This window comes from Paucibacter sp. XJ19-41, assembly GCF_028462495.1.
Lineage (GTDB): Bacteria > Pseudomonadota > Gammaproteobacteria > Burkholderiales > Burkholderiaceae_C > Roseateles_E.
In genome coordinates this window covers 1-52,967 of the sequence record NZ_JAQOWX010000025.1, presented here as the reverse complement: position 1 = coordinate 52,967, position 52,967 = coordinate 1, and the positions used below count along the sequence as shown (strand labels likewise).

The 52,967-nt window shown below is 67.0% G+C and carries 58 protein-coding genes and 1 tRNA gene; 47 read left to right on the top strand and 12 right to left on the bottom strand.

Annotated features, from left to right (window positions below):
• The coding region (gene imuA / locus PO768_RS09140) for a translesion DNA synthesis-associated protein ImuA (RefSeq protein ID WP_272645799.1) at positions 1 to 581 on the bottom strand (581 nt) is incomplete at its 3' end.
• A 199-nt stretch (positions 582 to 780) separates the two neighbouring features.
• Between imuA and PO768_RS09135 the strand changes: the two genes are divergently transcribed.
• The 4 genes from PO768_RS09135 to PO768_RS09120 all read left to right on the top strand — a co-directional run bounded on the left by PO768_RS09135 (position 781) and on the right by PO768_RS09120 (position 3,334).
• On the top strand, positions 781 to 1,371 hold the full coding sequence (locus tag PO768_RS09135; protein ID WP_262970017.1) for a GNAT family N-acetyltransferase: 591 nt from the start codon (positions 781 to 783) through the stop codon (positions 1,369 to 1,371).
• Between the two features lie 120 nt (positions 1,372 to 1,491).
• The gene (locus PO768_RS09130; RefSeq protein ID WP_269838660.1) at positions 1,492 to 1,863 is read left to right on the top strand and encodes a helix-turn-helix domain-containing protein; all 372 of its coding nucleotides are present in this window, start codon (positions 1,492 to 1,494) and stop codon (positions 1,861 to 1,863) included.
• On the top strand, positions 1,860 to 2,381 hold the full coding sequence (locus PO768_RS09125; RefSeq protein ID WP_272645798.1) for a HipA N-terminal domain-containing protein: 522 nt from the start codon (positions 1,860 to 1,862) through the stop codon (positions 2,379 to 2,381). Before PO768_RS09130 ends, PO768_RS09125 begins: the two co-directional genes overlap by 4 nt.
• Positions 2,382 to 2,434: 53 nt before the next feature.
• Positions 2,435 to 3,334 (top strand): HipA domain-containing protein, encoded by a 900-nt coding sequence (locus tag PO768_RS09120; protein ID WP_272645797.1) that lies wholly within the window; start codon positions 2,435 to 2,437, stop codon positions 3,332 to 3,334.
• A 45-nt stretch (positions 3,335 to 3,379) separates the two neighbouring features.
• On the opposite strand, the gene PO768_RS09115 is transcribed toward PO768_RS09120, so the two are convergent.
• On the bottom strand, positions 3,380 to 3,766 hold the full coding sequence (locus PO768_RS09115; protein WP_269838662.1) for a RidA family protein: 387 nt from the start codon (positions 3,764 to 3,766) through the stop codon (positions 3,380 to 3,382).
• A gap of 138 nt (positions 3,767 to 3,904) precedes the next feature.
• Here PO768_RS09115 and PO768_RS09110 point away from each other — a divergent pair, with 138 nt between their 5' ends.
• The 9 genes from PO768_RS09110 (at position 3,905) to PO768_RS09070 (ending at position 14,325) form a co-directional block, all read left to right on the top strand.
• The gene (locus PO768_RS09110; protein WP_272645796.1) at positions 3,905 to 5,467 is read left to right on the top strand and encodes an ABC transporter substrate-binding protein; all 1,563 of its coding nucleotides are present in this window, start codon (positions 3,905 to 3,907) and stop codon (positions 5,465 to 5,467) included.
• Positions 5,468 to 5,488: 21 nt separating this feature from the next.
• Complete coding sequence (locus PO768_RS09105; RefSeq protein WP_272645795.1) at positions 5,489 to 6,430, top strand: ABC transporter permease; 942 nt, start codon at positions 5,489 to 5,491, stop codon at positions 6,428 to 6,430.
• Positions 6,427 to 7,269 (top strand): ABC transporter permease, encoded by an 843-nt coding sequence (locus tag PO768_RS09100; RefSeq protein WP_272645794.1) that lies wholly within the window; start codon positions 6,427 to 6,429, stop codon positions 7,267 to 7,269. Before PO768_RS09105 ends, PO768_RS09100 begins: the two co-directional genes overlap by 4 nt.
• Entirely contained in the window at positions 7,266 to 8,288 is a 1,023-nt protein-coding gene (locus PO768_RS09095; RefSeq protein WP_272645793.1) for an ABC transporter ATP-binding protein, read from the top strand. The genes PO768_RS09100 and PO768_RS09095 overlap by 4 nt, the downstream gene beginning before the upstream one ends.
• Positions 8,288 to 9,259, top strand: a complete 972-nt coding sequence (locus tag PO768_RS09090) for an ABC transporter ATP-binding protein (RefSeq protein ID WP_272645792.1) — start codon at positions 8,288 to 8,290, stop codon at positions 9,257 to 9,259. The genes PO768_RS09095 and PO768_RS09090 overlap by 1 nt, the downstream gene beginning before the upstream one ends.
• Positions 9,256 to 10,530 carry an alanine racemase gene (locus PO768_RS09085; protein WP_272645791.1) on the top strand — a complete coding sequence of 425 codons (1,275 nt, stop codon included), beginning with the start codon at positions 9,256 to 9,258 and terminating at the stop codon, positions 10,528 to 10,530. Before PO768_RS09090 ends, PO768_RS09085 begins: the two co-directional genes overlap by 4 nt.
• A 10-nt stretch (positions 10,531 to 10,540) precedes the next feature.
• Complete coding sequence (locus PO768_RS09080) at positions 10,541 to 11,449, top strand: MurR/RpiR family transcriptional regulator (protein ID WP_272645790.1); 909 nt, start codon at positions 10,541 to 10,543, stop codon at positions 11,447 to 11,449.
• Positions 11,442 to 12,890: an N-acyl-D-amino-acid deacylase family protein gene (locus PO768_RS09075; RefSeq protein ID WP_272645789.1), complete on the top strand. Its 1,449-nt coding sequence runs from the start codon at positions 11,442 to 11,444 to the stop codon at positions 12,888 to 12,890. The genes PO768_RS09080 and PO768_RS09075 overlap by 8 nt, the downstream gene beginning before the upstream one ends.
• Positions 12,891 to 13,083: 193 nt before the next feature.
• Complete coding sequence (locus tag PO768_RS09070) at positions 13,084 to 14,325, top strand: esterase-like activity of phytase family protein (RefSeq protein ID WP_272645788.1); 1,242 nt, start codon at positions 13,084 to 13,086, stop codon at positions 14,323 to 14,325.
• A gap of 6 nt (positions 14,326 to 14,331) precedes the next feature.
• Here the strand turns inward: PO768_RS09070 and PO768_RS09065 are convergent, their stop codons facing one another.
• On the bottom strand, positions 14,332 to 15,069 hold the full coding sequence (locus PO768_RS09065) for a Crp/Fnr family transcriptional regulator (protein ID WP_272645787.1): 738 nt from the start codon (positions 15,067 to 15,069) through the stop codon (positions 14,332 to 14,334).
• Between the two features lie 220 nt (positions 15,070 to 15,289).
• Between PO768_RS09065 and PO768_RS09060 the strand changes: the two genes are divergently transcribed.
• The 8 genes from PO768_RS09060 (at position 15,290) to PO768_RS09025 (ending at position 23,925) form a co-directional block, all read left to right on the top strand.
• Positions 15,290 to 17,236, top strand: a complete 1,947-nt coding sequence (locus PO768_RS09060; RefSeq protein ID WP_272645786.1) for an AMP-dependent synthetase/ligase — start codon at positions 15,290 to 15,292, stop codon at positions 17,234 to 17,236.
• A complete protein-coding gene (locus PO768_RS09055; protein ID WP_272645785.1) occupies positions 17,236 to 18,021 on the top strand; it encodes an ABC transporter ATP-binding protein in 786 nt (261 codons plus the stop codon). Before PO768_RS09060 ends, PO768_RS09055 begins: the two co-directional genes overlap by 1 nt.
• Positions 18,022 to 18,031: 10 nt before the next feature.
• A complete protein-coding gene (locus PO768_RS09050; protein ID WP_272645784.1) occupies positions 18,032 to 18,961 on the top strand; it encodes a branched-chain amino acid ABC transporter permease in 930 nt (309 codons plus the stop codon).
• A gap of 20 nt (positions 18,962 to 18,981) precedes the next feature.
• Positions 18,982 to 20,058: a branched-chain amino acid ABC transporter permease gene (locus PO768_RS09045; protein ID WP_272645783.1), complete on the top strand. Its 1,077-nt coding sequence runs from the start codon at positions 18,982 to 18,984 to the stop codon at positions 20,056 to 20,058.
• A gap of 44 nt (positions 20,059 to 20,102) precedes the next feature.
• Positions 20,103 to 21,446, top strand: coding sequence for an ABC transporter substrate-binding protein (locus PO768_RS09040; RefSeq protein WP_442953203.1), 1,344 nt, complete (start codon positions 20,103 to 20,105; stop codon positions 21,444 to 21,446).
• A gap of 101 nt (positions 21,447 to 21,547) precedes the next feature.
• Positions 21,548 to 22,354: an ABC transporter ATP-binding protein gene (locus PO768_RS09035; RefSeq protein WP_272645782.1), complete on the top strand. Its 807-nt coding sequence runs from the start codon at positions 21,548 to 21,550 to the stop codon at positions 22,352 to 22,354.
• 16 nt (positions 22,355 to 22,370) lie between these two features.
• Positions 22,371 to 22,682 (top strand): hypothetical protein, encoded by a 312-nt coding sequence (locus tag PO768_RS09030; protein ID WP_272645781.1) that lies wholly within the window; start codon positions 22,371 to 22,373, stop codon positions 22,680 to 22,682.
• Positions 22,675 to 23,925, top strand: a complete 1,251-nt coding sequence (locus PO768_RS09025) for a phenylacetate--CoA ligase family protein (protein WP_272645780.1) — start codon at positions 22,675 to 22,677, stop codon at positions 23,923 to 23,925. The genes PO768_RS09030 and PO768_RS09025 overlap by 8 nt, the downstream gene beginning before the upstream one ends.
• Positions 23,926 to 23,956: 31 nt before the next feature.
• Here the strand turns inward: PO768_RS09025 and PO768_RS09020 are convergent, their stop codons facing one another.
• The gene (locus PO768_RS09020) at positions 23,957 to 24,502 is read right to left on the bottom strand and encodes a rhodanese-like domain-containing protein (RefSeq protein WP_272645779.1); all 546 of its coding nucleotides are present in this window, start codon (positions 24,500 to 24,502) and stop codon (positions 23,957 to 23,959) included.
• 168 nt (positions 24,503 to 24,670) lie between these two features.
• Between PO768_RS09020 and PO768_RS09015 the strand changes: the two genes are divergently transcribed.
• Positions 24,671 to 25,639 (top strand): tripartite tricarboxylate transporter substrate-binding protein, encoded by a 969-nt coding sequence (locus tag PO768_RS09015; RefSeq protein ID WP_272645778.1) that lies wholly within the window; start codon positions 24,671 to 24,673, stop codon positions 25,637 to 25,639.
• A 55-nt stretch (positions 25,640 to 25,694) separates the two neighbouring features.
• On the opposite strand, the gene PO768_RS09010 is transcribed toward PO768_RS09015, so the two are convergent.
• The 3 genes from PO768_RS09010 to PO768_RS09000 are packed head-to-tail and all read right to left on the bottom strand — an operon-like array spanning position 25,695 to position 27,441.
• A complete protein-coding gene (locus tag PO768_RS09010; protein WP_272645777.1) occupies positions 25,695 to 26,087 on the bottom strand; it encodes a VOC family protein in 393 nt (130 codons plus the stop codon).
• Positions 26,088 to 26,113: 26 nt separating this feature from the next.
• Positions 26,114 to 26,554 (bottom strand): D-aminoacyl-tRNA deacylase, encoded by a 441-nt coding sequence (gene dtd / locus PO768_RS09005; RefSeq protein WP_272645801.1) that lies wholly within the window; start codon positions 26,552 to 26,554, stop codon positions 26,114 to 26,116.
• A gap of 2 nt (positions 26,555 to 26,556) precedes the next feature.
• Complete coding sequence (locus tag PO768_RS09000; RefSeq protein ID WP_137941090.1) at positions 26,557 to 27,441, bottom strand: cation diffusion facilitator family transporter; 885 nt, start codon at positions 27,439 to 27,441, stop codon at positions 26,557 to 26,559.
• Between the two features lie 77 nt (positions 27,442 to 27,518).
• Here PO768_RS09000 and argB point away from each other — a divergent pair, with 77 nt between their 5' ends.
• The 13 genes from argB to tatC all read left to right on the top strand — a co-directional run bounded on the left by argB (position 27,519) and on the right by tatC (position 35,128).
• Positions 27,519 to 28,451, top strand: a complete 933-nt coding sequence (gene argB, locus PO768_RS08995) for an acetylglutamate kinase (RefSeq protein ID WP_137941089.1) — start codon at positions 27,519 to 27,521, stop codon at positions 28,449 to 28,451.
• Between the two features lies 1 nt (position 28,452).
• A complete protein-coding gene (locus PO768_RS08990) occupies positions 28,453 to 29,139 on the top strand; it encodes an HAD-IA family hydrolase (protein ID WP_269838676.1) in 687 nt (228 codons plus the stop codon).
• A gap of 129 nt (positions 29,140 to 29,268) precedes the next feature.
• Positions 29,269 to 29,937, top strand: a complete 669-nt coding sequence (locus tag PO768_RS08985; protein WP_137941087.1) for a response regulator transcription factor — start codon at positions 29,269 to 29,271, stop codon at positions 29,935 to 29,937.
• Positions 29,938 to 30,015: 78 nt separating this feature from the next.
• Entirely contained in the window at positions 30,016 to 30,654 is a 639-nt protein-coding gene (slmA, locus tag PO768_RS08980) for a nucleoid occlusion factor SlmA (RefSeq protein ID WP_137941086.1), read from the top strand.
• 43 nt (positions 30,655 to 30,697) lie between these two features.
• Positions 30,698 to 31,621, top strand: coding sequence for an ATP-binding protein (locus tag PO768_RS08975; RefSeq protein WP_272645776.1), 924 nt, complete (start codon positions 30,698 to 30,700; stop codon positions 31,619 to 31,621).
• Positions 31,614 to 32,054, top strand: a complete 441-nt coding sequence (locus tag PO768_RS08970) for an NUDIX domain-containing protein (protein WP_272645775.1) — start codon at positions 31,614 to 31,616, stop codon at positions 32,052 to 32,054. The genes PO768_RS08975 and PO768_RS08970 overlap by 8 nt, the downstream gene beginning before the upstream one ends.
• A 13-nt stretch (positions 32,055 to 32,067) precedes the next feature.
• Positions 32,068 to 32,457 carry a phosphoribosyl-AMP cyclohydrolase gene (gene hisI / locus PO768_RS08965; protein WP_137941083.1) on the top strand — a complete coding sequence of 130 codons (390 nt, stop codon included), beginning with the start codon at positions 32,068 to 32,070 and terminating at the stop codon, positions 32,455 to 32,457.
• Positions 32,454 to 32,792, top strand: coding sequence for a phosphoribosyl-ATP diphosphatase (locus PO768_RS08960; RefSeq protein WP_137941082.1), 339 nt, complete (start codon positions 32,454 to 32,456; stop codon positions 32,790 to 32,792). Before hisI ends, PO768_RS08960 begins: the two co-directional genes overlap by 4 nt.
• A 3-nt stretch (positions 32,793 to 32,795) precedes the next feature.
• The gene (locus PO768_RS08955) at positions 32,796 to 33,185 is read left to right on the top strand and encodes a DUF4870 family protein (RefSeq protein WP_262969992.1); all 390 of its coding nucleotides are present in this window, start codon (positions 32,796 to 32,798) and stop codon (positions 33,183 to 33,185) included.
• The gene (locus tag PO768_RS08950; RefSeq protein WP_272645774.1) at positions 33,182 to 33,529 is read left to right on the top strand and encodes a histidine triad nucleotide-binding protein; all 348 of its coding nucleotides are present in this window, start codon (positions 33,182 to 33,184) and stop codon (positions 33,527 to 33,529) included. Before PO768_RS08955 ends, PO768_RS08950 begins: the two co-directional genes overlap by 4 nt.
• Before the next feature lie 84 nt (positions 33,530 to 33,613).
• Positions 33,614 to 33,847: a Sec-independent protein translocase subunit TatA gene (tatA, locus tag PO768_RS08945; protein WP_137941079.1), complete on the top strand. Its 234-nt coding sequence runs from the start codon at positions 33,614 to 33,616 to the stop codon at positions 33,845 to 33,847.
• A 10-nt stretch (positions 33,848 to 33,857) separates the two neighbouring features.
• Positions 33,858 to 34,346 carry a Sec-independent protein translocase protein TatB gene (tatB, locus tag PO768_RS08940; RefSeq protein WP_266006591.1) on the top strand — a complete coding sequence of 163 codons (489 nt, stop codon included), beginning with the start codon at positions 33,858 to 33,860 and terminating at the stop codon, positions 34,344 to 34,346.
• On the top strand, positions 34,343 to 35,128 hold the full coding sequence (gene tatC / locus PO768_RS08935) for a twin-arginine translocase subunit TatC (RefSeq protein WP_272645773.1): 786 nt from the start codon (positions 34,343 to 34,345) through the stop codon (positions 35,126 to 35,128). Before tatB ends, tatC begins: the two co-directional genes overlap by 4 nt.
• An 8-nt stretch (positions 35,129 to 35,136) precedes the next feature.
• Here the strand turns inward: tatC and PO768_RS08930 are convergent, their stop codons facing one another.
• Positions 35,137 to 36,318: a S1C family serine protease gene (locus tag PO768_RS08930; protein ID WP_272645772.1), complete on the bottom strand. Its 1,182-nt coding sequence runs from the start codon at positions 36,316 to 36,318 to the stop codon at positions 35,137 to 35,139.
• A 16-nt stretch (positions 36,319 to 36,334) separates the two neighbouring features.
• Between PO768_RS08930 and PO768_RS08925 the strand changes: the two genes are divergently transcribed.
• Complete coding sequence (locus PO768_RS08925; protein ID WP_137941075.1) at positions 36,335 to 37,084, top strand: Nif3-like dinuclear metal center hexameric protein; 750 nt, start codon at positions 36,335 to 36,337, stop codon at positions 37,082 to 37,084.
• A gap of 15 nt (positions 37,085 to 37,099) precedes the next feature.
• Here PO768_RS08925 and PO768_RS08920 read toward each other — a convergent pair whose 3' ends face one another.
• Positions 37,100 to 38,884 carry a DUF885 domain-containing protein gene (locus PO768_RS08920; protein WP_272645771.1) on the bottom strand — a complete coding sequence of 595 codons (1,785 nt, stop codon included), beginning with the start codon at positions 38,882 to 38,884 and terminating at the stop codon, positions 37,100 to 37,102.
• A gap of 87 nt (positions 38,885 to 38,971) precedes the next feature.
• Here PO768_RS08920 and pdxA point away from each other — a divergent pair, with 87 nt between their 5' ends.
• Positions 38,972 to 39,991: a 4-hydroxythreonine-4-phosphate dehydrogenase PdxA gene (pdxA, locus tag PO768_RS08915; RefSeq protein WP_272645770.1), complete on the top strand. Its 1,020-nt coding sequence runs from the start codon at positions 38,972 to 38,974 to the stop codon at positions 39,989 to 39,991.
• On the opposite strand, the gene PO768_RS08910 is transcribed toward pdxA, so the two are convergent.
• Both PO768_RS08910 and mscL read right to left on the bottom strand, forming a co-directional pair.
• A complete protein-coding gene (locus tag PO768_RS08910) occupies positions 39,988 to 42,375 on the bottom strand; it encodes a DUF1631 family protein (RefSeq protein ID WP_272645769.1) in 2,388 nt (795 codons plus the stop codon). The two genes, pdxA and PO768_RS08910, sit on opposite strands and share 4 nt — an antisense overlap.
• Positions 42,376 to 42,530: 155 nt before the next feature.
• Complete coding sequence (mscL, locus tag PO768_RS08905; protein WP_269838682.1) at positions 42,531 to 42,974, bottom strand: large conductance mechanosensitive channel protein MscL; 444 nt, start codon at positions 42,972 to 42,974, stop codon at positions 42,531 to 42,533.
• Between the two features lie 180 nt (positions 42,975 to 43,154).
• Here mscL and petA point away from each other — a divergent pair, with 180 nt between their 5' ends.
• The 6 genes from petA (at position 43,155) to PO768_RS08875 (ending at position 47,446) form a co-directional block, all read left to right on the top strand.
• The gene (gene petA, locus PO768_RS08900) at positions 43,155 to 43,751 is read left to right on the top strand and encodes a ubiquinol-cytochrome c reductase iron-sulfur subunit (RefSeq protein WP_272645768.1); all 597 of its coding nucleotides are present in this window, start codon (positions 43,155 to 43,157) and stop codon (positions 43,749 to 43,751) included.
• 21 nt (positions 43,752 to 43,772) lie between these two features.
• Entirely contained in the window at positions 43,773 to 45,173 is a 1,401-nt protein-coding gene (locus tag PO768_RS08895) for a cytochrome b (RefSeq protein ID WP_137941070.1), read from the top strand.
• Between the two features lie 17 nt (positions 45,174 to 45,190).
• A complete protein-coding gene (locus PO768_RS08890; protein ID WP_272645767.1) occupies positions 45,191 to 45,973 on the top strand; it encodes a cytochrome c1 in 783 nt (260 codons plus the stop codon).
• Positions 45,974 to 46,111: 138 nt separating this feature from the next.
• Positions 46,112 to 46,729 carry a glutathione S-transferase N-terminal domain-containing protein gene (locus PO768_RS08885; RefSeq protein ID WP_272645766.1) on the top strand — a complete coding sequence of 206 codons (618 nt, stop codon included), beginning with the start codon at positions 46,112 to 46,114 and terminating at the stop codon, positions 46,727 to 46,729.
• Positions 46,730 to 46,740: 11 nt separating this feature from the next.
• A complete protein-coding gene (locus tag PO768_RS08880; RefSeq protein WP_272645765.1) occupies positions 46,741 to 47,307 on the top strand; it encodes a ClpXP protease specificity-enhancing factor in 567 nt (188 codons plus the stop codon).
• A 63-nt stretch (positions 47,308 to 47,370) separates the two neighbouring features.
• Positions 47,371 to 47,446 (top strand) — tRNA-Thr (locus PO768_RS08875).
• An 18-nt stretch (positions 47,447 to 47,464) separates the two neighbouring features.
• On the opposite strand, the gene PO768_RS08870 is transcribed toward PO768_RS08875, so the two are convergent.
• Positions 47,465 to 47,830 (bottom strand): hypothetical protein, encoded by a 366-nt coding sequence (locus PO768_RS08870; protein WP_272645764.1) that lies wholly within the window; start codon positions 47,828 to 47,830, stop codon positions 47,465 to 47,467.
• 254 nt (positions 47,831 to 48,084) lie between these two features.
• Between PO768_RS08870 and secA the strand changes: the two genes are divergently transcribed.
• The 4 genes from secA to PO768_RS08850 form a co-directional block, all read left to right on the top strand.
• On the top strand, positions 48,085 to 50,826 hold the full coding sequence (gene secA, locus PO768_RS08865) for a preprotein translocase subunit SecA (protein WP_272645763.1): 2,742 nt from the start codon (positions 48,085 to 48,087) through the stop codon (positions 50,824 to 50,826).
• 111 nt (positions 50,827 to 50,937) lie between these two features.
• Positions 50,938 to 52,167, top strand: coding sequence for a bifunctional glutamate N-acetyltransferase/amino-acid acetyltransferase ArgJ (gene argJ / locus PO768_RS08860; RefSeq protein ID WP_272645762.1), 1,230 nt, complete (start codon positions 50,938 to 50,940; stop codon positions 52,165 to 52,167).
• A gap of 113 nt (positions 52,168 to 52,280) precedes the next feature.
• Entirely contained in the window at positions 52,281 to 52,772 is a 492-nt protein-coding gene (locus PO768_RS08855) for a sigma-70 family RNA polymerase sigma factor (protein WP_272645800.1), read from the top strand.
• Positions 52,772 to 52,967, top strand: a 196-nt coding sequence (locus PO768_RS08850; RefSeq protein WP_272645761.1) for a DUF4880 domain-containing protein, incomplete at its 3' end; no start/stop codon positions are given. The genes PO768_RS08855 and PO768_RS08850, both read left to right, overlap by 1 nt.

The window sequence follows — 52,967 nt, the reverse complement described above, 5'->3', positions numbered from 1 at the left end:
TTGATCAGACGCAGCTCCAGGCCCCAGGCTTCCTGGGGCTGCAGCACGAGGCGCAGTGGCGCGGCCGAGGATTGCGCCGCCGCCGGCTCGGGCCGGAACACAAAGCAGGGCGCCTGCGCCCCCAGCGCGCAGGCCTGCAGCCGGCGCAGCTGCTCGGGCCGCGTCGAGGCCGGCAGCCAGGCCAGCACGGCGCCGGCGGCATTGGCCTTGAGCACCTGCTCCAGCGTCCACAGGATCTGGATCGGCGTGGCGGGGGCCAGCCAGACGAGCTGCCGGCTGTTCAGGCCCCAGGCCGCCAGGCCGGGCAGATGCGGTGTGAAGGGCGGGTTGATCAGCAACAGACTGCGCCCGCCGGCCTGGGCTGCCGCCAGTGCCGGTCCCAGCAGCCGGAACTCGCAGACCCCCGGGCGCGGCTGCAGGATCTCGCTGAGGCTGCGGCCCGGCCAACCGCCTCCGGGCAGGGCGGCGTCCAGCGCGGCAAAGCCGCTGGGCAGGCCCGGACTGCTGCCATGGGCCAGCTCGGAGCCGCGCCAGAGCGACTGGCGCAGCGGGCCTTCGAGCAGGGAGAGGGGGGCGTGCATGGGAACTGCAATGATCCAATAACTGTATGTTTATACAGTATATGGCCGGCAGATGCAGCGGCTGCGGTGTGCAGTTTTTGGCCTCGCTGTGCTGCTACCGCTCGAGCAAGGGGGTAACAACCCGCGCCGGTCTCGCCATATCGGTTAAAACCCTGGGGTGCGCCGACTTGTATCGGCGCGTATCGGGAGGTTGCCGCTCATGAGTTCGCGAGAAGAGATGTCGATGCCGCTGGAAACGGCTCGCCTGCTGCTGCGAGCCCCTCGCGAACAGGACCTGGACGAGATCTACGGCCTGCATGCCGATCCGGTCACCAACCGCTTCAGCCCCGGCGGCCCGCTGCACTCCGCCGAGGCCGCTGCCAGCTTGCTGCAAGGCTGGCTGGCTCACTGGCAGAGCCAGGGCTTTGGCTACTGGGTGATTGCCGAGCGCGAGCACCCGGAGCAGTTGCTGGGCTGCGGCGGCATCATGAACAGGCCGATCGGCGGCCAGCCGGGCCTTTATCTGTATTTCCGTTTCCGGCCCCATGCCTGGGGTCGCGGCTATGCCTCGGAAATGGCCCAGGCAGCGCTGGCCCAGGCCTTCGACATCCTGCATGCCCCCGCCGTGCAGGCGGTGGTGCAGCCGGCCAACACCCCCTCGCGCAAGACGCTGGAGCGCATCGGCATGCTGCTGAAGGGCTCGTTGGCCGATGTGCCGGGCCAGGCGCCCAGCCTGGTCTACGAGATCACGGCGGCGCGCTGGGCCACGCTGCCGAAGACGCCGCCGGAGCCGACGCCGTTCGGGGCTTAGCGCCTGCCAAAGCAGGTGTTTTGCAGGTGCCAGCCAGAAAAATCTCAAACCGCCTGCCAAATCATCCGAAAACGCATGTAAAGCGCAAGCAGCGCTTATAGTCCTGTCAAAGCAGGAGAAATGATGCGCAAAGTGGTGGCCGAGCCCTTTCCCGACCCGCTGATCCGCGATGCAGCCGCATTCGGGCAGGCGGTGCGCGCCGCGCGCACCGCTGCGGGCATCAGCCTGGAAGCCGCCGCCCAGGCCCTGGGAATCAGCAAGGCGACGCTCGGATCCCTGGAAGGGGGCTCGGGCACCGTCGCGCTCGGCACCGCCTTGCGCGTGGCGCGAGAGCTCGGCGTGGCCGTGTTCGCCACGCCCCTCGCGGCGCAATTCGAGGCCGCCACGGCCTTGCAGACCCTGCGGAAAACCGAACCGGGCCCCTGGGGCGGCCCCAGCGCAGCCCCATCGGACCCCGCGAAACCGGCGCGTGAACGCGGGCACACCGCATGATCCAGCTCGCCATCTGGGCAGGTCATGATCGCGTCGGCACGCTGTCCCACGACGGGCCGAGCAATCTGTTCGACTTCAGCTACGCCGAGGCTTGGCAGCAAGGGCCTCGCAGTTTCCCGCTGAGTCCGCAGATGCCGCTGTTCACCGCCGCCCATGCTGCGGGCACCCCTGCCTTCGGCGAACTGCCGGCGCAGACGCGCTCGGCCATCGCCCGCGCCTTCTTCCAGAACCTGCTGCCTGAAGGCCAGGCGCTCGAAGTCGCCGCCCAGGCCAACGGCCTCGCGCGCGGCAACCTGGCCGGGCTGCTCGCGGCCCTCGGCGCCGAGACCGCGGGCGCCCTGCGCGTGACGCTGCTCGACGACACGCCATCGCCCGCAGCACCAGCTCTTCGCCCACTGCCGCTCGCCGAACTGAGCGAGCGCATCCGCAGTCGCCCCGAGCAACCGTTCTCCATCTGGGACGGCAAGGTGCGCCTCTCCATCGCCGNGCTCTTCGCCCACTGCCGCTCGCCGAACTGAGCGAGCGCATCCGCAGTCGCCCCGAGCAACCGTTCTCCATCTGGGACGGCAAGGTGCGCCTCTCCATCGCCGGCCTGCAGGACAAGATCGCCGTCTATGAGGACGGCGGCAAGCTCTTTCTCGCCAACGGCGACGGCATCGCCTCCACCGTCATCCTCAAGCCCGCGCCCGCCAACGCCCGCTTGGCTGAGCTGCCGGCCATCGAGCACAGCTGCATGCGCCTGGCCGCCGCAGCCGGCATAGCGACGGCCAGGACCCGGCTGTTGCATGCCCCCGAGCCGGTCCTGCTCGTCGAACGGTTCGATCGGCGGCGCAGCGGCGACGGTGGCATCGAGCGCCTGCACATCATCGACGCCTGCCAGGCCTTGGGGCTGGCTCCCGAGCTCAAGTACGAACGCGCCTACGGCGACCAGGACGCCGTGAAGCACCTGCGCGACGGCGCTAACTTGCCCGGCCTCTTCGGTCTCGCCGACCTCAGCCCCGCGCCCTTGGCCATGCGCACGCAGTTGCTGGACCGCCTGCTCTTCAATGTCCTGATCGGCAACTCCGACGCCCATGGCAAAAACTGGTCGTTCTTCGTGGGCCCACAGGCCGGTCTGCTCACCCTCGCGCCTGCCTACGATCTCGTCGACGTCGAAGCTGTTGCCCACGAGCATATGAGCACCAGCTTTGCCATGGGCATCGGCAACGCCTTCAGCCCCGAGGAACTCACGCCGTTCGAGTGGGCCAGCATGGCCGCGCAGTGCCGGCTCGCACCCCGGCACCTCGCCGCACGCCTCCAGGCCCTGAGCGGGATCTTGCCTCGGCTGCTCCGTGATGCCCATGACGGTCTGGCGCAGCAAGGCGTGCCGCCCGCGCTGCTGGCCCGCATGGAAGAGCGGCTGCAAAGGCGCTGCGCCAAGGGTTCGGCCCAGGCCGCTGACATCGCACAAGTGCCCCCAAATCTGCTTTGACCGCCTGGCGGCGTCTCAAAGCTCAGGTGACGGGGTCTTGCCGGATCAGCTGGGCTTGTAGGCCACCACGTCGATCTCGACCTTGGCGTCGACCATCAGGCGGGCCTCGGTGGTCGAGCGGGCCGGTTTGCCGTTCGGGAAGTAGCTCATATAGACGCGGTTGAAGGCGCCGAAGTCGCGCGCATCGTCCAGCCACACGGTGCTCTTGCAGACATCGTCCAGCGTGCAGCCGGCCAGCGCCAGCACGGCCTTCAGATTGGCCATCACCTGGTGGGTCTGGGCCTCGATGCCGCCGCTGATGATCTCGCCGGCGGCATTGGCCGGCACCTGGCCCGACACATAGATGAAATCGCCGGCCCGCACGGCAGGCGAGAAGGGGCGGGCTTGTTGGTCGGAGGCGACGGGCGGGGCGCCCAGGTATTCCAATGGCATGCTTGGCTTTCAGGGTGTGTGAATGAAAGTGTATTTCAACATCCGTCGCTGAACAGCGGGTTTTCTCTAGGTTTAATCGGCTTAAACCTGGATATCGTTCTCTGCATTGAAATTAATTTTCATGACGGAGAGCCATCTATGCGAGCAGCCATCCCTTTCTTGTTTGCGCGACGCCGCGTCCTCGCTGGCCTGGCGGGTGCCGTCCTGCTGGGCGGCTTGCAGCCTGCGTTGGCTCAGGGCGCGGCCACCGGCCATGCGACGCTGGCCATGGTGGCCGAGCCGCAGACGCTGGACCCGATGGCCTCCACCGCCGATCTGGTCGGCACCATCATGCAGCATGTGTTCGAACCGCTCTACACCTTCGATGCCAAGTGGCAGCTGGTGCCTATGCTGGCCGAGGCCATGCCCAAGGTCTCGGCCGACGGCAAGACCTACCGCATCGCGCTGCGCAAAGGTGTCAAGCTGCATTCGGGCCGCGATCTGAATGCCGAGGATGTGCTCGCCAGCCTGCAGCGCTGGATGGACAACGCGCCGCGCGGCAAGGCCGTGGCCAGGGAGTTGGCCGGCATGAAGGCGCTGGGCCCGCTGGAGATCGAGCTGAGCTTGAAGAATCCCTATGCGCCGCTGGTGGCCCAGCTGGCCCTGCCCACCGGCATGGCCGCCATCATGGCCAAGGAGGCGATCGCGCTGCCGCTGAAGGAGTTTGTCGGCACCGGGCCTTACCGCTTCAAGGAACGCCGCCCCGATCAATATGTGCTCTTGAGCCGCTTCGATCAGTACAGCGCCCGCAAGGAGCCGGCCAACGGCTATGGCGGCAAGCGCGAGGCGCTGATCGCCGAGCTGCGCTTCGTGCCGGTGCCCAATGCCAACACCCGGGTCGAGGGCGCGCTGGCCGGCCAGTACCACTATGCCGACCTGCTGCCGGTCGAGGCGATGGCGCGGCTGGACAAGGCTCAGGGCAAGACCGTGGCCCTGATGACGCCTTCGTTCGGCTTCCCCTACATCGTCTTCAATACCAAGGAAGGCCCGCTGGCCAGCCAGGCGCTGCGCCAGGCGGTGCAGACCGCGATGGGCAGCGGCGAGATGCTGGCCGCCGGTTTCGGCGACACGCGCTTCTTCAGCGCCGAGGCGAACCACTTCCCCAAGGGCTCGCCATTTTATTCCACCGCCGGCGCCGATCAGTACAACCAGCGCAATGCCGCGAAAGCCAAAGCCATGGCCGAGAAGGCCGGCTACAAGGGCGAGACCATCCGTGTGCTGACCAGCCGCCAGTACGATTTCCACTACAACATGGCCCTCTTGATGGCCGAGCAGTTCAAGCGCGCCGGGCTGAAGGTGGAGCTCAATGTGGTCGACTGGGCCACCCTGGTGCAGCGCCGCGGCGAAGCCAGGCTGTGGGATCTCTACATCACGCACTCGGGCCAGTTCCCCGAGCCGATGCTGTCGCCGCCGCAGCTGGGCGAGGGCGCACCGGGCTGGTGGAACAGCCCGGCCAAGATCGCCGCGCTGGAGACCTTCAACCGCGAGGCCGACCCCGCCAAGCGCGGCGCGCTGTGGGGCAAGGTCCAGCAGGTGGTCTACGACGAAGTGCCCTATGTCAATGTCGGCAAGTTCGCCAGCTTGTCGGCGCGCAGCCCTCTGCTTTCGAACTACCAGCCGGCCGCCTGGCCCTTCTTCTGGAACGTCACGGTCAAGAACTGACCCCTGGCTCCCTTGACTCCCATGCTGAAGTACCTGCTTTCGCGCCTGGGCGGCATGGCGCTGGTGATGGCCATCGTCGCGGTGCTGGTGTTCCTGCTGACGCGCGCCGCGCCCGGCGATCCGGTGGCCGTGTTGCTGGGCGACCAGGCCACGCCGGCCGACATCGCCCGCGTGCGCGTGCAGTACGGGCTGGACCAGCCGCTGCTGCTGCAGTTCGGCTACTGGCTGCGCGAACTGGCCCAGGGCAATCTGGGTGACTCGATCTTTCTGCAGCGCCCGGTCACGCAGGCGCTGTGGGAGCGCGCCGAGCCGACCTTTTTGCTGGCCCTGCTGGCGGTGGGCATCGCGGCGCTGATCGGCGTGCCCTGCGGTGTGCTGTCGGCGGTGTTCCGTGGCCGCTTCATCGACCAGTTCTTCACCGGCCTGGCGATGCTGGGCGCCAGCATCCCGAGCTTCTGGATGGGGCTGGTGCTGATACAGATCTTCGCGGTGGGCATGGGCTGGTTCCCGGTCTCGGGCTATGGCGAGCCCGGCGCGCCCTTGCTGGCGCGCCTGCACACGCTGGTGCTGCCGGCCCTGGTGCTGGGTCTTTTGAACTCGGCGCTGATCATCCGCTTCACGCGTGCCTCGATGCTGGACGTGCTGGGCGAGGACTATGTGCGCACCGCCCGCTCCAAGGGCCTGCCCGAGGGAGTGGTGGTGTTCAAGCATGCGCTGCGCAATGCCCTGGTGCCCATCGTCACGGTGCTGGGCCTGACCGTCGCGCTGATGATTGGCGGCGCGGTGATCACCGAGACGGTGTTCGGCCTGCCCGGCGTGGGCAATCTGGTCGTCAACGCGGTGCTGCGGCGCGACTACCCGGTGATCCAGGGCGCGCTGCTGGTGATCGCGGCCATCTATGTGCTGATCAATTTCTTCATCGACCTGCTCTATATGCTGGTCGATCCGCGAGTCAAAGTATGAAGATGCCCCTTGCGCTCAAACAGCTGGTGCGCCGCCGCATCGTGCTGGTCGCGATGATTGTTCTCACGCTGATCTCGGTGCTGGCGCTGGGGGCCGAGGCCTTCGGCCGCTTCGACCCGAACGACACCGCCATCATGGAGCGTCTGCGCGGCCCCGGCGCCGCGCACTGGCTGGGCACGGACGAGCTGGGCCGCGATGTCTATGCCCGCATCGTCCATGGCGGCCGCTACTCGCTGATGATTGCCGCCAGCACCGCGCTCGGAGCCGTTTTAATGGGCACCTTGCTGGGCCTGGTGGCCGGTTTCTTCAAGCGCCTGGACGGGCCGCTGATGCGCCTGGTCGACGCGATGATGTCCTTCCCCGACATCCTGCTGGCGATCGCGCTGGTGGCCATCCTCGGACCGTCGATGTTCAACGTCGTGCTGGCCCTGGTGCTGGTCTACACGCCGCGCGTCGCGCGGGTGGTGCGGGCCTCGACCTTGGTGCTGCGCGAGCTGCTCTTCGTCGAGGCGGCTCGCGCGGTGGGCGTCAGCACGGGGCGCATCTTGTGGCGCCACATCCTGCCGAACCTGCTGTCGCCGGTGCTGGTGCAGCTGAGCTTCATCTTCGCCTACGCGATCCTGGCCGAGGCCGGTCTGTCCTTTCTGGGCGTCGGCGTGCCGCCCGACATCCCCACCTGGGGCACGATGGTGGCGGGCAGCCAGAGTTATGCACACCAGGCCTTCTGGGTCGTGCTGTTCCCTGGCCTGGCCATCATCTTCACCGCGCTGTCCTTGCAATTGGTCGGCGATGCCGTGCGCGATCTGCTGGACCCGAAACTGAAGAAGTCGATGCGATGAGTAGTAGCAGTCACGAGCCTCTGCTGAGTGTCCAGAGCCTGGGCACCGCCTTCCCGACCCAGGATGGCTTGGTACGCGCGGTCGCCGATGTCAGCTTCAGCGTGCTGCCAGGCCGCACGACCGCCCTGGTCGGCGAGTCGGGCTCGGGCAAATCGGTCACCAGCCTGACCCTGATGGGTCTGCTGCCCAAGGACTGCGGGGCGCAGATCAGCGGCCGCGCCGAGTTCCTCTGCCGCGACGGCCGCCAGGTCGATCTGCTGAGCCTGCCGCCCAAGCAGGCCCGGGCGCTGCGCGGCAACGAGATCGCGATGATCTTCCAGGAGCCGATGACCAGCCTGAACCCGGTGCTGACCATTGGCGAGCAGATCGCCGAGAGCCTGCGCCTGCACAAGGGCCTGGACCGCGCGGCCGCGCTGGCCGCGGCCAAGCGCATGCTGGAGCTGGTCGAGATTCCGGCCGCCGGCCAGCGCCTGCATGAATACCCGCACCAGCTCTCCGGCGGCATGCGCCAGCGCGTGATGATTGCGCTGGCGATGGCCTGCGAGCCGCGCCTCTTGATCGCCGACGAGCCGACCACCGCTTTGGACGTCACGATACAGGCGCAGATCCTGGCGCTGATGGGTCGGCTGCAGCGCGAGACCGGCATGAGCATGCTCTTCATCACGCACAACCTGGGCGTCGTCGCCCACCATGCCGACCAGGTCGTCGTGATGTATGCCGGCCGCGTGGTCGAGAGCGCGCCGGTGCGGCCGCTGTTCGCCGCACCGCAACACCCCTACACACAAGGCCTGTTGAACTGCCTTCCGGCCAAGGCGCGCAAGCCTGGCGAGCCGCGACCCAAGCGCCTGTTCGCGATCCGCGGCCAGGTCGCCAGCCCGCTGGCGCCGCCACCGGGCTGCGCCTTCGAGCCACGCTGCGACCGCGCCGAGGCGCGCTGCCGTGAGGCGATGCCGGCCCTGCTGGCGCAGGCCTCCGCCGAACGCCAGGCGCGCTGCATCCATGTCGAGGAGTGGGTCTGATGTATCAAGAACAACAACAGCCGCTGATCGAGGTGCGCCAGCTGAAGCGCTACTTCGGCGATGCCAAGCAGCCGGTGCGCGCGGTCGACGATGTCAGCTTCACGATCCAGCCCGGCGAGACCCTGGGTCTGGTCGGCGAATCGGGCTCGGGCAAGAGCACCCTGGGCCGCAGCCTGTTGCGGCTGATCGATCCCAGCGCCGGCCAGGTGCTGTATCGCGGCGAGGACATCACCCGGGCCGGCAGCGGCCGCATGCGCGAGCTGCGCCGCAAGCTGCAGATCATCTTCCAGGACCCCTATGCCAGCCTGAACCCGAAGATGCGCATCGCCGACATCCTCGGCGAAGCGCTGGACACCCATGGCCTGGCCAAGGGCCGCGAGGCCAGGGCGGCGCGCATCGCCGAGCTGCTGGATCTGGTGGGGCTGCGGCCCGAGCATGGCGCGCGCTTCCCGCACGAGTTCAGCGGCGGCCAGCGCCAGCGCATCGGTGTGGCGCGGGCGCTGGCGGTCGAGCCGGAGTTCATCGTCGCTGACGAGCCGCTGTCGGCGCTGGACGTCTCGATCCAGTCCCAGGTCGTCAACCTGCTATGCGATCTGCGCGAGCGCTTCAAGCTGACGATGCTCTTCATCTCGCACGACCTCGATGTGGTCGAGTACCTGTGCGACCGCGTCGTTGTGCTGTATCTGGGCCGCGTGATGGAGGTGGCCGAGACCGAGGCGCTCTACGCGCAGCCGCTGCACCCCTACACTCGTGCGCTGTTGGCCGCCTCGCCCCAGCCCGACCCCGAGGCGCCGCACCGCCCGGTGCCGCTGCAGGGCGACATCCCCAGCCCGATGAACCCGCCCTCGGGCTGCGTGTTCCGCACCCGCTGCCCCCAGGCCCAGGCGCGCTGCGCCGAGGCGATTCCCCCCTTGACCGAAGTGCGTCCCGGCCGTTTCTCGGCCTGCTGGCGCCAGGAGCTTTTCGTATGACCACGCCTGTTGTTCTGAGTCCCGCGCTGAAAGGTTTTCCGCTGACCGAGCCGCCGCTGCCGCTGGCCGAGCTGGCTGCCAAGCAGTGGAATGTGCTGGCCGGCGATCTGCCCTTGCCGCTGGCGGTGATCAAGCGCGAGGCGCTGGAGCACAACGTCCGCTGGATGCAGGACTACGCGCGCGGCCAAGGCGTGGCGCTGGCGCCGCATGGCAAGACGACGATGAGCCCGCAGCTGTTCCAGCGCCAGCTCGATGCCGGCGCCTGGGGCATCAGCTTCGCAACGATCAAGCAGCTGGCGGTCGGCGTCGCCAGCGGCGTTCGCCGCGCGGTGATCGCCAACCAGGTCTGCAGCGAGGCCGACCTGGCCGGTCTGGCGGCGCTGCTCGCGCGGCACGCCGATCTGCGCGTGGTCTTCCTGGTCGACTCGCTGGCCCAGTGCGCGCTGATCGAGCGCTGGCAGCAGAGGCAAGACCTGGCACCTGTATTCGAGGTGCTGCTGGAGATCGGCCTTGCCGGTGGCCGCAGCGGCACGCGCGGCGAGGACGAGGCGCTGGCCCTGGCCGCGCATCTGCACGCCAGCCCGGTATTCCGGCTGGCGGGCATCGAATGCTATGAGGGCCTGGGCGCCACCGGCGACAGCGCGGTCGACAGCGCCTATGCCGACGCGCTGATGGCGCGGGTGCAGGCGGTGGCCCGGACCTGCGCCGAGCGCGGCTGCTTCGACGCGGCCGACGAGATCATCGTCTCGGCCGGCGGCTCCGGCATCTTCGATCTGGTGGCCGGCGCGCTGCGGCCGCGCCTGGGCAAGCCGGTGCTGGGCCTGCTTCGCTCGGGCTGCTACATCACCCATGACCACGGCCACTACAAGCGCCTGGTCAATGTGCTGGACCAGCGCTGCCGGCATGTCGACGGCCTGCAGAGCGCGCTGGAGGTCTGGGCCCTGGTGCAGTCCTGCCCGGAGCCGGGCCTGGCCATCCTGGCCGTGGGCCGGCGCGACATCTCCTTCGACATCGATCTGCCGACCCCCGTCTGGCATGCGCCGCTGGACTCGCGGGCGCCGCTGGCCGCACCGGCCGCCTGGCGCATCACCGGGCTCAATGATCAGCACGCCTATCTGCGCTGGGACCCGGCCGCCGCGCTGGGCCCGCAGGTCGGCGACCGGCTGGGCCTGGGCATCTCGCATCCCTGCACCACCTTCGACAAATGGACCTGGTTGCCCATCGTCGAGAACGACTACCGCATCAGCGACGCGGTGCTGACCCACTTCTGAAGGCCAGGCGATGAGCAAGAGCAAGGGGCTGATGGCGGCTATCGCCGAAGCGCAGCAGAAAGCGCCGGCCGCGCGCCGCGCGATCTTCGCGCTGATGCTGGCGGACCCGGAGCGGGTGCTGGATGAGAGCTTCGAGGTGCTGGCGGCGCGCAGCGGCGCCTCGGTGCCCACCATCATGCGGGCCTGCCGCGATCTGGGCTTTGCCGGGTTGCGCGAATTCAAGCTGGCGTTGGCGCAGGAGATGGCCCATCAGGAGGCGCTTGGCGGCTCGCCGCTGCACCGCCGCGTGCAGCTGCAGGACACGACCGAGCAGGTGGCCCACAAGATCACGCGCGGGGCGGCCGGCACCATCGCCGGCCTGAGCAGCCAGCTCGATGCCCAGGCCCTGGATGCCGCCGCCCACGCGATCGCCCACGCGACCCGCATCGATGCGCTGGCGGCCGGCGCGACCTCCAACTTCATGGCCGCCGATCTGCATGCGCGGCTGTTCCGCCTGGGTCTGGTGTCCAACGCCTGGTCCGACTTCCATTCGCAGCTGCTGGCCGCGGCCACGCAGGGCCCGGGCGGTGTGGTTGTCGCGATCTCCCATGTCGGCGGCATGCCGCTGCTGCTGGAGGCGGTGGCCGTGGCGCGGGCCCAGGGCGCGACCGTGATCGCGCTGACCCAGCCGGGCACCAAGCTGGCCGCCAATGCCGATATCGTGCTGGGTCTGAAGGTGCCGGAGGATGCGGTGATGCATGTGGGCACCGAGGCCTATCTGGCCCATCTGACCGCCATCGAGGTGCTGACCGTGCTGATCGCCAAGGTGATCGGCGAGCCGGCGGTCTATCGCCTGCAAAGCGTGCGTGAGGTGCTGCAGCGCCATGGCATCGACACGCACGACCATCCGCTGCTGAACTGGCAGGTGCCCCATGAGTGAGTCCTGGCTGCTGCAAGGCGGGCTGATCGTCGACGGCTCGGGCGCGACGCCGGCCTGGCGCGGCGATGTACTGCTGCAGGGCGAGCGCATCGTGGCGATGGGCGAGGGGCTGACGAGCGCCAGCGCGCGCCGCCTCGACTGCGCCGGCAAGGTAGTCGCGCCGGGCTTCATCGATGTGCACACCCATGACGACGCGCTGGTGCTGGAACAGCCCGATTGCCTGCCCAAGATCTCGCAAGGCATCACCACCGTGGTGGCCGGCAACTGCGGCATCTCGCTGGTGCCGCTGCTGACCGAGGCACCGCAGCCGCCCTTGAATCTGCTGGGCCGCACGGGCTTTCGCTTCGCCAGCTTTGCGGCCTATCAGGAGGCCGTCAATGCGGCGCAGCCGGCGGTCAATGTGGTCTCGCTGATCGGCCACACGGCGCTGCGCTTTGCGACCATGGGCGATGTGACGCAGCCGGCTTCCGATGCCGAGCTGGCCCGCATGGAGGCGCTGCTGGACGCGGCGCTGGCCGAGGGCGCGCAAGGCCTGTCCTCGGGCCTGTTCTACCAGCCGGCGGCCGCCGCGCCGGCCGCCGAGGTGCTGGCCCTGGCCCGCATCGTGGCCCGCCACGGCGGCGTCTATGCCAGCCATCTGCGCGACGAGATGGCGGCGATCCTGGAGGCCATGCACGAGGCTGCCGACACCGCCTTCGAGGCCGGGGTGCCGCTGATCTTGTCGCACCACAAATGCGCCGGCCCGGCCAACTGGGGCCGCACGCAAGAGACCTTGCCGCTGATCGATCGTTTCGCCGCACGCCAGGGCGTGGGCCTGGACGTCTACCCCTATCTGGCCGGCTCCACCGTGCTGCGCGAGGACCTGGTCGACGGCGTGATCGAGGTGCTGCTGACCTGGAGCGAGCCCTATCCCGAGCTGGGCGGGCGCAGCCTGGCCGATATCGCGGCCGAGTGGGGCGTCGACCAGAAGGAGGCCTGCCGGCGCCTGCAGCCGGGTGGCGCCTGCTACTTCCAGATGCATGAGGACGATGTCGAGCGGGTGCTCGCGCACCGGCTGACGATGATAGGTTCCGACGGCCTGCCGCACGACCGCCATCCGCATCCGCGGCTGTGGGGCGCCTTCCCGCGGGTGCTGGCGCGCTACTGGCGCGAACGCGGCCTGTTCACCTTGGAGCAGGCGGTGCACAAGATGACCGGCCTGTCGGCGCGCCAGTTCCGACTGCAAGAGCGTGGCGAGCTGCGCCCCGGCTGGGCCGCCGATGTCGTCGTGTTCGACCCTGAGCGGGTGCAGGACCTGGCCAGCTTCGAGGCGCCGCTGCTGCGCTCGCAAGGCATAGACGCGGTTTTCGTCAACGGGCGGCAGGCCTATGACGGCGGCACCGCGGTGCTGGTGCGGGCCGGGCGGGCCTTGCGCCGAAGCTCGGGGCCTGGGCAGGATTGACTCGGCCGGCTGGTCCGAACAGACCATGGCAGGGGCTCGCCCGGCCGTCAAAAAGTCACGCTGAAGCTGGAACATAGCAGGCCTGAGCGCAGACTCCGACCGCTGTGCGCCCGGCACAGCCGGCGTCGCGGCCGCCGGTCTCGCCCCTCCACGACAGCCCTGAGCGATCAGGGCTTCTGCCCGAAGGACTCGCATGCAATCGCTCAAGCCCCTGACCCTCGCCGTGACCCTGGGCCTGTTGACCTTGTCGGCCCAGGCCGACGCACCCATCAGCCTGAGCTATCTGGGCCAGCAGATCGTGCCCAGCGGAACCCAGTACGCCGGCACCACGGTGGGCGGACTGTCCGGCATCGATTTCGACGCCGCCAAGCAGCGCTATTTCGCCATCAGCGATGACCGCTCGGGCCTGAACCCCGCGCGCTTTTACACGCTCAATCTGGATATCACTCGGTTCAGCCGCTCGGCCACGCCCGGCATGGCGGGCGTTGACTTCAGCAGCGTCGCCACCTTGCAGCGCCCCGAGGGCGGCGCGTTCGGACTCAACACCGTGGATCCGGAGGGGCTTCGCTACAACGCCGGCACCGGCACCCTGTACTGGAGCAACGAAGGCCAACGTTCGGCGGCGGGTTTCCAGAACCCCAGCGTGCGCGAGATGAATCTCGACGGCAGCCATGTGCGCAGCTTCAGCGTGCCCGGCGACTTCAATCCGGTGGGCAGCAACTCGGGCCTGGCCGCGGGCGACAGGGGCGTCCACAACAATCTGGCCTTCGAGAGCCTGACGCTGTCCACCGACGGCAAGACGCTCTACACCGCCACCGAGAACGGGCTGGCCCAGGACAGCCCGCCGTCAGCGCTTGCCAACGGCTCGACGGCGCGCATCCTGGCCTTCGATGTCGCTTCCGGCGCGGCCGCTGCGCAGTACGCCTACCAGGTGGCGCCGGTGGTCATTGCGCCGAATCCGGTCAATGGCTTCGCCACCAACGGCCTGACCGACCTGCTGGCCATCGGCGACCGCCAGTTCATTGCCATCGAACGCTCCTTCGCCGCCGGTGCGGTGACGCCGGGCACTCCGGTCACCGGCAACACCATCCGCCTGTTCCATGTGGATGCGCGTGCGGCGACCGACATCTCCGGCATCGGCGATCTGAGCGGCGCCAGCTACACCCCCGCCCAGAAGACCTTGCTTGCGGACCTGTCCACGCTGCAAAACGATGACGGCAGTTTTCTGGCCACCGACAATATCGAAGGTCTGACCCTGGGGCCGGTCGTCAACGGCAAACAAACCCTGATCCTGGTTTCGGACAACAACTTCTCGGGCACTCAGTTCACCCAGTTCATCGCGCTGGAAGTCAGCACCGTGCCTGAGCCCGGCAGCTGGGCCCTGATGTTGGCCGGCTTGTTTGCCCTGGGTCGTCGGACGCGGCGTCGCCGCTGACCTCGCTCAGGTAGCGCGCATCGGAAAGCTGCGCAACCCCTGCAGATCCAGCACCCGCAGCCCGCCGTACTCGACGCTGATCAGGCGTTGCTCATGCAGGCGCTTCAAGGCCTCGTTGACGCGCTGGCGTGACAGGCCGACCAGATAGCCCAGCTCCTGCTGGGTGATGCGCAGCATGCTGCCGACGCCGGGATAGAGCTGCGGGTGGAACAGCGCGGCGAGATTGCGGGCCACGCGCACATCGGGGTTACCGATGCGGTCGGTTTCGCGCGCCGCGATGAACTGGCCCAGGCGCTCGTTGAGCTGGTTCAGCACAAAGCGGTTGAAGCCGATGCTGTGCTCCAGCAGTTCGTGAAAGGTGTCGATCGGCAAGCCGGCCACCACGCTCTTGCGCAGCACCTGGATGTTGTAGCGGTAGACCTCGCGCTTGAGCAGCGTGCCTTCGCCGAACCAGCCGCCCGGCGGCACGCCGGTGAAGGTGATGGCCTGGCCGGTCGAGTCGTCATTGCTCATCTTCAACAGGCCATCGACGACACCGAACCAGAAATTGGCCTGCCGACCGATGCGGCAGACCCGTTCGCCGACCTCGGCATCGGCCACCTGCAGCTCGGCCACCGCCTGCTCGCGCTGGGCTGGCTCCAGCACGGCCAGCCAGGGAATGGCGTCGAGCTCGCTGCGGGTGGCGGCGCGGGCGCGCTGGCGCAAGGGCGCGCCGCTGGGGCTGGAGAAGGCGGAGACGGTCATGGCGCAGTCTGGATCGTGCAGCTTGACAGCAGGCTTACAAGCAGCTGTTTGAGACCCCCGGGAAAGCACGCCCCCGGGGTGTCCCTAGGAATGTCGTCGCAACGACAGCCTGGCGTCAAAGTCAGGCCTAGTATTGCACCCACTGAAGGCATGCAAGCCCCGCAGAAGGGCGTCATGCACCAGCACCGCCCGGCGGTGCGGACTGCACAGGAGACAGATGGTGGCGACGACTTTCCCCAGGCTCTTGATCGACCACGCGGCGCGGCGGCCCGATGCCGCTGCCTTGCGCGAGAAGGAATACGGCATCTGGCAGACGCTGACATGGGCGCAGCTGGCCCTGCTGGTGCGCGAGCTGGCCCATGGTCTGGCCCAGGCCGGGCTCAAGCGCGGCCAGCATCTGGTGGTGGTCGGCGAAAACCGGCCGCGGCTGTCGGCAGCAATGCTGGCGGCGCAGTCGCTGGGAGCGATTCCGGTGCCGCTGTATCAGGACGCGGTCAGCGCCGAATTCGTCTTCCCGATCAACAACGCCGAGATCGCGTTCGCGGTGGTCGAGGACCAGGAGCAGGTGGACAAGCTCCTGGAGATCCGCGAGCAGTGCCCGCAGCTGCAGCACATCTGGTTCGATGACCCGCGCGGCCTGCGCAACTATGTGGAGCCGGGCCTGGCCTCGCTGGATGATTTGTGCGCACGCGGCCGCCAGCATGCCAATGCCCACCCGGCTTTCTACGACGCCCAGGTCCAGCTCAGCGAGCCCAGCGATGTGGCAGCCATGTTCTTCACCTCGGGTACCACCGGCAACCCCAAAGGCGTGGTCCATACCCATTTGAGCCTGATCGACCGCGCCCAGGCCGGCGCGCGCTTTGACAAGCTGAGCAGCAGCGAAGAGGTGCTGGCCTATCTGCCGCCGGCCTGGATCGGCCAGAACATCTTCAGCTATGCGCAGTGGCTGGCCTGCGGCTATGTGGTCAACTGCCCCGAGTCGACCAGCACCGTCTCCATCGATCTGAAGGAGATCGGCCCGACCTATTACTTCGCGCCGCCGCGGGTCTTCGAAGGCCTGCTGACCAGCGTGATGATCCGTATGGAAGATGCCGGCGCGATCAAGCGCTGGCTGTTTGCGCGCTGCATGAGCCTGGCACGCCGCGTCGGGCCGGCGCTGATGGACGGCAAGCCGGTGAGCGGCAGCGACAAGCTGCTGTATGCGCTGGGCAATCTGCTGATCTACGGCCCGCTGCGCAACACACTGGGGCTCTCGCGGGTGCGCGTGGCCTACACGGCCGGCGAGGCCATAGGCCCCGATCTGTTCAGCTTCTACCGCAGCATAGGCATCAATCTGAAGCAGCTCTATGGCTCGACCGAGACGGCCGTGTTTGTCTGCCTGCAGCCCGACAACCAGGCTCGCTCGGACACGGTCGGCGTGCCGATCGATGGTGTCGAGATCAAGCTGGCACCCTCGGGCGAGATCCTGGTCAAGTCGCCGGGGCTGCTCAAGGGCTATTACAAGAACGATGCCGCGACGGCCGAGGTGCTGACGGCCGAGGGTTGGTATCACACCGGCGATGCCGGTTTCATCGATGCCAGTGGCCATCTTAAGATCATCGACCGCGCCAAGGATGTCGGCCGCATCGCCGGCGGTCCCAATGACGGCGCGATGTTCGCGCCCAAGTATGTCGAGAACAAGCTGAAGTTCTTCGCCCATATCAAGGAGGCGGTGGCCTTCGGCGACAAGCGCGAGCGCTGCTGCGCCTTCATCAATATCGATTTCGATGCGGTCGGCAACTGGGCCGAGCGCCGCAACCTGCCCTATGCCGGCTATACCGACCTGGCGCAGAAGCCCGAGGTCTATGAGCTGATCCGTGACTGCGTCGAACAGGTCAATGCCGACCTGGCCCAGGACGAGTTGCTGGCCGGCAGCCAGATCAGCCGCTTCCTGATACTGCACAAGGAACTCGATGCCGATGACGGCGAGCTGACCCGCACCCGCAAGGTGCGGCGCGGCGCGGTGGCCGACAAGTACGCGGTGCTGATCGAGGCCCTGTATGGCGGCAAGAACTCGCAGTTCATCGAGACCGCGGTGAAGTTCGAGGACGGGCGCAGCGGCAGTGTGTCGGCCGATCTGAAGATTGTTGATGTGAAGACCTTTCCCGCAGTCAGGAGGGCCGCCTGATGGCCGAGAAGAAGATCGGGGAAGTGATCCTCGACGTGCAGAACATCTCGCTGGCCTTCGGCGGCGTCAAGGCGCTGACCGATATCTCGTTCAATGTGCGCGAGCATGAGATCCGCGCCATCATCGGACCGAACGGTGCCGGCAAGAGCTCGATGCTGAACTGCATCAACGGCGTCTACCAGCCGCAGCAGGGCTCGATCACCTTCAAGGGCCAGACCTTCAAGCATATGAACTCGCGCCAGGTGGCGGAGATGGGCGTGGCGCGCACCTTCCAGAACCTGGCCCTGTTCAAGGGCATGAGCGTGCTGGACAACATCATGACCGGCCGCAATCTGCGCATGAAGACGAACATCTTCCAGCAGGCGATCCGTTGGGGCGCTGCCGAGCGCGAGGAGATCGCGCAGCGCGAGAAGGTTGAGCGCATCATCGATTTCCTCGAGATACCGGCCTACCGCAAGACTCCGGTCGGGCGTCTGCCCTACGGCCTGCAAAAGCGGGTCGACCTGGGCCGCGCGCTGGCGATGGAGCCGCAGGTGCTCTTGCTGGACGAGCCGATGGCCGGCATGAATGTCGAGGAGAAGCAGGACATGTGCCGCTTCATCCTCGATGTCAATGACGAGTTCGGCACCACCATCGTGCTGATCGAGCATGACATGGGCGTGGTGATGGACATCTCGGACCGCGTCGTCGTGCTGGACTACGGCAAGAAGATCGGCGATGGCGCGCCCGACGAGGTGCGCGCCAACGAAGACGTGATCAGCGCCTATCTCGGCACCAGCCACTGAGGACAAGAACATGGGACCGTTTCTCGAAACCCTGATTGGTGGCCTGATGGCTGGCATGCTGTACTCGCTGATCGCGCTGGGCTTTGTGCTAATCTTCAAGGCCAGCGGCGTCTTCAACTTTGCGCAGGGTGCGATGGTGTTGTTCGCGGCACTGGCGATGGCGCGCTTCTCCGAGTGGATTCCGCAATGGACCGGCATCGAGAGCAAGCTGGTCGTCAATGTGCTGGCCTTCGGCGTCGCGATGCTGATCATGATCGCGCTGGCCTGGTGCATCGAGCGCCTGGTGCTGGGCAAGCTGGTCAATCAGGAGGGCATCACGCTCTTGATGGCCACCTTGGGCATCACCTATTTCATCGATGGCTTTGGCCAGACCATTTTCGGCTCGGACATCTACAAGATCGATGTCGGCATGCCCAAGGATCCGTTGTTCCTGTTCGAGAGCGTTTTCGAGGGCGGCATCCTGGTGGGCCAGGAGGACCTGATCGCCACCGTCGTGGCTGCGGCCCTGGTCGGCGCGCTGGCGCTGTTCTTCCAGTACACCTCGACAGGTCGGGCGCTGCGCGCGGTGGCCGACGACCATCAGGCCGCCCAATCGATCGGCATCCCGCTCAAGCGCATCTGGGTCATCGTCTGGAGCGTGGCCGGTTTCGTCGCGCTGGTGGCCGGCATCATCTGGGGCTCCAAGCTGGGCGTGCAGTTCTCGCTGTCGCTGGTGGCGCTGAAGGCGCTCCCGGTGGTGATCCTGGGCGGCCTGACCTCGGTGCCGGGCGCCATCATCGGCGGCCTGCTGATCGGCGTCGGCGAGAAGCTGTCCGAGGCCTATATCGGGCCGATGCTGGGCGGCGGCATCGAGATCTGGTTTGCCTATGTGCTCGCTCTTGTCTTCCTGCTCTTCAGGCCTCAGGGCTTGTTCGGCGAGAAGATCATTGATCGCGTTTGAGCCCACAGGAGAAATAGAACATGCTCTATCGTGAGAACGGCCAGTTCAAGACCTCGTACCGGGCCGACCAGCAGATCTTCCCGATCGCGCAGGACCGCTTTGTCATCGGCCTGATCATTGCCGCAGCCCTGCTGCTGGTGCCGGCCCTGGCCGACGAGTACATGCTGCGGGCCATCTTCATCCCCTTCCTGATCCTGTCGCTGGCCGCCATCGGGCTCAATATCCTGGTCGGCTACTGCGGCCAGATCTCGCTGGGCACCGGCGCCTTCATGGCGGTGGGCGCTTATGCGGCCTACAACTTCTTTGTCCGCATTCCCGGCATGCCGCTGATCCCGGCCCTGCTGCTGGGGGGGCTGTGCGCGACCGTGGTCGGTGTCTTCTTCGGCATTCCCTCGCTGCGCATCAAGGGCCTGTATCTGGCGGTCGCTACCCTGGCGGCGCAGTTCTTCACCGATTGGGCCTTTCTGCGCATCAAGTGGTTCACCAATGACTCGGCCTCCGGCTCTGTCAGCGTCTCGGGCCTGCAGGTGCTGGGCATGCCGATCAACACGCCGCTGCAGAAATATCTGTTCTGCCTGCTCTTCGTGATCGTGTTTGCCTGGTTGGCCAAGAACCTGGTGCGCGGCCATATCGGTCGCTCCTGGATGGCGATGCGGGACATGGATGTGGCGGCCAGCGTGATCGGCATCCGGCCGGTGCAGGCCAAGCTCAGCGCCTTCGCGGTCAGCAGCTTCATTGTCGGCGTGGCCGGCGGGCTGTGGGGCTTTGTGCACCTGGGCTCCTGGGAGCCGGCGGCCTTCTCGATCGACCGCAGCTTCCAGCTGCTCTTCATGGTCATCATCGGCGGGCTGGGCTCCATCATGGGCAGCTTCTTCGGCGCCGCCTTCATCGTGGTCCTGCCGATCTTCCTGAACCAGGCGCTGCCGGCGCTGGGCAGCCTGTTCGGCATCAATGTCGACACGGCCCTGGTTAGCCACACCGAAGCGATGGTGTTCGGCGCGCTGATCGTGTTCTTCCTGATCGTCGAGCCCCATGGCCTGGCCAAGCTCTGGTCCACCGCCAAGGAGAAGCTCAGACTCTGGCCTTTCCCGCACTGAATACCAACCCGGCACCCAAGAGTGCTTTTTTCTAGGAGACAAGCATGACGATGTTGAATATCAGGCGCTTCGCGCTAGCGGCCACCCTGGTCGGTGCCGGCCTGGCCTCGCTGGTCACGGCCCCGGCCTTCGCCCAGGCCAAGGAGCAGTTCTTTCCGGTGCTGGTCTACCGCACCGGCGCTTACGGCCCCAACGGCACGCCCTGGGCCAATGGCTATGTCGACTACCTGAAGCTGGTCAATGCCCAGGGCGGTATGAACGGCGTCAAGATCTCCTTCGAGGAGTGCGAGTTCGGCTACGCCACCGACCGCGGCGTCGAATGCTATGAGCGCCTGAAGGGCAAGAACGGTGGCGCCACCGTGTTCCAGCCGCTGTCCACCGGCGTGACCTTTGCGCTGACCGAGAAGGCCCCGGCCGACAAGATCCCGCTGATCACGGCCGGCTACGGCCGCAGCGAAAGCCAGGACGGCGGCGTGTTCAAGTGGAACTTCCCGCTGATCGGCACCTACTGGATGGCCGCCGATGTGCTGATCCAGCATCTGGGCAAGAAGGAGGGCGGGCTGGACAAGCTCAAGGGCAAGAAGATCACCCTGGTCTATCACGACAGCCCCTATGGCAAGGAGCCGATCCCGCTGCTGCAGGAGCGCGCCAAGATGCATGGCTTCGAGTTCAACTCGATCCCGGTGACACACCCTGGCGTCGAGCAGAAGTCGGCCTGGCTGCAGATCCGCCAGCAGCGTCCCGACTATGTGCTGCTGTGGGGCTGGGGCGTGATGAACACCACCTCGCTGAAGGAAGCGCAGGCGACCGGCTATCCGCGCGACAAGATGTACGGCGTCTGGTGGGCCGGCGCCGAGCCGGATGTCAAGGACGTGGCCGATGGCGCCAAGGGCTATAACGCGCTGACCATGCAGCATGGCGTGCACCCGGATGCCAAGGTCACCCAGGCCATCCTGAGCCAGGTCCATGCCAAGGGCCAGGGCACCGGACCGAAGGACGAGGTCGGCCAGGTGCTCTACATGCGCGGCATGATCTCGGCGATGCTGGCGGTCGAGGGCGTCAAGCGCGCCCAGGAGCGCTTCGGCAAGGGCAAGGTCATGACGGGCGAGCAGGTGCGCTGGGGCCTGGAGAACCTGGCGCTGGACCAGAAGAAGCTGGACGGCCTGGGCTTTGCCGGCGTGATGCGCCCGGTCTCGACCTCCTGTGTCGACCATATGGGCTCGGCCTGGGCGCGCATGCAGACCTGGGACGGCAAGAAGTGGGCCTTCAGCTCCGACTGGTACCAGGCCGACGAGATGATCATGAAGCCCATGGTCAAGCAGGCCGCCGACAAGTACGCCGCAGAGAAGAAGCTGGACCGTCGCACCCCGGCCGATTGCCAATCCTGATTCCTTCTCCATCGCGCCCCACCCGGGGCGAGGGGGCTCCCCGCGGAGCCCTTGTCACAGCGCCGCGAGCGACGTTGTGACGAGTCAACGAGGCTGAGACCATGAGCAATATTCTTCTGAACGTCAACGGCATCGAGGTCATCTACAACCATGTGATCCTGGTGCTCAAGGGCGTGTCCCTGCAGGTCAAGGAGGGCGCGGTCGTGGCCTTGCTGGGCGGCAATGGCGCGGGCAAGACCACCACCTTGCGGGCGGTTTCGAACCTGCTGGCCGGCGAGCGCGGCGAGGTCACCAAGGGCAGCATCGAGCTGCGCGGCGAGCGCATCGAGAAGCTCAGCACCTCGGCCATGGTGGATCGCGGCGTGATCCAGGTGATGGAGGGTCGGCATTGCTTCGCCCACCTCAGCATCGAGGACAACCTGATGACCGGCGCCTACACCCGCAAGGACGGCAAGGCGGCGGTGGCCGAAACCCTGGAGAAGGTCTACAACTACTTCCCGCGCCTGAAGACGCGGCGCACATCCCAGGCGGCCTACACCTCGGGCGGCGAGCAGCAGATGTGTGCGATCGGCCGCGCGCTGATGGCCAACCCAAAGATGGTGCTGCTCGACGAGCCCTCGATGGGCCTGGCGCCGCAGATCGTCGAAGAGGTGTTCGAGATCGTCAAGGACCTGAACAGCAAGGAAGGCACGACCTTCTTCCTGGCCGAGCAGAACACCAATATGGCGCTGCGCTATGCCGACTACGGCTACATCCTGGAGAACGGCCGGGTCGTGATGGACGGCGAGGCCAAGGCCTTGCGCGAGAACGAGGACGTCAAGGAGTTCTACCTGGGCATGGGCGGCGGCGACCGCAAGAGCTTCAAAGACGTCAAGAGCTACAAGCGCCGCAAGCGCTGGTTGGCCTGAGCGGGGAGCGCCTGCGATGAGTGACGACGAATCCCAGGACTTCTTTGCCCCGCCGGCCTTCAAGCCCGATCTGGCTCTGATCCAGCTCAAGCGCGCCTTGCGCGATCTGCGCCAGCTCAGCGAGCGCGGCAACGGCTTCACCTTGCAAGGCATGAGCGTGATCGAGCTGAGCATCGATGCGACCCAGCTGACGGCCCGGCTGGCCCGGCGGCCGGCGCGCAGCCCCGAATGGGACAGCAAGACCTGCAAGAGCAGCGCCGATATGCGCGCGCTGCAGGACGAGATCAAGAAGCGCCTGGCGCGCTGGACGGATGACAAAAATGAGTAGCAGCACGGCTTTCCACGATGCCCTCGAAACCCGCGACCCGGCGCAGCGTGAGCAGGCCTTGATGGCCGCGCTGGCCGGCCAGATCGCCCATGCGCAAAGCCGGGCGCCGGCCTTTGCCGAGCTGCTGGCCGGCGTCGACGCCAGCACCATCAGCAGCCGCGCGGCGCTCGCCCGCCTGCCGGTGACGCGCAAGCAGCAGCTGCTGGAGCGCCAGCAGGCGCAGCGCCCGGGCCAACCCTTCGGTGGCTTCTCGGTGATCGGCTGGGGCACGGCCCGGCGCGTGTTCCAGTCGCCCGGCACGATTTACGAGCCCGAGGGCCGGGCCGGCGACTACTGGCGGGTCGCCCGCGCCCTGCATGCGGCCGGCTTCGCGGCCGGCGAGCTGGTACACAACAGCTTCAGCTACCACCTGACCCCGGCCGGCTCGATGATGGAGACTGGCGCCCATGCGCTGGGCTGCACGGTGTTCCCGGGCGGCGTCGGCAATACCGAGCTGCAGCTGCAGGCCATCGCCGAGCTGCGGCCCGATGCCTATGTCGGCACGCCCAGCTTTCTGAAGATCCTGCTCGACAAGGCGGCCGAGGCCGGCCAGGCCCTGTCCCTCACCAAGGCCTTGGTCAGCGGCGAGGCCTTCCCACCCTCGCTGCGCGACTGGCTGATCGCGCGCGGCGTGCAGGGCTACCAGTGCTATGCCACCGCCGACCTGGGCCTGATCGCCTATGAGACGGCCGCCCGCGAGGGCCTGGTGCTGGATGAGGGCGTGATCGTCGAGATCGTGCGCCCCGGCAGCGGCGACCCGGTGCCGGACGGCGAGGTCGGCGAGCTGGTCGTCACGACCCTGAATGCCGACTACCCGCTGATACGCTTTGGCACCGGTGACTTGTCGGCAGTGCTGCCGGGCCGCTGCCCGACGGGCCGCACGAATACCCGCATCAAGGGCTGGATGGGCCGGGCCGACCAGAGTGCCAAGGTGCGCGGCATGTTTGTCCATGCAGCCCAGGTGGCAGAGATTGCCAAGCGCTTCCCGGCGGTGCTGCGGGCACGGCTGGTGGTCGAGGGCGAGATGGCCCAGGACCGCATGAGCTTGAAGCTGGAGGTGGCCGAGCCGGCCGAAGGCCTGGCCGAGCAGGTGGCTGGCGCGGTGCGCGACATCACCAAGCTGCGCGCCGAGGTGCTGCTGCTGGCGCCCGGCACCCTGCCCAACGATGGGCGGGTGATCGAGGACGCGCGCAAATATGACTGAGGCGGATGACTGAGGCGGCCCTCGCCCAGATTTAGCGCGTCGCCAGCAGTTCAGGCGGCGCGGCCGGGTCGCGCAGGCTGGCAGCAGCCATGCGGGGCGCGGCCTCGGCGCTCAGTGCCACCAGATGCTGTGGCACCGGCAGACGCGGGCTCGGCTGTGCCACGGTGCTGCGGCCGCTGAGCTGCCACTCGGCAATGCCGCCGACGAACCACAGCACACGGCCGGTGGCGACCGTCTGCAGCGCGGTGTAGAGCGCCTGGGCCCGGGCGTCGCCCGCGCCGCCATAAATCACCACATCGCGGGACAGATCAATGCCGGCGGCCGACACCGCCGCGCCGAGTGCCTGCACATTGCCGGCAGCCAGCCATTCCAGGCAGGCCTGGGCATCGAGCCGCACCGCGCCGGGCAAGACCTGGCCCTGTCCCGTCGCACGCACATCCCAGGCCTGTGCACCCTCTTGCAGGCGCTGTGCCGCTGCGCTGGCCGAGACGACCTCGGCCCGGGCGAGGCCCGAGGCCAGCAGCAGCAACGCGGCGGCGAAAGCGGGCAGGCGGCGGGCGGTGGTGGCGATGTTCATGCCCGCACTCTAGAAGCCGGCGCTTATTCGGTCCAATACAGATTCGCAGGATCAATATTCGATGTCGATATATGGAACTCGGCGGCACTTACGTATTTCCCGCTACGCCATGCGCACAAGCGACCCCTAGCATTGCAGGCCTGAACCTACTACACAACGAGGATGACAATGAAGAAGTTCATGCTGGCTGGTCTGGCCACCGTTGCTGCCGGTGCTGTCTGGGCCGAGTATCCCGAGAAACCCGTCAACATCGTGGTGCCGTTCTCGGCCGGCGGCCCCACCGACAAGGTGGCGCGTGATCTGGCCGAGGCGCTGCGCAAGCCGCTGGGCGCCACCATCGTGATCGAAAACGTCGGCGGCGCCGGCGGCACGCTCGGCGCCACCAAGGTGGCCAAGGCCGCGCCGGACGGCTACACCCTGCTGCTGCACCATATCGGCATGGCCACCTCGCCGGCCCTGTACCGCAATATGCAGTACAAGACCCTGGACGATTTCGAGTACCTGGGTATGGTCAATGAAGTGCCGATGACCCTGATCGGCAAGCCCGGTCTGCCGGCCAACAACTATGCCGAGCTGACCAAGTGGCTGGAAGCCAACAAGGGCAAGGTCAATCTGGCCAATGCCGGCCTGGGCGCCGCCTCGCATCTGTGCGGCCTGCTGTTCCAGAGCGCCGTCAAGATCGACATGACCACGGTGCCCTACAAGGGTACCGGCCCGGCGATGACCGATCTGCTGGGCGGCCAGGTCGACATCATGTGCGACCAGACCACCAACACCACCAGCCAGATCGAGGCCGGCAAGGTCAAGGCCTTCGCCGTCACGACTACCAAGCGCCTGAGCACGCCGGCGCTGGCCAAGCTGCCGACGCTGGATGAGGCCGGGCTGAAGGGCTTTAGCGTTTCGATCTGGCACGGCCTTTACGCACCCAAGGGTACGCCCAAGGCGGTGGTCGACAAGATCAATGCGGCCGTGAAGGTCGCGCTGAAGGACGCCGACTTCATCAAGCGCCAGGAAGCCCTGGGTGCCGTCATCGTCACCGACAACCGCCTCAACGGCGCCGAGCACAAGAAGTTCGTCGAAGCCGAGATCAACAAATGGGGCCCGGTCATCAAGGCCGCAGGCCAGTATGCTGATTGATTGATCGCGGCTGGCCTCGCATCAGGAAACCCGCCGCTTGGCGGGCTTTTTCCTTTCAGGCCTTGGCGCGGCAGATCACCGCCAGCTTGTTGCCGTCCAGATCGCGGAAGTAGGCCAGATAGATGTCGGGGCCGTAGACCTCGCGCAGACCCGGCGCGCCCTCATCGGCACCACCGGCCGCCAGCGCGGCGGTGTGCACGGCCTGCACCTGCTCGCGGGTCTCGGCGGCCAGGGCCAGCATGCAGCCATTGCCCACCGTGGCCGGCTGGCCGTCGAAGGGCTTGCAGATCCACAAGGTCGAATTGGCCTCGGGCTGCGCCGCTGACTTGTAGCCGACCATGTTCTCGTCGGCATAGCTGCGCTGCTGGCCCAGCGGGGCCAGCACGGCGTCGTAGAACAGGGCGGCACGACTTGGGTCGGCGGTGCCCAAGGTGGCGTAGCTGATCATCGGAGTCCCCCTTGACGGTTTGTCTCTCACTGGATGCGCAGCGGGATGGTCACCGGGCCGTCGTTGAGCAGGCTGACCTGCATGTCCGCGCCGAACTCGCCGCCGGCCACTTCCGCGTGCTGGCTGCGAGCGTAACTCAGGCAATGCTCGTAAAGCCGCCGCCCGAGCTCGGGCCGGGCCGCGCCGCTGAAGCTGGGGCGATTGCCGCCCGTGGTGTCCGCCGCCAGCGTGAACTGGGAGACGATCAGCAGGCCGCCACCGACGTCCTGCAGGCTCAGATTCATCTTGCCGGCGGCATCGCCGAAGATGCGCAGCTTCAGCACCTTGGCAATCAGCTTTTCGGCCAGCGCTTCGCTGTCCTCGGGCTCGGTGCAGACCAGCAGCAGAATGCCGGGGCCGATCCGGCCGACGGTCTGGCCGGCCACATCGACCCGGGCCTCACTGACTCTTTGCAACACGGCGATCACGCTCACTCCTTCTGATTTTCAAAATGGGCTTCGACATCCAGCGGCAGCAGCTGGATGCTGGCGCGCAGCCCCGGCACCGCCGCCATCAGCGCCTGCTCGACCGCGTTGCGCAGCTCGGCCGCCCGACCCAGGGTCCAGGACGGGGGCATGTGCATATGCAGGTCGACAAAACGGCGCTGGCCGGCGGCCCGGGTGGCCACATGGTCGAAGCGCACCGTCGCGTCGGCATAGCCGTCCAGCACCTGGCGGATGCTGGCCTGGACCTCGGCGTCCAACGCCTCGTCCATCAGGCCGGAACTCGAGTCACGCACCAGGCGATAGCCCTCGCGCAGGATATTGCCCGCCACCAACAGGGCCAGCAGCGGGTCCAGCCACAGCCAGCCCGTCAGCAGCACGCCGATCAGGCCCAGCACGACGCCGGCCGAGGTCCAGACATCGGTGAACAGATGGCGGGCGTCGGCCTCCAGCGCGGCCGAGCGGTGCTGGCGCGCCTTCTTGAGCATGGCCCAGGCCAGTCCTCCGTTGAGCGCCGAGCTGAGCACGGCCAGCGCCACGCCCAGGCCTATGGCCTCGACCGGCTGCGGGTCCAGCAGCCGCTGCAGCGCCGCCCAGGCAATGCCCAGGCCGGCGGCAAGAATCAGCACACCCTCGAAGCCGCTGGAGAAGTACTCGGCCTTGTGGTGGCCGTAGGGGTGGTCGGCATCGGGCGGGCGCGCCGCGATCGTCACCATCGCCAGCGCGAACAGGGCGCCGGCCAGATTGACCAGGGACTCCAGCGCATCGGCGGCCAGGCTGACCGAGCCGGTCCACCACCAGGCGGCGGTCTTCAAGATGATGGTGGCCAGGGCCACCGCCACCGAGAGCTTCAAATAGGCGCTGACTTGCATGCAGGCATTGTCGCGGCTGGGCCGAGCCCGGCCCCTACAATGAATTCGCTCCTCAACTTGCAGCGACAACCGACACCATGAAGACCGAGCCCCCTGCTGCCGCTCTGCCGGCGCACCAGTTTGCCGATGTTTCGCATATCGCCCCGCGCGACAAGGCCGAGATCCTGTCCCAGGCCCTGCCGTACATCCGCAAATTCCATGGCAAGACCATCGTCATCAAGTACGGCGGCAATGCAATGACCGATCCGGCCCTGCAGCAGGACTTTGCCGAGGATGTGGTGCTGCTGAAGCTGGTGGGCCTGAATCCGGTGGTCGTGCATGGCGGCGGGCCGCAGATCGAGGGCGCGCTGAGCCGCCTGGGCAAGAAGGGCCAGTTCATCCAGGGCATGCGAGTCACCGACGAAGAGACCATGGAGGTGGTCGAGTGGGTGCTGGCCGGCCAGGTGCAGCAGGACATCGTCGGCCTGATCAATGTGGCCGGTGGCAAGGCCGTGGGCCTGACCGGCCGCGACGGCGGCATGATCCGCGCCCGCAAGCTGAAGATGGTGGACAAGGACGACCCGAGCAAGGAGCACGATGTCGGCCAGGTCGGCGACATCGTCGCGATCGACCCCAGCGTCGTGAAAGCGCTGCAGGACGACCAGTTCATCCCGGTGATCAGCCCGATCGGCTTCGGCGAGGAGAACGAGAGCTACAACATCAATGCCGATGTCGTGGCCGGCAAGCTGGCCGAGGTGCTGAAGGCCGAGAAGCTGGTGCTGCTGACCAACACGCCGGGCGTGCTCGACAAGGCCGGCAATCTGCTGACCGACCTGAGTGCGCGCGAGATCGACGCGCTGTTCGCCGATGGCACGCTGTCCGGCGGCATGCTGCCCAAGATCGCCTCGGCGCTGGACGCGGCCAAGAGCGGGGTCAACGCGGTCCACATCATCGACGGGCGGGTGCCGCATGCGATGCTGCTGGAGATCCTGTCCGATCAGGCTTATGGAACGATGATCCGGTCCCACTGAGGTGAGCGGCAAGCGCCGGCCGGTCTGGCTGTTCGACCTCGACAACACGGTCCACAACGCCTCGCATCATGTGTTCGGGGCACTCAATGTGGCGATGACCGACTACATCGAGAGCCATGTCGGCGTCGAGCGCGCCGAGGCGAATCGGCTGCGTGCGCTCTACTGGTCTCGCTATGGGGCGACCCTGCTGGGCCTGGTGCGCCATCATGGCGTCAGCGTGCCGCATTTCCTGGCCGAAACCCATGCCCTGCCGGGGCTGGAGGGCTTGGTCCACAGCCATGCCCATGACTTGGCCGCGCTCAGGCGCCTGCCGGGCCGCAAGATCTTGCTGACCAATGCGCCGGCCGCCTATGCGCGGCGGGTGCTGGCGGCGCTGGGTCTGCAGCGCTGTTTCGAGCGGGTCATCGGCTTCGAGGAGATGCGCATGTTCGGCGAGCACCGGCCCAAGCCCGATGCGCGGATGTTCCGCCATATCGCCGCCCGGCACCGCCTGCGCCTGGCCGACTGTGTGCTGGTCGAGGACACCTTGATCCATCAGAAGTCGGCCCGCTCGGTCGGCATGCAGACGGTCTGGATGCAGCGCTGGGCGCGCCAGGCCCTGCATGGCCCCGAAGCCAGCGCGCGGATGCGGCGCCGGCCGGCCTATGTGGGGCGCCGGATCGGCCAGCTTGGCAAGTTGCTGCGCTGAACGCCGCTTGGCAATCCCCAGAATCTTGCTGTTCCGGCGACACGATCACCCCCGCATTGGGGGTAAGTTGCGGCTTGCGGCTGCAGGGTCTGGGCCGCAGAATGGCCCGGTCATTTGCCTGAGCCAGATATGCCCGACTTCTCCGTGCTGATTGTGGAAGATCAGGCCAGATTCCGCGATGCCTTCCAGCTCGCCCTGGCCAGTGTTCCCGATATCGAACTGCTGGGCATCGCGCCCGACCTGCCTCAGGGCCGCAAACTTTTTGACCAGACCCAGCCCGATGTGCTGCTGGTCGACCTGGACCTGCCCGGCGGCAGCGGTATCGAGCTGATACGCCATGCGGCGCAGACCCGGCCGCAATGCGATGTGATGGTGATCTCGGTGTTCGGCGACGAGCAGCATGTGCTGTCCAGCATCGAGGCCGGCGCCACCGGCTATCTGCTGAAGGACTCGCTGGCGCTGGACCTGGCCGGCCAGTTGCGCACGCTGCGCTCCGGCGGCAGCCCGATCAGCCCGGTGATCGCGCGGCGCCTGCTGCTGCGTCTGGCGCCCGGCGCCGGCTCGGCGCCGGCCGTGCCGCTGCTGGAGGACGAGTCGGCGGTGGCGCTGTCCGAGCAGGAGTCGCGCGTGCTGCATCTGGCGGCCAAGGGTTTCACCTTTGACGAGATCGCCCAGTTCATGCAGGTCTCGCCACACACGGTGATGACTTATGTGAAGCGCATCTACCGCAAGCTGCAGGTGCGCTCCAAGGTCGAGGCCATTTACGAAGCCCGCCGGCTGGGCTGGCTGCGCGACTAGCCGGCGCGTGCACGGCCTGTGCCAGAATCGGCGCAAACCTCCCGCCCGCACCGCTCGATGCACGCATCCCCTACCGACATGACGGATCCCGCGCCCGGCGCCGCAGGCCTGGGCCATGGCGAGCCGGCCAGTCCGCGCAAGCGGCCGCGTCCCGGCGAGCGCCGTGTGCAGATCCTGCAGACCCTGGCCGGCATGCTGGAGCAGCCCGGCTCCGAGCGCATCACCACCGCCGCGCTGGCCGCCAAGCTGGAGGTCAGCGAGGCCGCGCTGTACCGGCATTTCGCCAGCAAGGCGCAGATGTTCGAGGGCCTGATCGAGTTCATCGAGAGCAGCGTGTTCACGCTGGTCACGCAGATCACCGAGCGTGAAGGGTCAGGTCTTGCACAGGCGCAGAAGATCGTCTCGGTGCTGCTGCAGTTCGGCGAGCGCAACCCCGGCATGACCCGGGTGATGGTGGGCGATGCGCTGGTCTATGAGAACGAGCGCCTGGTGGCGCGCATGAACCAGTTCTTCGACCGCATCGAGTCCTCGCTGCGCCAATGCCTGCGGGCCGCCGCCGAGGCGGCCGGCTCCAGCACCCCGACCGTGCAGGCCAATGCCCAGGCCTCGGTGCTGGTCAGCTTCATCATCGGCCGGCTGCAGCGCTATGCGCGCTCGGGCTTCAAGCGCGCGCCCAGCGAGCAGCTGGAAGCGGCGCTGCGCATGCTGGCCGGCTGAGCTGCCCGGCGGCCCGCCGGCTGCCCCATTAAACTGCGGGCCTATGTCTGCAGTCGAACACCTGATCGCGCGCGCCGAGGCGCTGCTTGGCCGGCTCGAAGCCGTCTTGCCCCAGCCCCTGATGGCGCCCGACTGGGCGGCGTCGGTGGCGTTTCGCTATCGCAAGCGCAATGGCCGCCCGCAGCTGGAGCCGGTGCGCCACATCGCCCCTATCCGCCTGCAGGACCTGAAAAAGGTCGAGGCGCAGAAGGAGAAGCTGTTGCGCAATACCGAGCAGTTCGTCGCCGGCCGGCCCGCCAACAATGTGCTGCTGACCGGCGCCCGCGGCACGGGAAAAAGCTCGCTGATCAAGGCCTGCCTGAATGAATTCGCGGACCGGGGGCTGCGCTTGATCGAGGTCGACAAGAGCGATCTGGTCGAGCTGCCGGATCTGGTCGATCTGGTGGCCGAGCGGCCCGAGCGTTTCGTGATCTTCTGCGACGACCTGTCGTTCGACGAGGGCGAGCTGGGCTACAAGGCGCTGAAGTCCATGTTGGACGGCTCGGTCTCGGTGGCCGGCGACAACGTGCTGATCTACGCGACCAGCAACCGCCGCCATCTGCTGCCCGAGCAGATGAAGGACAACCTGGCGGTCAAGTACGACGAGAACGGCGAGCTGCATCCCGGCGAGGCGATCGAGGAGAAGATCTCGCTGTCCGAGCGTTTCGGCCTGTGGGTCAGCTTCTATCCCTTCAGCCAGCAGGAATACCTGGAAATCTGCGCCCAGTGGCAGCGCTACCACGGCATGGACGAGGCGCAGATCGCGGCCAGCCGCCAGAGCGCGCTGGTCTGGGCGCTGGAGCGCGGCTCGCGCTCGGGCCGGGTGGCCTACCAGTTCGCCCGCGATCTGGCCGGGCGGGGGCAGCTCGAGAGCTTGCCGTCCAGCACCATCCATGGCGATGCACCGGAGGGCCTGGACGATGTCTGAGCGGGTTGCTGTGGATGTGGCCGTTGGCGTGCTGGTCGAGCGCGATGCGGCGGGCCGGGAAGGGCGCTTTTTGCTGACCTCGCGGCCCGAGGGCAAGGTCTATGCCGGCTACTGGGAGTTCCCGGGCGGCAAGCTGGAGGCCGGCGAGAGCGTGGAGCAGGCGCTCAAGCGCGAGCTCCACGAGGAGCTGGGCATCACGATAGGCGTGGCCCACCCCTGGAAGATCGAGCTGATGGACTATCCCCATGCCCGCGTGCGCCTGCATTTCTGCAAGGTGTTCGACTGGAGCGGCGAGTTCGAGATGCGCGAGCAGCAGGCGATGGCCTGGCAGGCGCTGCCGGTGCAGATGCAGCCGGTGCTGCCGGGCACGATCCCGGTGCTGCAGTGGTTCGCCGCCGAGCGCGGCCACGAGGGCCCCACCCATCTGGGCTGAGTACACTGTGACCATGAACTGGTTGGATCAAATCAAGTGGGACGCCGCCGGGCTGGTGCCGGTGATCGCCCAGGAGAAGGACAGCGGCGATGTGCTGATGTTCGCCTGGATGAACCGCGAGGCCTTGCAGCGCACCGCCGAGCTGGGCCAGGCGGTCTACTGGAGCCGCTCGCGCAACAGGCTCTGGCACAAGGGCGAGGAGTCCGGCCATCTGCAGATCGTCCATGAGCTGCGCATGGACTGCGACAACGATGTGCTGCTGCTGAAGATCACCCAGCAAGGTCATGAGCCCGGCATCGCCTGCCACACCGGCCGCCACAGCTGCTTTTTTCAGCGCTATCAGGACGGTGTCTGGCACAGCGTCGAGCCGGTGCTGAAGGATCCGGAGAGCATCTACCAATGAGCGATAGCGACAGTCTGGCCAAACTCGCGGCGGTGATCGAGTCCCGCAAGCCGGCCAACGGGGGCGACCCCGGCGCCAGCTATGTGGCCAAGCTCTTCGACAAGGGCACCGACGCAATCCTGAAGAAGATCGGCGAAGAGGCCACCGAGCTGGTGATGGCGGCCAAGGACGGCGATGCGCAGAAGATCGTCTACGAGACCGCCGATCTGTGGTTTCACTCGATGATTGCGCTGGCCCAGTTCGGGCTCAAACCGGCCGATGTGCTGGCCGAGCTGGAGCGGCGTGAGGGCCTGTCGGGCCTGCAGGAATTTGCACAACGCACAGGGAAGGGCTGAGTCATGAACCAGACGGTCGAGACGGTGGTGCTGGACCCGGCGCGCGCGCAAAGCCTGCGCAGCATCGGCATCGTCAGCTACATCCTGCACACGATTGTTGCGGTCGGCGCGGTGCTGCCCGGCGTGCAGGCCAGCGTGCTGTTGCTGATCGTGGCGGTCATCATCGACCTGGTCAAGCGCGACGAGGCCGCCGGCACCTGGCAGGCCTCGCACTTCAGTTGGCGCCTGCGCAGCGTGGTCTGGGCCGGCGTGCTGTATGCGCTGACCCTGCCGCTGTGGTTTCTGTTCCTGATCCCGGGCTGGATCGCCTGGGCCCTGATCTCGATCTGGTTCCTCTACCGCATTGTGCGTGGCTGGACCACGATGAATGCCAATCAAGCGATGCCGCGATGACTCACGATCCCAACTGCCTTTTCTGCAAGATTGTTGCCGGCCAGATTCCCTCGAAGAAGGTCTACGAGGACGAGCAGGTGCTGGTGTTTCACGACATCCATCCCTGGGCACCGGTCCACATCCTGCTGATCCCCAAGCTGCATATCGCCAGCATGGCCGATGTGGGGCCCGAGCATGCGGCGCTGCTGGGCCATATGACGGCTCTGGTGCCGCGGCTGATGCGCGAACTCGGCGTGAGCAACGGATTCCGCACCGTGATCAACACCGGCCCCGACGGCGGCCAGGAGGTCTATCACCTGCATATGCATGCGATGGGTGGTCCCCGCCCCTGGCTCAAGGGCTGAGCCGCGTCAGGGCGGCAATAGCCATCCCCGCTGATTTGTCATGCGCGCCAACTAGAATGGCCGCTTCGTTTCCAGGAGATAACTATGGGTTCGTTCAGCATTTGGCACTGGCTCGTCGTGCTGGTGATTGTGGTGCTGGTGTTCGGCACGAAAAAGCTCAAGAACATGGGTTCGGACCTGGGCTCGGCCGTCAAGGGTTTCAAGGACGGCATGAAGGACGGTGGCAGCAGCGATGCCGCCCAGCCGACCCAGCAGGTGACCAGCCAGAAGACGGCCGACAGCAATACCGTCGACGTCGAGGCCAAGACCAAGTCCTGATTGAGACTGCATGATTGACTTCGGCTTTGACAAACTGGCCCTGATCGGCGCCGTCGCGCTGATCGTGATCGGCCCCGAGCGGCTGCCGCGGGTGGCACGCACGGTGGGCCATCTGCTGGGCAAGGCGCAGCGCTATGTGTCGGACGTCAAGGCCGAGGTGAACCGCTCCATCGAGCTCGAAGAGCTCAAGAAGATGAAAAGCGGCATCGAGGATGCGGCGCGCGATGTCGAGCAATCGGTCAGCAAAGAGATCAACGAGGCCAATCAGGCCTTCGAGCAGAACTGGCATGAAGCCAGTGCCGGCCTGGATGGCGGCAGCACCGATCACGGCTACCAGACCCTGATGCCGCCGCCCGGCTATCAGCGCCCGAAGAAGAACTGGCGCCTCAAGCGCGGTGCCACGCCGCAGTGGTACAAGCAGCGCCAGGGCGTGCGCCAGCATGCCCAATCCGGCGCCGCCCGCGTGGCGCGCTTTCGCCCGCCCCGCAGACCTACATGACCGATTCCCACAAGCCCGACGATGAACTCGCCGGCACCGAGCAGCCTTTTGTCTCGCACCTGATCGAGCTGCGCGACCGCCTGGTGCGCGCCGCCATCGCGGTGGCGGCGTGCTTTGGCGTGCTGGCCCTCTATCCGGGGCCGTCGATGCTGTACGACCTGCTGGCCGCGCCGATGATCGCGAACCTGCCGGCGGGTTCGACCATGATCGCCACCAATGTGATCTCGCCCTTTCTGGTGCCGCTGAAGATCACCTTGATGGCGGCCTTTTTGATCGCGCTGCCGGTGGTGCTCTACCAGGTCTGGGCCTTTGTGGCGCCGGGCCTGTATTCGCACGAGAAGAAGCTGGTCATGCCGCTGGTGGTGTCCAGCACGCTGCTGTTCTTCGTCGGCGTGGCGTTCTGCTATTTCTTCGTGTTCGGCCAGGTCTTCAAGTTCATCCAGAGCTTTGCGCCCAAGAGCATCACGGCGGCGCCCGATATCGAGGCCTACCTGAGCTTTGTGATGAGCATGTTCATCGCCTTCGGCGCGGCCTTCGAGGTGCCGGTGGTGGTGGTGGTGCTGGCCCGCATGGGCCTCGTCACGGTCGAGAAGCTGCGCGAGTTCCGCGGCTACTTCATCGTCGTGGCCTTCATCATCGCGGCCGTGATCACGCCACCCGATGTGGTGTCGCAGCTGGCCTTGGCCATCCCGATGTGCCTGCTCTACGAGGTCGGCATCTGGGCATCCGGCTTTTTCATCCGCTACTCCAAGGCGCCGGACTCGGCCACCGATCAGCCCTGAGCTGAGCGCTAGTCACGCGCGCCCGGCAGCGGGCGCTGTGCCACCGTCAGCTCGAACTGCATGGCCTTGTCGCCGCGCTGCACCGCGATCGCGGCGCTGGACTGCGGCTTCAGCGCCGCCACTGCCGCCAGCAGGTCCGCCGGGCTCAGCACCTGGGTGCCGCCGACCTTTGTCACGACATCGCCGGGCTTGATGCCGGCCTTGGCGGCCGGCGCATTGACGACCACCGCGCTGATCAGCACCCCTTCGCGCACCGTCAGCTTGAAGGCCTCGGCAAACTCCGGCGTCAGCTCGCGGGTCTGCACGCCGATCCAGCCACGCGCGACCTGACCGTCCCGCACCAGGGCCTGCATCACCTGCTGCGCGGTGCTGATCGGGATCGCGAAGCCTATGCCCAGGCTGCCGCCGCTGCGCGAGAAGATCGCGGTATTGATGCCCACCAGCCGGCCCTGATCGTCGACCAGGGCGCCGCCCGAGTTGCCCGGATTGATCGCGGCATCGGTCTGGATGAAGTTCTCGAAGGTGTTGATGCCCAGCTGGGTCCGCTTGAGTGCGCTGACGATGCCCGAGGTCACCGTCTGGCCGACATTGAAGGGGTTGCCGATCGCCAGCACCGCATCGCCGACCTGCAACTGCTCGGCATCGCCCAGCGCGATCGCCGGCAGGCCTTCGAGCTCGACCTTCAGCACCGCGACATCGGTCTCCGGATCGCTGCCGACCAGGCGCGCCTTGGCCTGCCGGCCGTCGCTGAGCTGCACCTCGATCTCCGAGGCGCCGGCCACCACATGGCTGTTGGTCAGCAGATAACCGTCGGCCGAGACGATCACGCCCGAGCCCAGGCCGGTCTGCCCGCCGGGCTCGTCGCCGTCGTCCTCGCCGCGTTGGTCGCGCCGCGGCAGGCCGAAGTGAAAACGCCGCCAGGCCTCGTCGTTCTGCGCCGAGCGGCGCGGTGCCTTGCTGGCCGTGACGCTGACCACGGCGGGCGCCGCACGCTGGGCCGCAAGGCGGTAACCCCCACCACCGCTCGCGTCGCTGGCGGGGCGGGCGCTCGGCGTGGCCTGGCCCAGGATCACCGTGGGGCGCAGCGGCTCGCCGCGCTCTACCCACTCGGGCCGCAAGGTCGCGACGACAAAGTACAGCGCCAGGCCCACCGTCACGGCCTGGGAGAAAATCAGCCAAATTCTGCGCACCGCCGCTCCTGTCGCCATGCCCAACCGCCACACCCTCGATGCCCACCTCAGCCAGTTGCTCGAGGTGCCTCGTTTCAAAGATTATGGGCCGAACGGTCTGCAGGTGGAGGGACGCGAGGAGATACGCCATCTCGTCTGCGGTGTTACCGCCAGCCTGGCCCTGATCGATGCGGCGATTGCCAGCGGTGCCGATGCCATCCTGGTACACCACGGCCTGTTCTGGCGCGGCCAGGACGGCCGCGTCACCGGCTGGATGAAGCAGCGCCTGCACAAGCTGCTGGTGCATGAGATCAATCTGTTCGCCTACCACCTGCCGCTCGATGCCCACCCCGAGCTGGGCAATAACGCGCAGCTGGGCCGGCTGTTCGGCTGGCAGGCCGAGCAGCGCTTTGGCGATCAGGAGCTGGGTTTTGCCGGGCCCCTGAGCGCGCCGCAAAGCCTGGATGAGTTGCGCCGGCAGATGGGTGCGGCGCTGGGCCGCGAGGTGCTGGCCGTGCCCGGCGACGGCCGGCCGCTGCGCCGCGTGGCCTGGTGCACCGGCGGGGCCCAGGGCTATTTCGAGGCCGCGATCGCGGCCGGCGCCGATGTCTTTGTGACCGGCGAGATCTCCGAGCCGCAGGCCCATTACGCCGCCGAGACCGGCGTGGCCTTCATCGCAGCCGGCCACCACGCGACCGAGCGTTATGGTGTGCAGGCGCTGGCGCAGCGCCTGGCCACGGACTTCGGCCTCAGCCAGCAGTTCATCGACATCCCGAATCCGGCCTGAACGATCGAGCGTCGCTCAGCCCGGCTGCGCGGCGATCCAGGCGCGCACCCGCTGCTCCAGCAAGCCCAGCGGCAGCTGGCCCTGGTCCAGCAACACCATATGGAAGCGGCGCAGATCGAAGCGGGCACCGAGCTGCGCTTGGGCCAGTTCGCGCAGCTCCAGAATCTTCAGCTGGCCGGTCATATAGGCCAGGGCCTGGCCGGGCTGGGCCAGATAGCGGTCGACCTCGGCATTCATGAAGACCGGGTCCTGGCCGGTTTCTTCGAGCATATAGGCCAGCGCCCGCTCGCGGCTCCAACCCAGCGCATGCATGCCGGTGTCGACCACCAGGCGGGCCGCGCGGAACATCTGGGCCTGCAGATGGCCGAAGCGGCTGTAGGGGTCGCGGTACAGGCCCAGGTCCTTGCCCAAGGTCTCGGCATACAGGGCCCAACCCTCGCCATAGGCGGTGTAGAAGCTGCTGCGCCGGAAGGCCGGCAGCTCGCCGAGCTCGCGCTGGCGGGCGTTCTGCAGATGGTGACCGGGCACGGTCTCGTGCGCGACCAGGGTCTCCAGCGCCCAGATCGGGCGGCGCTTGTAGGCCAGCACATTGGCGTTGAACCAGCCCGGCGTGCTGCCGTCCAGCGAGGGGCCGTTGTAGTTCTCGGCCGCGCCCTCGCCCATATGGGCCGGCATCGCCCGCACCCCATAGGGCGCGCGCGGCAGTTCGGCAAAGAGCCTGGGCAGCTCGGGGTCGATGCGCTTGCTGATCTCGCGGTAGGCCGCCAGCAAGGCCTCGCCATTGGGGTGGAAGAACTTCGGTTCGCTGTAGAGGTATTTGAAGAACTGCTGGCGGTCGCCGGCGAAGCCGACCTCGCGGCGCACCGCCTCCATCTCGGCGCGCAGGCGCTCGACCTGGCGCAGCCCGATGTCATGGACCTGTTGCGGGCTCAGGTCCAGCGTGGTGTTGCGGCGCACCAGCGCCGCATAGACCTGGGCGCCGCCGGGATAGCGACCGAGCCCGCCGGCGGCCGGGGCCTTGGGCAGGTATTCCTCCTTGATGAAGCGGCGCAGACGCTGCATCGCCGGATAGACCTGCTGCTGCAGCGCCTGCCGGCCCTGCTGGCGCAGCGCGTCGCGCTGGGCCTCGGCGATGCCGCTGCCCAGCTTGTCGAAAGGCTCGAACAAGGGGCTGCGCGTCACATCCTCGCTCAGCTGTCCGTCCAGCTGGGCCAGCGCGCGCGCCAGCACCGGCTGCGGGCTGACCCAGCCCAGCGCCATGCCGCGGCGCAGGCTCTCGATCTCCTGGTCGACCCGCAGCGGATAGGCGGCCAGCCGGGCCAGCAGCTGCCGGACCTGGGCCTCGCTGGCGGTGGGCGTGGCGCGCATCAGATTGGCCAGCCCCGACTGGAAGCCCCATAGCGAGCCCAGGCTCAGTGTGCGATAGCCCTCGAAAGCCTGGAACTCGATCTCGCCTTGCTGGCGGTCGATGAAGATCTGCAGCGACACGCGGTCGCGCTCATCCAAAGCAGCCACATCGATGGCCTGCGCGCGCTTCAGCAGCTCCCGCGCATAGGCGTCCTGGGCCGCGATGGCGGCCGGCGAGCGGTCGCTGAGGCGGTCATTGAAGCGGTGGTCGCCGCGCACCGTGGCCCATTCCGGGGCCTGGCGGGCACCTTGCTCCCAGGCTTCGTCGAACAGCGCGTGCAGGTTTTGTGCGGCCGGGTTGGCCCAGCTGGCGTTGGGCCCCAGTCCGCCCAGGGCCAAGCTCAGGACGGTCGCCAGGGTGTGGCGGTGGATGCGGGATGGCAGGTAGGCCATGCGAAGCTCCTTGATTTGTCGGTCGCGCGAGTCTGCCACTGCACGCCTGCTCTGGGGGTCAGGACTTGCCCATGAAACAATGAGGCGATGAGCGAGAGCAAAACCCTGTTGATCAGCATGGGCGATGCCTGCGGCATCGGCCCCGAGATCGCCGTGGCGGCCTGGGCGGCCGAGGCGCGGCGCGAGGATCTGTGCCTGGTCGGCGATGTCGGTGTGCTGCGCCGTGCGGTTGCCTGGCAGGGCCTGAGCCTGCCGGTGGCACGGCTGGCCTCGCCGGACGAGCTGGCGAACTTGCCGCCCGACTGTCTGCCGGTCTGGCAGCCCGAGGGCCTGCCGACCGATCTGCTGGACTGCCCGGTGGGCCGCATCAACGCGCGCGCCGGCCGCGCGGCGGCGGCCTGCATCGAGGCGGCGGTCGCGGCCATCCAGGCCGGCCAGGCGGCAGGTCTCGTGACCGCGCCGCTGCACAAGGAGGCCCTGCATGCGGCCGGGGTGGACTATCCCGGCCATACCGAGATGCTGCAGGCCCTGGCCGCGCAAGAGGGCGTGGCACCGCCGGTGCGCATGATGCTGGCCAACGAGGAGCTGCGCACGGTGCTGGTGACCATCCATATGGCGCTGCGCGAGGCCATCGACATGCTCAGCATCGAGCGGGTGCTGCAGACCCTGCAGATCAGCGATGCCGCGCTGCGCCGCTTCGGGCTCACAGCACCGCGCATCGCGGTCGCGGGCCTGAATCCCCATGCCGGCGAGGGCGGGCTGTTCGGCCGCGAGGAAATCGACATCATCGCGCCGGCTATTCGCCTGGCACGCCAGCAGGGCATCGCCGCCAGCGGCCCCTATGCGCCGGACACGATCTTCATGCGTGCCCGCAACACGCCCACCCACCCCGGCGAGTTCGATCTGGTCGTCGCGATGACGCACGACCATGGCCTGATCCCGGTCAAGTACCTGGGCGTGGAGCAGGGCGTCAACGTCACCCTGGGTCTGCCCTTCGTGCGCACCAGCCCCGATCATGGCACGGCTTTCGATATCGCCGGCACGGGCCGCGCCGATGCGTCCAGCATGCGCGCGGCCATTCGCATGGCGCGCCGGCTGATCACCTAGCTCTTGCTGCCCAGCTCGGCCAATTGCTTGCGCGCGCGTGCGGTAGCGCGCTCGAGCAGATGGGCGTTCTCGAAGGCCTTGAGCCGGCCGGACTCGCACAGGCGCTTCAGCATGCGCGCCGTCATCGTGACGGTCTCCTGGTGCTTGTGGCCCTGGGTGAAGATGAAGAAGCTGTGGCCGGCGCTGATATGGGCCAGGCGCACCTTGCGCCAGGCCTCGCCGGTGTTCATCTGGTAGGCGAAGCCCAGCTGCAGATGCTCGATCAGCAGCTCGCCCTCGCTGGGCTCGGGCGCCTCGGCGGCGGGCAGGCCGTCGATGCTGATGTCGACGGCGGCCAGCGGTGCCTCGGCGCTCAGATCGATGTCGATCTGGCCGTCCCAGTCGACCCGGCTTTCCTGCATCAGGCCCAGGCGCTTGGCTTCGTCGGGGGTCAGGCGTTGCGCCAGGTCCAGATCGCCCGGTACCGAGACCGGCGTGCCGGCCGGGGGCAGGTCTTGCTCGGAGGGCGGCGCGCAGCCGAACACGCCTTCGAGCTGCTTGACCAGCAGGTTGTGGTCCAGCGGTGACAGGCCCTGGCCCTTCAGTGATTCGGCATGGGCCGGCAGCAGCTCGCCGAAAAAGGCCTTGCGGCCGCTCTCGGGCCAGGCGATCAGGTCCAGCCCCTCGTTGAGGGTGCGCATCAGTACCGGCAGCTGGCTCAGAAAGGTCTGGCGCTGGGCCGTGCCGCTCTTGGGCTGCACGCTCATCACCAGGTCGCGGCCCAGCTGGCGCAGACGCATCGCGCGCTCGGTGCTGCCCTCGCGGCTGGCCAGCACGATGGCCTGGCTCCAGACCTGGGACAGGAACTCGCGCAGGAACTCCGGCATCGGCACCGGGCCCAGCGCCGCCTGCAACTGCTGCATATAGCGCTGCTGCAGGCGCAGATCGGTTTCCTTGCGCTCGATCAGCGCGGCGGCGTCGCCCTGGGCCTGCAGGGCCTTGGCGGTCTGGTCGGCGATGAATTGTTCGAGCGCGTCGAGCTTGCTCTCGTAGACATCCATGCGGTCGAAGTCGCCATTGGCGACTTCCTGCACCAGCTCGCGCACATGGCTGAGGAAGTCGCGGCCCGGGTCTTCCGAAAAATCATCGAAGGCGCAGGCCAGCGAGGCGACGCGGTTGATGAAGCGGCGCACCGGATGGCGGCGCGAGGAGAAGAAGGTCCGGTCGCCCAGCGCCACGCGCAGCACCGGCAGCTGCAGCCGCGCCAGCAGGCGGGCCATCTGCGGCGGCACCTTGGGGTCGGACAGGATCTGGTCGAACAGGCTGCCGACCACATCGATCACCATATGGTCGAGGTTGCCGGTCGCGGCCTGGCGCAGCTCGTCGCGGTGCAGATGGATCAGATTGGGCGGCATCGGCATGCCGCCGCCACCGGCCCAGGCCGCGTCGCCGTAGTCCTCGCCCCAGTTGCTGACGGGGCCGCCGGCCGTGCTCGCACCCGGCGGCGCCTGCACGCTGGGCAGATAGGCCAGGCGGCGCAGCAGCTCCATCATCTGCGCATCGACCGCGCCCATCGTGCCGGGGCTGCCGCCACGCCTGCTCATGCCAGGGGCGCCGCCATGGCCGCCGCCTGCGTAAGCGCCACCATGTCCGCCCAGCTCGCCCATGCGGCTGTGGCCGGTCTGGCCGGGTGACTGCGAATGGCCGGAATGGGCCGCGTGGACCGAATGCGATGAGTGCACCGAATGACCGCCGACATCGACGCCGCGCACCCGCAGATCCTGCGGCCGCAGGCCGCGGCTGCGGAACAGCTCGACGATGTCGGCATAGCAGCTGCGCATCTCGTGGGCCAGCGCGCGCGTCATCTCGTCGATCAGGATCTGTCGGGTCTGCTCATCGTCGGTGACCGCATGCACGGCGTCCAGCAAGGCCTGGGCGACCAGCTCGGGGCGCAGCGGATTGCGCAGCTGCTCCTTGGCGTCCTGGGTGCTGCCCAGTGCCGACATATAGGACTCGACCTCGCGCAGCTCCCATTCGCTCTGGTGGCCGATGGCCAGGCCGATGCGGTCGGCCGCCACCATCGCGTCGACGGCGTCGTCGTCCATCAGCGAGAGCTCGGTCCAGGCCTGGGTACTTTTGCGCGCCCCCGGCTCGACCTTGGGCTTTTGCTCGCCCGCCATCTGGGTGCGCAGGCTTTGGTAGAAACGTTGGCCGAACAAGGCCTGCTGCTTGCGGAACAGGAACTGGGCCGACAGCAGGGCGTCGCGGCGCTTGATCTGGCCGGCCGACAGGGCCGCCATGCCCATGCCTTCGGCGCCGCGCTCGGCCGCTTGCTCGGCCGCGGTGCGTATGCGCTGCAGTGCGGCTTCCAGATGCGGATTGAGGCGTGGTTCGGGCGAGTTCATGGCTGCGTGTGGACCGCCTGTGGCCAATTTGCCACAGCTTATATCGGCAAGTATCGCGCCAAAGCCTGCGTCGAGCCGGCGAGGGCGTGCGAGCACCGGCGCGGCGCTGCCAAATAACTGACAGGCCGCTACCTGTTACCGCTGCTTACTGCTGCTCAGCGGCGCTGCAGGGCGTCACGGATTTCGCGCAGCAGCTGGATATCCTCGGGCGTCGGGGCCGGTTCGGCCGGCGCCGGCGCGGGGGCGCTCTCGCGCTTGAGGCGGTTGATCTGCTTGACCATCAGGAAAATGATGAAGGCCAGGATGATGAAGTTCAGCAACACGGTCAGGAAGCTGCCATAGGCAAACAACGGCACGCCGGCCTTGCTGAGGGCCTCGAAGCTCATCGGGCCTTTGAAGTCGGCCGGCGGATCGGCCAGCATGATGAAGTAGTTGGAAAAGTCCAGGCCACCGACCACGCGCCCGACCAGCGGCATGATCAAATGATTGACGACCGAATCGACAATCTTGCCGAATGCGGCGCCGATGATGACGCCCACCGCCAGGTCGACGACATTGCCCTTGACCGCAAACTCCTTGAACTCCGTCATGAACCCCATGGGTCTCTCCTCTGTAGCAATGCCGGGATTGTGCCCGCGCTGCGGCGCGCGAAATCGGGTCGAATACGGCTTCTGTGGTGCGCATGAGGCGCGCTTCGCGTCGTCTCCAATGGTTGGAAGCGATGGCGTCCGTTAGAATCCTCGGTTGCCCCCGATCAGAAGTCTCGTTTGAGGACCCTCATGAGTGACCAGCAAGTGGACCAAGGCAAGCGCACCTGGCTCATCGCCACCGGTTGTGCCGGCGCCGTTGGCGGCGTTGCCACCGCCGTGCCCTTTGTCAGTACTTTCACGCCCTCCGAGCGCGCCAAGGCCGCCGGAGCTGCCGTTGAAGTCGATATCAGCGCCCTGAAGCCGGGTGAGAAGCTCACCGTGGAGTGGCGCGGCAAGCCGGTCTGGGTGGTGCGTCGCACGCCCGAGCAGCTGGCGGCGCTGAAGGGTCTTGACCCCCAGCTGGCCGATCCGGCCTCGGACCGCACCGCGTACCCGACGCCGGATTACGCGAAGAACGAGACGCGCGCGCGCAAGCCGGAGTATCTGGTGGTCGTGGGCATCTGCTCGCATCTGGGTTGCTCGCCCAGCGACAAGTTCCAGACCGGCGCGCAGCCCTCGCTGCCGGACGACTGGCATGGCGGCTTCCTGTGCCCCTGCCACGGCTCGACCTTCGATATGGCCGGTCGCGTCTTCAAGAACAAGCCGGCGCCCGACAACCTCGAAGTGCCGCCCCACATGTACCTGTCCGACACCAAGCTCTTGATTGGTGAAGACAAGCAAGCCTGAAGCTAAAGGACAGAGGTCAACATGGCTGAATTCAAAGAAGCTCCCGCCGGTGCTCCGATCGGCGAAAAGCTGCTGACCTGGGTGGACAACCGTTTCCCAGCATCCAAGCTCTACAAAGAGCATCTCTCCGAATACTACGCACCGAAAAACTTCAACTGGTGGTACATCTTCGGCTCGCTGGCCCTGCTGGTGCTGGTGATCCAGATCGTCACCGGCATCTTCCTGGTGATGCACTACAAGCCGGACGCGGCGCTGGCCTTCGCTTCGGTCGAGTACATCATGCGTGATGTGCCCTGGGGCTGGCTGATCCGCTATATGCACTCGACCGGCGCCTCGGCCTTCTTCGTCGTGGTTTATCTGCATATGTTCCGCGGCCTGATCTACGGCTCCTACCGCAAGCCGCGCGAGCTGGTCTGGATCTTCGGTTGCGGCATCTTCCTGTGCCTGATGGGCGAGGCCTTCATGGGCTATCTGCTGCCCTGGGGCCAAATGTCCTACTGGGGCGCGCAGGTGATCGTGAACCTGTTCGCCGCCGTGCCTTTCGTCGGTGAAGACCTGGCCCTGCTGATCCGCGGCGACTTCGTCGTCAGCGATGCGACGCTGAACCGCTTCTTCAGCTTCCACGTCATCGCGATCCCGCTGGTGTTGCTGGGCCTGGTGGTGGCGCACATCATCGCGCTGCACGAGGTCGGCTCGAACAACCCGGACGGCGTCGAGATCAAGGCCAAGAAGGATGCGTCCGGCAAGCCGCTGGACGGCATCGCCTTCCATCCCTACTACACGGTGCACGACATCTTCGGCGTCGGCCTGTTCCTGATGGTGTTCACAGCCATCATCTTCTTTGCCCCGGAGATGGGTGGCTACTTCCTGGAGTACAACAACTTCATCCCGGCCGACCCGCTGAAGACGCCGGCGCACATCGCCCCGGTCTGGTACTTCACGCCCTACTACTCGATGCTGCGCGCCACCACTGACCCGATGGTCAACGTGCTGGTGGGTCTGGTCGGCGCGGCGGTGGTGCTGGCCTGGCTGAAGAGCGGTTTCTCGACCAAGGGCAAGATTGCCGCCACCGTGGTGGCCCTGGTCGCGATGGCTTTGCTGAAGACCTTCGACGCCAAGTTCTGGGGCGTGGTCGTGATGGGTGGTGCGGTCGTGATCCTGTTCTTCCTGCCCTGGCTGGATCACAGCCCGGTCAAGTCGATCCGCTATCGCCCCGACTGGCACAAGTATGTGTACGCCGTGTTTGTCGTGTTCTTCCTGGTGCTGGGCTATCTGGGCATCAAGCCGCCCAGCGATATCGGTACCTTGATCGCGCAGATCGGCACGCTGTTCTATTTCGGCTTCTTCCTGCTGATGCCTTGGTGGAGCAAGCTGGGCACGCCCAAGCCCGTGCCTGACCGTGTGACCTTCCACGCCCACTGAGCATCGGAGTTCCAAGAATGAAAAAATTCATTGCTACGCTGCTGACCTCGCTGGCGCTGAGCGCCGGGCTGGTGTCGGGCGCCTCGGCCGCCGGCGGCGGCATCGAGTGGGACAAGTTCCCCAAGGAGAAGATGACGGACATGGCCGCGCTGCAAAACGGCGCCAAGCTCTTCGTCAACTACTGCCTGAACTGCCACTCGGCTGCCTTCATGCGCTACAACCGGCTGGCCGACATCGGCCTGAGCGAGGCGCAGATCAAGAGCAATCTGATGTTCGCCAGCGACAAGGTCGGCGACACGATGAAGATCTCGCTGGACCCCAAGCAGGCCAAGGACTTCTTCGGTGCCACGCCGCCGGACCTGACCGTGATCGCGCGCTCGCGTGCGGCTGCGGGCCAGGGCTCGGGTGCGGACTATCTGTACACCTATCTGCGCACCTACTACCGCGACGACACCAAGGCCACCGGCTGGAACAATATGGCCTTCCCCAGCGTGGCCATGCCGCATGTGCTGTGGGAGTTGCAGGGCCAGCGCGCCGCCAAGTTCGCCGACGAACCCGATCCGCATGACGCCAGCAAGACCGTCCATGTGTTCAAGGGCTATGAGCAGTTGACCCCGGGCACCCTGACGCCGCAGCAGTTCGACGAGGCGATGGCCGATCTGGTCGCCTATCTGCAGTGGATGGGCGAGCCGGCTCAGGCCCAGCGCTTCCGTCTGGGTGTGCTGGTGCTGCTGTTCCTCAGCGTGTTCACGCTGTTCGCCTGGCGTCTGAACGCGTCTTACTGGAAAGACGTGAAGTAGGCCTTGCGGGCCCGGCTTGGCCGGGCCTGAGTTGACCGCAGTGGGGCGCCTCGGCCTCCACTGCGTTTGCATTTTGTGCGGTGCTCGTCCAGCATGAGCCCGTGAATCACCCACCGACCTTCTCGGGAGCCTGCCGCCATGATGGTGCTTTATTCTGGAACTACCTGCCCTTATTCGCACCGCTGCCGCTTCGTGCTGTTCGAGAAGGGCATGGACTTCGAAATCCGTGATGTGGACTTGTTCGCCAAGCCCGAAGACATCGCGCTGATGAATCCCTACAACGAGGTGCCCATCCTCGTCGAGCGCGACCTGATCCTTTATGAGTCGCACATCATCAATGAGTACATCGATGAGCGCTTCCCGCATCCGCAGCTGATGCCCGGCGACCCGGTGGCCCGCGCCCGCGTGCGCCGGTTCCTGCTCAATTTCGAGAAGGAGCTGTTCGCCCACGTCAATGTGCTGGAAGGCCGCTCGCAAGCCGTCAAGGCGACCGACAAGCAGCTGGAAAAGGCCCGCGCCCAGATCCGCGACCGCCTGACCCAGCTCGCGCCCATCTTCCTGAAGAACAAGTACATGCTGGGCGACGACTTCTCGATGCTCGACGTGGCCATCGCGCCGCTGCTGTGGCGCCTGGACTACTACGGCATCGACATGTCGAAGAACGCCTTGCCGCTGCTGAAGTATGCCGAGCGCATCTTCTCGCGCCCGGCCTATATCGAGGCGCTGACGCCGTCCGAGAAGGTGATGCGCAAGTAAACTGCGACCCCATGGATCAAAGCTCCGATGGCGGCACGGCCGCCAGCACCTCGACCCGGCCGTACCTGATACGGGCCCTGCACGACTGGTGCACCGACAACGGCTTCACGCCCTATATCGCGGTGCATGTAGATCGTTTCGTGCAGGTCCCGAACGAGTACGTCAGCAATAACGAAATCGTGCTGAACGTCGGTTTCGACGCGACCAGCGGGCTGGAGCTCGGCAACGAGTTCATCCAGTTCAAGGCCCGCTTCGGCGGCGTGGCGCGCGAGATCGTCGTGCCGGTCGATCATGTGGTGGCGATCTATGCACGCGAGAACGGCCAGGGCATGGCCTTTCCCGCGCCCAGCGCCGATGCGCCGAGCGCGCCTTTGAGCCTGGCCGGTAGCGCCTCGCCTGTGGCTGCAGGAACTAGCCCGCCGGTGCGCCCGCCCGCGCGTGGCCTGCGCCTGGCCCCCGGCCCGGCCGAGCCGCAGGATCAGCCCAAGGCGGCCGATCCGGTCACCGAGCCCGGCCCGGATGATTCCGGTGGCCCGGCCGCCGGTGGCGGTCGCCCGGCGCTCAAACGCGTCAAATAGTTGTTGCGGGCCGAGGTAGGGCTGGTTTTTTGCCCCTACAATGCGCCCTCGCATCAAGCCAGTGCCGGCTTAGCTCAGTTGGTAGAGCAACCGCCTTGTAAGCGGTAGGTCATCAGTTCGAATCCGATAGCCGGCACCATTGCGCCCAACAGCATCCTCAGCCGGGCTGCATCACCTTGATGCGCAGCTTGGCGGCGGGGATGCCTTGTTCGGCCAGCAGCTCCAGCAGCCGCGGCTGCAACTGCCTCAGCTTAGCCGCCACGGCGGCATTCGAGGCCAGCAGCGTCCACCCCTCCTCATCGATAGGCCCCGGCTTCACGAAGCGCGTCAGTGCGCCCGGCAGCGCGACGCTGACGATGGCCATGCGCCGGTTCGATTCCTGCAGCAGCAGACCCAGCCGCGCCAGCCCCGTATGACCGTTCATCGCCTGCTCGATCGGCATCGGCTCGGGCACCGAGGGGCCGCCGTGCTTGGCGGCGCGGCGCGGGCGATAAGGGCTCAGAGGGCGCGTCGTCGTGGACATGGCCTCAGTGTAGTCCCGCAGCCTGGCCGGCCCGGGCGTGCGGGGTGCCGATGCTAAACTCGGCGGGTTTTTCTGCAGGCCGAGGCCGGCACCCGGCTTGCAAGCCGGCGCGACGCCCTCAGCTGTAGAAACCGTCGAACAAGCAAGAACAGAACTCCACGGGCTGATTGCCGCGCCCGTCGTTGCCCCCGAGCGGGCACGCCAGCGGCTCAGACCTGGTCCGCCTACCTTCAAGTCCAAGACAGACACGCTGCATGTTGCCCAAGCTTCTTACCCAGATTTTCGGTAGCCGCAATGAGCGCCTGCTCAAGCAATACCGCCGCGTCGTGCAGCAGATCAATGCGCTGGAACCCAAGTTCGAAGCGCTCAGTGACGCTGAGTTGCGCGCCCAGACCGAGGCATTCAAGCAGCGTGTGGCCGGCGGCGAGAGCCTGGACGCGATCCTGCCCGAGGCCTTTGCCGTGGTGCGCGAAGGCGGCAAGCGCGCGCTGAAGATGCGCCATTTCGATGTGCAGCTGATCGGCGGCATGGTGCTGCATGCCGGCAAGGTGGCCGAAATGCGCACCGGCGAGGGCAAGACCTTGATGGCCACGCTGCCGGTCTATCTGAATGCGCTGACCGGCAAGGGCGTGCATCTGGTGACGGTCAATGACTATCTGGCCCGGCGCGATGCCGAGTGGATGGCCAAGCTCTACAACTTCCTGGGCCTGACGGTGGGCATCAACCTGCCGAACATGCCGCGCGAGGAAAAGCAGGCCGCCTACCGCGCCGACGTCACCTACGGCACCAATAACGAGTACGGCTTCGACTATCTGCGCGACAACATGGTCTACGAGACGGCCGACCGCGTGCAGCGCGGCACCGCGTATGCCATCGTCGACGAGGTCGACTCGATCCTGATCGACGAAGCCCGCACGCCGCTGATCATCTCCGGCCAGGCCGACGACCAGACCGATGTCTATCTGGCGATCAACAAGGTCGCGCCGCTGATGAAGAAGCAGATCGGCGAGCTCGATCTGCGCACTGGTGAGGGCGTGGTCGAGCCCGGCGACTTCACGGTCGACGAGAAATCGCACCAGATCTATCTGACCGAAGACGGCCACGAGAACGCCGAGAAGTACCTGAGCCAGGCCGGTCTGCTGGCCGAGGGCGCGAGCCTGTACGACTCCGCCAATATCACGCTGATGCACCATCTGTACGCCTCGTTGCGCGCACACCATGTGTATCACCGCGACCAGCATTACGTGGTGCAGAACGGCGAGGTCATCATCGTTGACGAGTTCACCGGCCGGCTGATGAGCGGCCGGCGCTGGAGCGACGGCCTGCACCAGGCCGTCGAGGCCAAGGAAGGCGTGGCGATCCAGAGCGAGAACCAGACGCTGGCCTCGATCACCTTCCAGAACTATTTCCGCATGTACGGCAAGCTCGCCGGCATGACCGGCACGGCCGATACCGAGGCCTATGAGTTCCAGGAGATCTACGGCCTGGAGACCGTGGTGATCCCGCCGAACCGTCCCACGATCCGCAAGGACGAGCTGGACCTGGTCTACAAGACCACCAAGGAAAAGTTCGACGCCGTCACCCAGGACATCCGCGACTGCCACGAGCGTGGTCAGCCGGTGCTGGTCGGCACGACCTCGATCGAGAACTCGGAGCTGATCTCCAGCCTCCTGACCAAGGCCAAGCTCCCGCACCAGGTGCTCAATGCCAAGCAGCACGCCAAGGAGGCCGAGATCGTGGCCCAGGCCGGCCGTCCCGGTGTGATCACGATCGCGACCAATATGGCCGGCCGCGGCACCGACATCGTGCTGGGCGGCAATGTCGAGAAGCAGGTGCAGTTCATCGAGGCCGATGCGGCGATCCCTGAGGCCGAGAAGGCCGCGCGCATCCAGAAGCTCAAGGACGAGTGGGCCGGCCTGCACGAGCAGGTCAAGGCCGCCGGCGGCCTGCGCATCATCGCGACCGAGCGCCACGAGAGCCGCCGTATCGACAACCAGCTGCGCGGCCGGTCGGGCCGCCAGGGCGACCCGGGCTCCTCACGCTTCTATCTGTCGCTGGACGACCAGCTGATGCGCATCTTCGCGGGCGACCGCGTGCGCGCCATCATGGACAGGCTGAAGATGCCCGAGGGCGAGGCCATCGAGGCCGGCATCGTGACCCGTTCGATCGAGGGCGCGCAGCGCAAGGTCGAGGCGCGCAACTTCGATGTGCGCAAGCAACTGCTCGAATACGACGATGTGTCGAACGACCAGCGCAAGGTGATCTACCAGCAGCGCAACGACATCCTCGAGGCCGACTCCCTGGTGGCCCAGATCGGCAATCTGCGCGCCAGCACGCTGGAAGACGTGGTGCGGACCTATGTGCCGGCCGAGAGCCTGGAAGAGCAGTGGGACCTGGCCGGGCTGGAGCGGGTGCTGAAGAGCGAGTGGCAGCTCGATGTGGGCCTGGCCGCCGAGGTCGAGAAGAGCGACTCCATCACCGATGAGGACATCCTCGCCAAGGTGGTGGCTGCCGGCGACGCGCTGTTCGCCGACAAGCTCGAGCGCGTCGGCGTCGAGCAGTTCTCGCCTTTCATGCGCATGGTGCTGCTGCAAAGCATAGACCAGCACTGGCGCGAGCATCTGGCCGCGCTGGACTATCTGCGCCAGGGCATCCATCTGCGCGGCTATGCGCAGAAGAACCCCAAGCAGGAGTACAAGCGCGAGGCCTTCGAGCTGTTCTCCCAGCTGCTGGATGTGGTCAAGATGGAAGTGACCCGCACGCTGCTGAATGTGCGCATCCAGTCGCAGGAAGAGGTGGCCCGCGCCGCCGAGGCCATCGAGGAACGCGCCGAGCACATCAGCAACGTCACCTACACCCATCCCAACGAGGACGGTTCGGTATCGCAGGACGCGGCAGCGCCGGCCGGCTCGCCCTACGCCCATGTCGGTCGCAACGATCCCTGCCCCTGCGGCAGCGGCAAGAAGTACAAGGCCTGCCACGGCAAGCTGAATTGAACTGAGGCGGCGGCCTCGCCTCCCCATCACAAAGGGCTCTTTCGGGAGCCCTTTGCCGTTCAAGCTCCCTACAATCCGCGCCATCCGTCCTTTCGTGCCCGCGAGACCTTCATGCCCGTCAATCTGAACGCCCCCGACCCTGCCTCTCTTCACCCCGTGCCCGGCGTGCGCCTGGGCGTGACCATGGCCGGTGTGCGCAAGGCCAACCGCCGCGATCTGAGCGTGATCGCGCTGGACGAGGGCGCGTCGGTGGCCGGCGTGTTCACGAAGAACCGCTTCTGCGCGGCGCCGGTGCAGATCTGCCGCGAGCATCTGGACGGCGGCCAGGGCATCCGTGCGATCCTGGTCAACACCGGCAATGCCAATGCCGGCACCGGCGAGGATGGCCTGGCCCGTGCCCGCTCGACCTGTGCGGCGCTGGCCGGCCTGATGGGCGTGCAAGCGAGTCAGATCCTGCCGTTCTCGACCGGCGTCATCATGGAAACCCTGCCGGCCGACCGCATCATCGCCGGTCTGCCGGCGGCCCTGGCCGCCTTGCGCGCCGATGCCTGGGACGAGGCGGCCGCCGGCATCATGACCACCGACACCCTGCCCAAGGCCGCCTCGCGCCAGGTGCAGATCGGCGGGCAGACCGTCACCATCACCGGCATCTCCAAAGGCGCCGGCATGATCCGCCCCAATATGGCGACCATGCTGGGCTATGTGGCCACCGATGCCAATATCCAGCCCGAGCTGCTGCAAAGCCTGGTGACCGAGGCGGCCGATGCCAGCTTCAACCGCATCACCATCGACGGCGACACCTCGACCAATGACAGCTTCGTGCTGATCGCCACCCACAAGGCCGCTCACGCCCGCATCGAGTCGCTGAGCAGCCCCGAGGGCCAGGTCTTGCGAGCGGCGGTGATCGCGGTTTCGCAGCAGCTGGCCCAGGCCATCGTGTGCGACGGCGAGGGCGCGACCAAGTTCATCAGCGTCGTCATCGAGGGCGGCCGCGACGAGGCCGAGTGCAAGCTGGCGGCCTATGCCATCGCGCATTCGCCGCTGGTCAAGACCGCCTTCTTCGCCAGCGACCCGACCCTGGGCCGCATCCTGGCGGCGGTCGGCTATGCCGGCATCGCCGATCTGGACCAGACCCTGATCGAGATGCATCTGGACGATGTGCATGTGGTCACCAAGGGCGGCCGCCACCCCGACTACCGCGAGGAGGACGGCCAGCGCGTGATGAAGCAAAGCGAGATCACCGTGCGCGTGAACCTGCATCGCGGCCCAGCCCAGACCACGGTCTGGACCTGCGACCTGAGCCACGACTACGTCAGCATCAACGCCGACTATCGCTCCTGAGTTGCAGCCGGCCAATCCAATCTAGAATGCGAACAATTCGTATTTGATTGGGTGCATCGCGCCCGCACAAGGGGAAACGCGTGCTTGCCGAGCCGGCTCATCATCAGCAGCAGATGCATGCGCTCTACAGCGAGCACCAGGCCTGGCTGCTCGGCTGGCTGCGCCGCAAGCTGGGCTGTGCCCACCAGGCAGCCGATGTGGTGCAGGACACGTTCCTGCGCATCCTGACCTCGCGCGACGCGCTGGGCGCGATGCGCGAGCCGCGTGCCTATCTGAGCGCCACGGCCCAGCGCCTGCTGGTCGACCAGGCGCGGCGCGGCCTGATCGAGCAGGCCTATCTGGAGGAGTTGGCGCGCGCGGTGGCGCAGCACCCGGCCTGCCACGCCTCGCCCGAGCAGACCCTGGCGGCGGTGCAGGCCCTGGCCCAGATCAGCGCGCTGCTCGAGCGCGTCTCGGCCCGCGCCCGCGAGGCCTTTCTGCGCCATTACCTCGACGGCCAGACCCATGCCGAGATTGCCCATGCCCTGGGGGTCTCGACCCGGATGGTGCAGAAATACCTGGTCCAGGTGCTGCTGCAATGCCGCGCGCTGGACCTGGCCCCGTGATGCGGACCGAGCGGGAGGCGCTGGCGGCCCAGGCCGCCGACTGGCTGGTGCGGCTGAGCGCCGACGACGCGGCCGAGCGCCAGCAGGCCGCCAGCGGTTTCGAGCGCTGGAAGCAGCAGGACCCGCGCCATGCCGAGGCCGCTGCCGCGATGGAGGGCCTGCTGGGCACGATGCAGGGCTTGCGCGAGGCCAGCG

Bases quoted from the DNA above. Each gene is read 5' to 3' on its own strand.
- PO768_RS09135 (WP_262970017.1), top strand. From the start codon at position 781: ATGAGTTCGCGAGAAGAGATGTCGATGCCGCTGGAAACGGCTCGCCTG.
- PO768_RS09130 (WP_269838660.1), top strand. From the start codon at position 1,492: ATGATGCGCAAAGTGGTGGCCGAGCCCTTTCCCGACCCGCTGATCCGC.
- PO768_RS09115 (WP_269838662.1), bottom strand. From the start codon at position 3,766: ATGCCATTGGAATACCTGGGCGCCCCGCCCGTCGCCTCCGACCAACAA.
- PO768_RS09110 (WP_272645796.1), top strand. From the start codon at position 3,905: ATGCGAGCAGCCATCCCTTTCTTGTTTGCGCGACGCCGCGTCCTCGCT.
- PO768_RS09105 (WP_272645795.1), top strand. From the start codon at position 5,489: ATGCTGAAGTACCTGCTTTCGCGCCTGGGCGGCATGGCGCTGGTGATG.
- PO768_RS09100 (WP_272645794.1), top strand. From the start codon at position 6,427: ATGAAGATGCCCCTTGCGCTCAAACAGCTGGTGCGCCGCCGCATCGTG.
- PO768_RS09095 (WP_272645793.1), top strand. From the start codon at position 7,266: ATGAGTAGTAGCAGTCACGAGCCTCTGCTGAGTGTCCAGAGCCTGGGC.
- PO768_RS09090 (WP_272645792.1), top strand. From the start codon at position 8,288: ATGTATCAAGAACAACAACAGCCGCTGATCGAGGTGCGCCAGCTGAAG.
- PO768_RS09085 (WP_272645791.1), top strand. From the start codon at position 9,256: ATGACCACGCCTGTTGTTCTGAGTCCCGCGCTGAAAGGTTTTCCGCTG.
- PO768_RS09080 (WP_272645790.1), top strand. From the start codon at position 10,541: ATGAGCAAGAGCAAGGGGCTGATGGCGGCTATCGCCGAAGCGCAGCAG.
- PO768_RS09075 (WP_272645789.1), top strand. From the start codon at position 11,442: ATGAGTGAGTCCTGGCTGCTGCAAGGCGGGCTGATCGTCGACGGCTCG.
- PO768_RS09070 (WP_272645788.1), top strand. From the start codon at position 13,084: ATGCAATCGCTCAAGCCCCTGACCCTCGCCGTGACCCTGGGCCTGTTG.
- PO768_RS09065 (WP_272645787.1), bottom strand. From the start codon at position 15,069: ATGACCGTCTCCGCCTTCTCCAGCCCCAGCGGCGCGCCCTTGCGCCAG.
- PO768_RS09055 (WP_272645785.1), top strand. From the start codon at position 17,236: ATGGCCGAGAAGAAGATCGGGGAAGTGATCCTCGACGTGCAGAACATC.
- PO768_RS09050 (WP_272645784.1), top strand. From the start codon at position 18,032: ATGGGACCGTTTCTCGAAACCCTGATTGGTGGCCTGATGGCTGGCATG.
- PO768_RS09045 (WP_272645783.1), top strand. From the start codon at position 18,982: ATGCTCTATCGTGAGAACGGCCAGTTCAAGACCTCGTACCGGGCCGAC.
- PO768_RS09040 (WP_442953203.1), top strand. From the start codon at position 20,103: ATGACGATGTTGAATATCAGGCGCTTCGCGCTAGCGGCCACCCTGGTC.
- PO768_RS09035 (WP_272645782.1), top strand. From the start codon at position 21,548: ATGAGCAATATTCTTCTGAACGTCAACGGCATCGAGGTCATCTACAAC.
- PO768_RS09030 (WP_272645781.1), top strand. From the start codon at position 22,371: ATGAGTGACGACGAATCCCAGGACTTCTTTGCCCCGCCGGCCTTCAAG.
- PO768_RS09025 (WP_272645780.1), top strand. From the start codon at position 22,675: ATGAGTAGCAGCACGGCTTTCCACGATGCCCTCGAAACCCGCGACCCG.
- PO768_RS09020 (WP_272645779.1), bottom strand. From the start codon at position 24,502: ATGAACATCGCCACCACCGCCCGCCGCCTGCCCGCTTTCGCCGCCGCG.
- PO768_RS09015 (WP_272645778.1), top strand. From the start codon at position 24,671: ATGAAGAAGTTCATGCTGGCTGGTCTGGCCACCGTTGCTGCCGGTGCT.
- PO768_RS09010 (WP_272645777.1), bottom strand. From the start codon at position 26,087: ATGATCAGCTACGCCACCTTGGGCACCGCCGACCCAAGTCGTGCCGCC.
- PO768_RS09000 (WP_137941090.1), bottom strand. From the start codon at position 27,441: ATGCAAGTCAGCGCCTATTTGAAGCTCTCGGTGGCGGTGGCCCTGGCC.
- argB (WP_137941089.1), top strand. From the start codon at position 27,519: ATGAAGACCGAGCCCCCTGCTGCCGCTCTGCCGGCGCACCAGTTTGCC.
- PO768_RS08985 (WP_137941087.1), top strand. From the start codon at position 29,269: ATGCCCGACTTCTCCGTGCTGATTGTGGAAGATCAGGCCAGATTCCGC.
- slmA (WP_137941086.1), top strand. From the start codon at position 30,016: ATGACGGATCCCGCGCCCGGCGCCGCAGGCCTGGGCCATGGCGAGCCG.
- PO768_RS08975 (WP_272645776.1), top strand. From the start codon at position 30,698: ATGTCTGCAGTCGAACACCTGATCGCGCGCGCCGAGGCGCTGCTTGGC.
- PO768_RS08970 (WP_272645775.1), top strand. From the start codon at position 31,614: ATGTCTGAGCGGGTTGCTGTGGATGTGGCCGTTGGCGTGCTGGTCGAG.
- hisI (WP_137941083.1), top strand. From the start codon at position 32,068: ATGAACTGGTTGGATCAAATCAAGTGGGACGCCGCCGGGCTGGTGCCG.
- PO768_RS08960 (WP_137941082.1), top strand. From the start codon at position 32,454: ATGAGCGATAGCGACAGTCTGGCCAAACTCGCGGCGGTGATCGAGTCC.
- PO768_RS08955 (WP_262969992.1), top strand. From the start codon at position 32,796: ATGAACCAGACGGTCGAGACGGTGGTGCTGGACCCGGCGCGCGCGCAA.
- PO768_RS08950 (WP_272645774.1), top strand. From the start codon at position 33,182: ATGACTCACGATCCCAACTGCCTTTTCTGCAAGATTGTTGCCGGCCAG.
- tatA (WP_137941079.1), top strand. From the start codon at position 33,614: ATGGGTTCGTTCAGCATTTGGCACTGGCTCGTCGTGCTGGTGATTGTG.
- tatB (WP_266006591.1), top strand. From the start codon at position 33,858: ATGATTGACTTCGGCTTTGACAAACTGGCCCTGATCGGCGCCGTCGCG.
- tatC (WP_272645773.1), top strand. From the start codon at position 34,343: ATGACCGATTCCCACAAGCCCGACGATGAACTCGCCGGCACCGAGCAG.
- PO768_RS08925 (WP_137941075.1), top strand. From the start codon at position 36,335: ATGCCCAACCGCCACACCCTCGATGCCCACCTCAGCCAGTTGCTCGAG.
- PO768_RS08920 (WP_272645771.1), bottom strand. From the start codon at position 38,884: ATGGCCTACCTGCCATCCCGCATCCACCGCCACACCCTGGCGACCGTC.
- pdxA (WP_272645770.1), top strand. From the start codon at position 38,972: ATGAGCGAGAGCAAAACCCTGTTGATCAGCATGGGCGATGCCTGCGGC.
- PO768_RS08910 (WP_272645769.1), bottom strand. From the start codon at position 42,375: ATGAACTCGCCCGAACCACGCCTCAATCCGCATCTGGAAGCCGCACTG.
- mscL (WP_269838682.1), bottom strand. From the start codon at position 42,974: ATGGGGTTCATGACGGAGTTCAAGGAGTTTGCGGTCAAGGGCAATGTC.
- petA (WP_272645768.1), top strand. From the start codon at position 43,155: ATGAGTGACCAGCAAGTGGACCAAGGCAAGCGCACCTGGCTCATCGCC.
- PO768_RS08895 (WP_137941070.1), top strand. From the start codon at position 43,773: ATGGCTGAATTCAAAGAAGCTCCCGCCGGTGCTCCGATCGGCGAAAAG.
- PO768_RS08890 (WP_272645767.1), top strand. From the start codon at position 45,191: ATGAAAAAATTCATTGCTACGCTGCTGACCTCGCTGGCGCTGAGCGCC.
- PO768_RS08885 (WP_272645766.1), top strand. From the start codon at position 46,112: ATGATGGTGCTTTATTCTGGAACTACCTGCCCTTATTCGCACCGCTGC.
- PO768_RS08880 (WP_272645765.1), top strand. From the start codon at position 46,741: ATGGATCAAAGCTCCGATGGCGGCACGGCCGCCAGCACCTCGACCCGG.
- PO768_RS08870 (WP_272645764.1), bottom strand. From the start codon at position 47,830: ATGTCCACGACGACGCGCCCTCTGAGCCCTTATCGCCCGCGCCGCGCC.
- secA (WP_272645763.1), top strand. From the start codon at position 48,085: ATGTTGCCCAAGCTTCTTACCCAGATTTTCGGTAGCCGCAATGAGCGC.
- argJ (WP_272645762.1), top strand. From the start codon at position 50,938: ATGCCCGTCAATCTGAACGCCCCCGACCCTGCCTCTCTTCACCCCGTG.
- PO768_RS08855 (WP_272645800.1), top strand. From the start codon at position 52,281: ATGCATGCGCTCTACAGCGAGCACCAGGCCTGGCTGCTCGGCTGGCTG.